35 protein-coding genes (1 of these 35 running past the window's edge) are annotated in these 57,671 nt (G+C 38.4%); 19 read left to right on the plus strand and 16 right to left on the minus strand.

Features of this window, described 5'->3' with window-relative positions; translation table 11 throughout:
- Window positions 1-256: 256 nt before the first annotated feature.
- Complete coding sequence (locus tag AC2JBO_RS04645) at window positions 257-550, plus strand: hypothetical protein (RefSeq protein ID WP_496952459.1); 294 nt, start codon at window positions 257-259, stop codon at window positions 548-550.
- A 103-nt stretch (window positions 551-653) separates the two neighbouring features.
- Here AC2JBO_RS04645 and AC2JBO_RS04650 read toward each other — a convergent pair whose 3' ends face one another.
- Window positions 654-2,612, minus strand: coding sequence for a tetratricopeptide repeat protein (locus AC2JBO_RS04650; protein WP_496952460.1), 1,959 nt, complete (start codon window positions 2,610-2,612; stop codon window positions 654-656).
- 288 nt (window positions 2,613-2,900) lie between these two features.
- On the opposite strand from AC2JBO_RS04650, the gene AC2JBO_RS04655 reads away from it, so the two are divergent.
- From AC2JBO_RS04655 to AC2JBO_RS04665, 3 genes are all read left to right on the plus strand, one after another.
- On the plus strand, window positions 2,901-3,869 hold the full coding sequence (locus tag AC2JBO_RS04655) for a hypothetical protein (RefSeq protein ID WP_496952461.1): 969 nt from the start codon (window positions 2,901-2,903) through the stop codon (window positions 3,867-3,869).
- 415 nt (window positions 3,870-4,284) lie between these two features.
- Window positions 4,285-5,283 (plus strand): FecR family protein, encoded by a 999-nt coding sequence (locus AC2JBO_RS04660; RefSeq protein WP_496952462.1) that lies wholly within the window; start codon window positions 4,285-4,287, stop codon window positions 5,281-5,283.
- Window positions 5,284-5,352: 69 nt separating this feature from the next.
- Window positions 5,353-6,270: an outer membrane beta-barrel protein gene (locus tag AC2JBO_RS04665; protein ID WP_496952463.1), complete on the plus strand. Its 918-nt coding sequence runs from the start codon at window positions 5,353-5,355 to the stop codon at window positions 6,268-6,270.
- A gap of 59 nt (window positions 6,271-6,329) precedes the next feature.
- Here the strand turns inward: AC2JBO_RS04665 and AC2JBO_RS04670 are convergent, their stop codons facing one another.
- On the minus strand, window positions 6,330-11,384 hold the full coding sequence (locus AC2JBO_RS04670; RefSeq protein WP_496952464.1) for an nSTAND1 domain-containing NTPase: 5,055 nt from the start codon (window positions 11,382-11,384) through the stop codon (window positions 6,330-6,332).
- 1,084 nt (window positions 11,385-12,468) lie between these two features.
- Between AC2JBO_RS04670 and AC2JBO_RS04675 the strand changes: the two genes are divergently transcribed.
- The 3 genes from AC2JBO_RS04675 to AC2JBO_RS04685 are packed head-to-tail and all read left to right on the plus strand — an operon-like array spanning window position 12,469 to window position 15,331.
- Window positions 12,469-12,870, plus strand: coding sequence for a hypothetical protein (locus AC2JBO_RS04675; protein ID WP_496952465.1), 402 nt, complete (start codon window positions 12,469-12,471; stop codon window positions 12,868-12,870).
- A 47-nt stretch (window positions 12,871-12,917) separates the two neighbouring features.
- Window positions 12,918-13,715: a hypothetical protein gene (locus AC2JBO_RS04680; RefSeq protein WP_496952466.1), complete on the plus strand. Its 798-nt coding sequence runs from the start codon at window positions 12,918-12,920 to the stop codon at window positions 13,713-13,715.
- The gene (locus AC2JBO_RS04685; RefSeq protein ID WP_496952467.1) at window positions 13,697-15,331 is read left to right on the plus strand and encodes an ATP-grasp domain-containing protein; all 1,635 of its coding nucleotides are present in this window, start codon (window positions 13,697-13,699) and stop codon (window positions 15,329-15,331) included. The genes AC2JBO_RS04680 and AC2JBO_RS04685 overlap by 19 nt, the downstream gene beginning before the upstream one ends.
- Before the next feature lie 5 nt (window positions 15,332-15,336).
- Here AC2JBO_RS04685 and AC2JBO_RS04690 read toward each other — a convergent pair whose 3' ends face one another.
- The 3 genes from AC2JBO_RS04690 to AC2JBO_RS04700 form a co-directional block, all read right to left on the minus strand.
- The gene (locus AC2JBO_RS04690; RefSeq protein WP_496952468.1) at window positions 15,337-16,176 is read right to left on the minus strand and encodes an SWIM zinc finger family protein; all 840 of its coding nucleotides are present in this window, start codon (window positions 16,174-16,176) and stop codon (window positions 15,337-15,339) included.
- 56 nt (window positions 16,177-16,232) lie between these two features.
- Window positions 16,233-19,418 (minus strand): DEAD/DEAH box helicase, encoded by a 3,186-nt coding sequence (locus AC2JBO_RS04695; RefSeq protein WP_496952469.1) that lies wholly within the window; start codon window positions 19,416-19,418, stop codon window positions 16,233-16,235.
- A gap of 170 nt (window positions 19,419-19,588) precedes the next feature.
- Window positions 19,589-19,750 (minus strand): hypothetical protein, encoded by a 162-nt coding sequence (locus AC2JBO_RS04700; protein ID WP_496952470.1) that lies wholly within the window; start codon window positions 19,748-19,750, stop codon window positions 19,589-19,591.
- A gap of 149 nt (window positions 19,751-19,899) precedes the next feature.
- Here AC2JBO_RS04700 and AC2JBO_RS04705 point away from each other — a divergent pair, with 149 nt between their 5' ends.
- From AC2JBO_RS04705 to AC2JBO_RS04715, 3 genes are all read left to right on the plus strand, one after another.
- Window positions 19,900-20,088: a hypothetical protein gene (locus tag AC2JBO_RS04705; protein WP_496952471.1), complete on the plus strand. Its 189-nt coding sequence runs from the start codon at window positions 19,900-19,902 to the stop codon at window positions 20,086-20,088.
- A 338-nt stretch (window positions 20,089-20,426) separates the two neighbouring features.
- A complete protein-coding gene (locus AC2JBO_RS04710) occupies window positions 20,427-21,056 on the plus strand; it encodes a sigma-70 family RNA polymerase sigma factor (protein ID WP_496952472.1) in 630 nt (209 codons plus the stop codon).
- A 115-nt stretch (window positions 21,057-21,171) separates the two neighbouring features.
- Complete coding sequence (locus AC2JBO_RS04715; protein ID WP_496952473.1) at window positions 21,172-22,452, plus strand: DUF1822 family protein; 1,281 nt, start codon at window positions 21,172-21,174, stop codon at window positions 22,450-22,452.
- Between the two features lie 98 nt (window positions 22,453-22,550).
- Here the strand turns inward: AC2JBO_RS04715 and AC2JBO_RS04720 are convergent, their stop codons facing one another.
- Together AC2JBO_RS04720 and AC2JBO_RS04725 are read right to left on the minus strand one after the other, a co-directional pair.
- On the minus strand, window positions 22,551-23,642 hold the full coding sequence (locus AC2JBO_RS04720) for a sensor histidine kinase (protein ID WP_496952474.1): 1,092 nt from the start codon (window positions 23,640-23,642) through the stop codon (window positions 22,551-22,553).
- Window positions 23,643-23,647: 5 nt separating this feature from the next.
- Window positions 23,648-24,811 (minus strand): FIST signal transduction protein, encoded by a 1,164-nt coding sequence (locus tag AC2JBO_RS04725; protein WP_496952475.1) that lies wholly within the window; start codon window positions 24,809-24,811, stop codon window positions 23,648-23,650.
- A 159-nt stretch (window positions 24,812-24,970) separates the two neighbouring features.
- Here AC2JBO_RS04725 and AC2JBO_RS04730 point away from each other — a divergent pair, with 159 nt between their 5' ends.
- Window positions 24,971-27,700 (plus strand): pentapeptide repeat-containing protein, encoded by a 2,730-nt coding sequence (locus AC2JBO_RS04730; protein ID WP_496952476.1) that lies wholly within the window; start codon window positions 24,971-24,973, stop codon window positions 27,698-27,700.
- Window positions 27,701-27,890: 190 nt separating this feature from the next.
- Window positions 27,891-28,877: a tetratricopeptide repeat protein gene (locus tag AC2JBO_RS04735; RefSeq protein ID WP_496952477.1), complete on the plus strand. Its 987-nt coding sequence runs from the start codon at window positions 27,891-27,893 to the stop codon at window positions 28,875-28,877.
- Window positions 28,878-28,926: 49 nt separating this feature from the next.
- On the opposite strand, the gene AC2JBO_RS04740 is transcribed toward AC2JBO_RS04735, so the two are convergent.
- From AC2JBO_RS04740 to AC2JBO_RS04775, 8 genes are all read right to left on the minus strand, one after another.
- Entirely contained in the window at window positions 28,927-29,205 is a 279-nt protein-coding gene (locus AC2JBO_RS04740) for a hypothetical protein (RefSeq protein WP_496952478.1), read from the minus strand.
- 25 nt (window positions 29,206-29,230) lie between these two features.
- Entirely contained in the window at window positions 29,231-32,011 is a 2,781-nt protein-coding gene (locus AC2JBO_RS04745; protein WP_496952479.1) for a CHAT domain-containing protein, read from the minus strand.
- A 53-nt stretch (window positions 32,012-32,064) separates the two neighbouring features.
- Window positions 32,065-33,129: a two-partner secretion domain-containing protein gene (locus AC2JBO_RS04750; protein ID WP_496952480.1), complete on the minus strand. Its 1,065-nt coding sequence runs from the start codon at window positions 33,127-33,129 to the stop codon at window positions 32,065-32,067.
- A gap of 202 nt (window positions 33,130-33,331) precedes the next feature.
- On the minus strand, window positions 33,332-35,008 hold the full coding sequence (locus AC2JBO_RS04755) for a ShlB/FhaC/HecB family hemolysin secretion/activation protein (RefSeq protein WP_496952481.1): 1,677 nt from the start codon (window positions 35,006-35,008) through the stop codon (window positions 33,332-33,334).
- Window positions 34,959-35,765 (minus strand): DUF928 domain-containing protein, encoded by an 807-nt coding sequence (locus AC2JBO_RS04760; protein WP_496952482.1) that lies wholly within the window; start codon window positions 35,763-35,765, stop codon window positions 34,959-34,961. The genes AC2JBO_RS04755 and AC2JBO_RS04760 overlap by 50 nt, the downstream gene beginning before the upstream one ends.
- Before the next feature lie 16 nt (window positions 35,766-35,781).
- A complete protein-coding gene (locus AC2JBO_RS04765; RefSeq protein ID WP_496952483.1) occupies window positions 35,782-38,223 on the minus strand; it encodes a CHASE2 domain-containing protein in 2,442 nt (813 codons plus the stop codon).
- A complete protein-coding gene (locus AC2JBO_RS04770; protein WP_496952484.1) occupies window positions 38,216-39,475 on the minus strand; it encodes a DUF1822 family protein in 1,260 nt (419 codons plus the stop codon). Before AC2JBO_RS04770 ends, AC2JBO_RS04765 begins: the two co-directional genes overlap by 8 nt.
- Window positions 39,476-39,479: 4 nt before the next feature.
- On the minus strand, window positions 39,480-40,880 hold the full coding sequence (locus AC2JBO_RS04775) for a sigma-70 family RNA polymerase sigma factor (RefSeq protein ID WP_496952485.1): 1,401 nt from the start codon (window positions 40,878-40,880) through the stop codon (window positions 39,480-39,482).
- 649 nt (window positions 40,881-41,529) lie between these two features.
- Between AC2JBO_RS04775 and AC2JBO_RS04780 the strand changes: the two genes are divergently transcribed.
- Entirely contained in the window at window positions 41,530-43,296 is a 1,767-nt protein-coding gene (locus tag AC2JBO_RS04780; protein WP_496952486.1) for a tetratricopeptide repeat protein, read from the plus strand.
- Between the two features lie 299 nt (window positions 43,297-43,595).
- Here AC2JBO_RS04780 and AC2JBO_RS04785 read toward each other — a convergent pair whose 3' ends face one another.
- Window positions 43,596-44,477 carry an SDR family oxidoreductase gene (locus tag AC2JBO_RS04785; RefSeq protein ID WP_496952487.1) on the minus strand — a complete coding sequence of 294 codons (882 nt, stop codon included), beginning with the start codon at window positions 44,475-44,477 and terminating at the stop codon, window positions 43,596-43,598.
- Window positions 44,478-45,300: 823 nt separating this feature from the next.
- Between AC2JBO_RS04785 and AC2JBO_RS04790 the strand changes: the two genes are divergently transcribed.
- The 6 genes from AC2JBO_RS04790 to AC2JBO_RS04815 form a co-directional block, all read left to right on the plus strand.
- Window positions 45,301-45,711: a helix-turn-helix domain-containing protein gene (locus AC2JBO_RS04790; RefSeq protein ID WP_496952488.1), complete on the plus strand. Its 411-nt coding sequence runs from the start codon at window positions 45,301-45,303 to the stop codon at window positions 45,709-45,711.
- Window positions 45,712-45,926: 215 nt separating this feature from the next.
- Window positions 45,927-48,992: a type I polyketide synthase gene (locus AC2JBO_RS04795; RefSeq protein WP_496952489.1), complete on the plus strand. Its 3,066-nt coding sequence runs from the start codon at window positions 45,927-45,929 to the stop codon at window positions 48,990-48,992.
- Window positions 48,993-48,997: 5 nt separating this feature from the next.
- Window positions 48,998-53,908, plus strand: coding sequence for an SDR family NAD(P)-dependent oxidoreductase (locus AC2JBO_RS04800; protein ID WP_496952490.1), 4,911 nt, complete (start codon window positions 48,998-49,000; stop codon window positions 53,906-53,908).
- A gap of 69 nt (window positions 53,909-53,977) precedes the next feature.
- Window positions 53,978-54,220 (plus strand): hypothetical protein, encoded by a 243-nt coding sequence (locus tag AC2JBO_RS04805; protein WP_496952491.1) that lies wholly within the window; start codon window positions 53,978-53,980, stop codon window positions 54,218-54,220.
- A 34-nt stretch (window positions 54,221-54,254) separates the two neighbouring features.
- Entirely contained in the window at window positions 54,255-56,090 is a 1,836-nt protein-coding gene (locus AC2JBO_RS04810; protein ID WP_496952492.1) for an NAD(P)/FAD-dependent oxidoreductase, read from the plus strand.
- Window positions 56,091-56,133: 43 nt separating this feature from the next.
- On the plus strand, window positions 56,134-57,671 hold the 5' portion of the coding sequence (locus tag AC2JBO_RS04815; protein WP_496952493.1) for an NAD(P)/FAD-dependent oxidoreductase. Its footprint extends 298 nt past the window's final position; the window shows 1,538 of its 1,836 coding nt (coding positions 1-1,538); it begins with the start codon at window positions 56,134-56,136; the stop codon falls past the right edge of the window.

The following is a 57,671-nucleotide window of genomic DNA, read 5'->3' on the forward strand; positions in this document are numbered from 1 at the left end:
AATTAAATCATCCTCAATTTTATTCAAATCAATGATTTTTTCTCGTTTGTGAGAAATCCGGGTACAGCGTACTGGCGCCGATTTCGGAAAAGAATCAAAATACAGCGCTTTGGAGTTAGATAAAGTACGAAAATAAATATAATTCTTGTGGGATGGCTGTCCTTGCCATTAGTGTCAAGTTAAGGTTGGCACCTTCCGGAAGCAAGCGACACAGAAACTTAAAAGTAGATATTTAACTTAGTACTAAGATATTGCATTGAAAGATGTTTCCTTAAGTACACAAGCTGCGAATGCATTGCAGTGGATAGAATTAGTATCTGGTGAGTTTTTTGAGAAGAACAACGCGCGCTTTAAAAAGAGTAGTTCTGCTGACCAAATGCTGTTGAGTAATCTAAAAGAGGTTCGGTGCCAGCTTTATGAAGCTGGACTTACTGATTATACAACAATTCATGATTTATTAGCAAGAATAATTTTTATAGAATTTCTATTTCAAAAGAAAGACACAGAAGGAAATTCTGTTCTTAGTTACAAAAAAAATTTTGGTGCGTGACACCACCAATTTTTAACAACGAAGCGGAGTAATGGTAGTGTCACGCACCCTACTGTTTAAAATCAACCATCCGTTACATCTGTTACATCCGTTGCCAATATACCTACCAATCATTATTACGCAACCGCATAAAAGCACCTTCTAATTTATCCTTCCACCGTAATACATCTAAATGTTCCGGGTCGATACCTTCCCACATTTTCAACCACGCGCGGGCGCCATCGCGTTGTTTTTTTGCTATCAGTAATTCAATATAAGCATTACTGAACGCAGAAAACTCTTCATAATGAAAACGTTTGCGCTGCATTAATGGAGTTAGTATGGACGACGCTTCATCATATTCACCATTTACTATATGCGCGCGGGCAATACCAACTTTCGCTAACACATAATCTGGAAACTGTTCTGTAATTTCATGTAACAGTTGTTGACCTTCCTCTTTACGTCCTTGATGTTCATAACAAAGAGCAAGATTATTAAGTAAGGTAGGAGAGTTTGTAATTTCCAAAGCTTGCTTAAGAATTGTTTCTGCTTCTTCTAATGACTCTGGTGATGGTGTCTTCATCAACCAGTACGCATGTGTTAACATAGTATGAACTTCTGTTGAATGTAGGAATATTGGTTCGCGATGAAACTCGTAGTTAAGTAGACTGATATCTTGCCATTTACCTTGTAACCACATCCGGATAGGAGATGACAATAAACCAGCTTGAGATAATTTAGTTGCTGCATGGTAACGCATGTCATCTGGTCCACGTTGACTTAAAGCAAAGTCGCGTAATGCAGCAAAACTTTCAGGAGTTTTAGCTAATAAAGCCAAACTATAAGCTAGTTCGCGCACGTCTTTGTCACCTCGGTCAAGAAGTGCAGGTATTAGCTTGGTAAAATTAGGATGTTCAGCAAAGTATTTTTGGATTACTTTAGATTTTTGCTCATTGTATGACGGCTTAGGATTGGCACCTGTAATTACTTTAAGTTCATCAAGTGTTTTTTGTGTTACCCATTGTCCAAAACTAAATGCCCAAGGTGCATGACGTTGTGCAACAGAGTTTTTGAGGTCTTCTAAATTTTCCCGTACCAAATGGGCGCCTGTTAAATAATCTTGGGCTTTTTTCCACAAGTCGCGCGCTTCATCTATCCTGCCTTGTCGCGCCATTGCTACAGCAACAAGGTGGTAAAATAAACCGCTACTGTTGGTTTTACTATCCTGTGACTGAACTTCATCATATATATGTAATACTGCTTCATCATCACCCAAATAAGAAAGTGCCTCAACTTTTTTAGTCCAAGCATCCCAAGCTGATGCATGTGAAGCTTTGAGACGTTCGGCAACTCGTTGTGCTTCTTCAAACTCACCGTTGAGACAAAGAAACCGGGTTAAATTTGCTAGCGCATGTATATTATCAGGTTGGATATCGAGAACTTTTTGGCAAGTACTAATCGCTGCATCTAAATTCCCTTCAACAAAATCAATCAAACTGAGATTATTATAAGCCGATACGAAATTAGGATGCGCTTGTAATACAGCTTCTTCAACTTGACGCGCTTTTACATAATTACACTGCTGTAAATATAGGCGCCCGCGTTCATGTAATATAGCAATTGGTAATCCTTCTTCTCCATCCAAACCAATATCAGAAACTAATTTTTTTGTAACAACTTCTAACTCTGTAACTTTTTCACTAGCATCTTTGTATCGTTCATGGTTTGGAAATTTACTCATAGCATCACGAAACGCTTGCAGTGCGAGTAAAGGATGCTGTGTTAATAAATATCCACCAGCTAAACTATAAGTAATATCAGCATGATTTGGTTGTACAGCTAATAACATTTCACACGCGCGCGTATAACCAGCAATATCCTGAACCTCATAGCAAGCATTAATCAAATTTAATAAAACATCGCGATTTTTAGGATAATCATGTGATAGCCCATCTAAAATATAACGTGCTTCTAACCACTTACCCTGCGTAATAAAAGTTTCAGCCTTACGCAGTTCAGGCGTTAAACTTCTGGCGCCAAACCCGGTATGTTTTTGTAAAGCCTTATTCTTGCTTGCCATTTACAGCTAACCCCTGCTAAGTTTACACAGCTACACTTTCCGAGTTTATTCAACTTGACAGGAACTAACGCGCTTTTCTTAGTTTTTCTTTAAATGAGCATTCACCATTACGTACCTCGTAGGATAGGCGTCTCGCCTGTCAAACGGAACTTAACAAATCTTCTTACTTATGTTGGGTTACGCAAAGCCTCCACCCAACCTACGTTCAGGTATGCTAATTTTAGAGTAGAGTTTATACAATCGCGCTCTCATTTTATGTCAAATCGCCTACACCTATTTAGAGAGAGAATGGCAGCTTTTGAGGGAGCAGCAAATCCTCAACAAGCAATCGAGAATGGCTATTATGTACAGGCGCCGCTTAAATTATTAGCAGAAACAATAACTGCACGTGTAGCTTTACGTCCAACATCATCGCATTTATTAATCGGTGGGCTTGGCTCAGGAAAAACAACTCAATTATTATTCGCTGCTCAAAATATTAAACAAATCGAGGATATTTATCCTATTTATATTGATGTAAGTTTATATACTGATATTTATAAAATTTCAGCAGGCGCCTTAACTGCAATTGCTGGCTTAGAAATATCTAAATTAGCATACAATAACGCTGATGAGGATATAAACCATAGCATCCAAACAATTCGTAACATAGCATACGGTTATACAACAATAGTTAGAAAAGATACTTTACCGACTGTTTCAAGTATGCAGTTTGAAAGAATAGAGCATCAGGGGGTGATTCCACCAAAATCAAACTCTAATATAAGTAATTTAGTTAATGCTGTCTCTAAAGTAGTTGCAACTGCAAAAAAAGTTTGTGGTCATATTGTTTTACTCTTTGATGGACTAGATAGACTTAATGATTCACAAATTTTTGCAGAAATTATTGCATCAGATGTAATAAATCTGTCTAACGCTAACATAGGTGTTGTTGTAGTCGGACCTTTAGTATCTCTATACGGGGACTATAGTACTTCCATAAAGAATGAGTTCAACTACTTTTATCATCAGCCTTGCTTTGATATAGAAAATGACCAAGAATCTGATTATTTTTTTAGAAAAATTTTAAAAAATCGCTCCAAAAGTAATTTTATTGAACATGCAGCAATTGATTTACTTATTAAATTTTCAGGCGGTGTTTTAAGAGATTTGATTAGCTTAACGCAAGCTTTTATTGAAGAAGCTTATATGTCTGGTTTTGACGCACCCTACACACCAAAACTAATGACACAGACCACTAGTGGTTCGTGTCATTAATTTTGGGGAGTTCAGATTCCCGACTTCTTCAAGAAGTCGGGAATCTAAGCACCCGCAACTAACCAAAACTATTGACATAGACCAGTAGTGGTTCATGTCACTATTTAATTTATACTTGTCGATACTTAACGAAGAAGCGGCAAGGCTACACGTAAATTGGGGAGGATAAATAACAGGTGATTGGCGCCAAGTTAGACAAAAATTATTGCATAAATTTGGAGTGCCGCTCGTATATATACAGGAGACGTTTTAACGAGTATGGGTTTCTACCAAAATCCAAAGCGCTAGCCAACACCCTCTTGGCTAGCGAAGTGGGTTTTTTGAAGTTCAGTAAATATACATGTAATTATTTATTTCCGGGTTTTCCTGTGTCTCAAATGAAATAATAAATCTGGCACGAGTGAGGTGTGGATAGATGAAGAGAGAAATTTGGTTGGTAACTCAAAAATGGCTTTTTACAATTACTCTGGTTGTATCGTGGTTAATACCGGCACAAGCACAGCAAAACCCAGAGTTGACAAATGCGTCTGTGTACAAGCTATTAAATGCTGTCCAGTTATTGTTAACTAATCAAAATCCTCGTCCAGCAAGACAAGCTGATGTCTTAAAACCTTTGGATGCGCTGCAAACTTTAGCACGTTCACGCGCGGAGTTATTATTCAACGAGGGTTCTTTTTTACGTGTTGGTTCAAACGCAACTTTTAGATTTAAACCAGGTTTACGACGTATGCAACTCAAAAATGGTCAAGTTGTTGCAGAAACTATTTTTGAATTGCAAAATGGTACAGTTGTTGCAGTTACTCCTCCAGGTAGTGCGGGTACAACAGTTGAATTACCAGGTGGTGGGAAAGTAGAAAGTGTTATTGCGTCTTTACCAGCACAAGAAGATACACAACCTTTATTTTTGAAAAAAGAAAGTGGTGCTTTTGCTATCAGTTATGACAGTACTACTAAATTGGCTCTTATTTCTAATTTAGGCGCCGCTCCGATTAAAGTTTATGATATAACGGGTACTCAATTTGTCATATTAAATGGTGGAGAGACCGTTGATATCAAAAATGGTGTGTTAGGTGGAGTTAAAACATTTGATTTAAACCGTTTTTATGCCACAAGTAAATTAGCAGCAGGTTTAGGGCCAGGACAAGAAAATTTACTATTACAAGAATCTCCGCGCGTTCAAGAAATTTTTAGATTAGCAAGAAAAGATACACTTGCTGCATTGCAAGCACAACAACGTTGGATTGAAGGATTGTGTAGTTTAAACGGAAGAAGTGGCGCCAGTACTTTATCAACTAATTGTATAAATACTGGAGATGATGTAATTAGCACATTTGAAGATAGACGTGATGTTGTGGTTCCTCAAAGACCACCACAACCACAACCACCACAGCAACCACAACCACAACCACAATAGCAACCTTTACAAGGACAGATTCTATTACTACAAACTAAACCTTAATAGTTTTTATATAAATGCAAAGATATGAAAAATATACATGCTTATTCGATTACTATTGGTTCCTTGCTTGCATTAACGATGTCGGATATAAATCAGGCTATTGCAGTTCCCAATGCCAGCGATAATTTTGTAAATAATCCTTCAAACCAACCTTTAGACCCAAAAGAAGTAGAAGATGAATTGGGTGAAATTCGTATTATTAAACCTAGTCCTGTAAAACAACCACCACAAAGGCGCCAGCCTGATGTACAATTATTATTACGTTCTGGAACATTTACTAGTTCTAACATTACCGCTGTTGACTTTCTTCAACGTAGCGACACAGTATTTACAAACAGTGCAACGTTACTTGCCACACCTAAACTTGGTGAAAATACTCGCTTAATTACATCCATTACTGGAGGATTAACAAATTTTGCCACAAAAGACGAATTTAACTATAATTATCTCAGCTTTAATGCTGGAGTGCAACAAAGACTGGTGCCGGGAATGTACGGTCAAATAGGTTGGGTGCAAGACAGACTACATAATAATAGTGGTTCACGAATTCTGCTTGATGATGCAGTTCGTCTGACTATTGGACGACAAGACCAACTTGCTTCACAACTCAAACTCGATACTTTTTACGACTTACGTGCGAGCTTTGCTGAACCAAAAGAACAAAATCGTATTGCTAACTCGTTAGGCGCACGTTTAAGTTATGATATCACTCCCAAGCTACAAGGAGCAGTTGATTATAAATTAACATTCAAAGATTATACTCAGCAAGAAAGGTTTGATACTCAACATCAAATCGGTCTAGATTTAATATATAACATCAATCAAGACTTATTTATAGGTAGTACAGCATCTTACCTATTTGGCTCGTCTTCTGCAAGTTCAATAGACTTGAATAATTTTTCTTTAGGTATAAATGTAGGCTTGAATGTACCTTTATTTTAATTAATAATTTCCGACAATGTAGAGACGCGAGGAACCGGAGCGTCTCTACAAGGATTTTATTACTGCAAACAATTTTTTTTATCCGTAGAGTTGACATAACGGTTATTAGATAAATAATCACTTACACGCGCGCAACTTTGTTTGATTAATTTATCTATATTTAAGTTCCACAGTGTTACTCCCGCATCACTCCCTGTTATTAATGCTTTATTATTTGGGCTAAAGCTGATAGTGTTGATTTGACTCGGATATCCTGAAAGTGTTTTGATTAAAGTTTTATCATCAATATTCCATAGTTTAATTGTATTATCTGCACTGCCAGATGCAAGAATTTGATTATCATTACCAAAGCTTAAACTTGTGACTCCATCATTATGTCCTGTTAAAGTCGTGATAAGTTCACCGTTATTGTGCCAGAGTTTAATCGTATTATCCCAACTGGCTGAAGCAAGAATTTTCCCATCTGGTGTAAACACTAATGATGATATTGCACTTCCATGTCCTGCAAGTGTTTTTATCAATTTACCATCCAGGCGCCATATTTTGATTTTATTATCATTACTACCTGATGCTATCAGTCCCTGTGTACTAATAGCAACACTGGTTACTTCGTCGCTATGTCCTGTCAGTGTGTGCAGTAGTTTCCCATCTTTGACACGCCATAATTTTACTGTTTTGTCGGTGCCTACTGTCGCTATAATTTTATCATCACCACTAAACGCTACCGATGTTACTCTCTCACGGTGTCCAGATAGGGTTTGGATTAATTGTCGAGTTTTAAAATTCCACAATTTCACACTTTTATCTGCGCTTGCTGTTGCCAACCAATATTTTTGTGTATCATGGCTATAGGCGATGGCAGAAATAATATTTTGATGCGCTTTGAAAGTGGATATCAATTCTTGATTATTATTATATAAATTGACGGCGCCGTCCCAACCACCTGTCGCAAAGGTTTTTCCATCAGGATTAAAAGCAACACTATATATAGTATTATTCTGAGTGTTAGGCTTGGCTAAATTCCATAGTCGCACTGTTTTATCGTCGCTACTAGTGGCAATAATCCCATCTTGACTGACGGTAATATCTGTAATTTGTGCTTTATGTCCTTGATACATCGCCATTAGTTTACCACTCAACAGCCATAGCTTGATTGAACCATCGTCACTAGCTGAGACTAAAGTTTGATTATCATGGCTAAAAGAAATACTGTTTGCTTGAGTTGTAAAGGTTTGTATCTCTTCAGCGTTGAGACTCCATATTTTTATTGTCGAGTCATCACTAGCTGAAGCAATATTTTTCCCATCATGACTAAATATGACATGGTTAATTCTATCTTTGTGTCCAGTCAAGGTTTGAACTAACTTCCCATCTGCTACTTGCCAAAGCTTAATTAAATTATCTTCACCACCAGATACTATATATTTACCATTGGGACTGACTGCTACAGTATTTACCCAACCGTCATGAGCATTAATTATTTTAGAGCTACCATCTATATTCCAAATTCTAATCGTTTGATCACGACTGGCTGATACTAATGTTTTTGTTTTACTATCTGGACTCAAAGCTAAACTGGTTACAAAGTCATTATGACCTGTAAAGGTTTTTGTAATTTTACCGTCTATTGAATTCAGTTGGATAGTTTTATCGGCGCCACCAGAAGCGATATATTTACCATCAGGACTGAATACTACAGATGTAACTCTATCTCGATGGTTTTTGAAAGTGTTTACTAAATCCCCATTGCGGCGCCATATTTTCACTGTATTATCATCACTAGCAGAAGCTATAAGTAGATTATCAGCACTAAAACTAACCGCGTTTACTTTATCGGTGTGTGCTTGCAAACGGTTAATTTCATGTGTGAGTGATAAAGCTTGTTGCATAGTAGCTGCTGTAGCAAGTTGAATATCTTGACTTGGCGCCCCCAAAAAAGTTACTACTTGTTTAAGTTGTTTACTAGCTTTGATACTTGCTAATAAAGCTTCTAATTGCGAATGAGAATTTAATAGTGCTTCTGATGATGCATTTAATGCGGTGACTTCACGTGTTTGTGCTGCAGTACGTTGAAAATAAGCAAACCCACCAAATCCTGTTGCCGCAACTCCCAATATACTAATAACAGCCAATGCTGCTTGAGTTTGGCGTAAACGTTTCTTTTGTTCTAATTGTAGGCGCCTTCTGTCATCTAAACAAGCGGCAATAAATGTTTGTACATCGAATGATAATTCCGAAGTGTACTTAATATAAATCTCCTCTGCCTCAGCTAAACGTACACCCTGCAATAAAAACTCTGTTTGCTGGTTGTTGTGTTTCCACAAGTGTGCAGCTTGTTCAATTTGTCGCTGTAACCGTAGTCTATTACGGTTTTCTTCTAACCACCACCGTAACGTTGACCAATGACGAATTAATATTTCATGGGCAACTTCGATGGTTACTTGACTTTCTACGTTTTGTTGAACACCTAACCCCCTAACCCCCTTCCCTGTTAGGGAAGGGGGAACAACTGCACTCCCCTCTCCTTGTAGGAGAGGGGTTGGGGGAGAGGTTTCTACAGAAAATTCTTCTTCAACGTTCATTACAATTAACTTTGCTGCTGTTAATGCTTGCAAAGTTCGTTCGACTAAAGCGGGAGAATACTTCTTTACTGCTAAATCTGACTTTAACACACGGCGCCGAGTGTCTTCTGTTCCTTCTCCCAATTTTGTGAGTGAGAGAAATATCCAACGCGCGCAGTCTTTGGCTGCATTATCCAAATTATCATAAACTGTTTGCGCTCTTTTTTCCAAGGCGCCTGCAATTCCTCCTAGGTGCTGTTGATATACCGCTAACGTTAATTCTCCATTAACACGTTTTTCCCATAACTGTTCTAGAACAAATTCTAATAAAGGTAGGTCACTGGCAGAATGGTTTAATTCTTGCAGTAATACTTCCACTAACCCAGTTTCTATTTTTAAACCAACTTGTTCTGCTGGTTTTATAATCACACGACGATAATCATTATTGTTTAAATGTGGTGGAACTAAAACACTAGAAGATTGTAATAGCTGTGCGAGTGTAGAAATTTCTAAAGCTGGCGCCATAAAATCGACGCGCAATGTTATGATTAGTTTAAACTTATCACTGGTATATCGTAAGGTGCCTAACACCAATTCCAAAAATCTTTCTCTATCTGCATCGGGTGTTAAGGTAAATAATTCTTCAAACTGGTCTACTATTAATACAACTATTGCTGGACAGCTTCGCAACCAGTAAACAAACCCTTCTACTCCTTGATAAAGTAAACCTTCCAAAACATTTGCATTATCACCCAGATGTGCAAGTACTTCTAAAGGACGGGCGCCGGGACGTATACTTTTAATCAGCCACTTTTCGCTACCAGGTAATTGTTTACCAAGTCGTAATTGTGTAATGAGTCCAGCTTGTACTACAGAAGATTTGCCGCTACCGGAAGCACCAACAACTGCCAGGAATGACTGTGTTGTAATGTGATATATGAGATTCTGAATTAAAGATTCTCTACCGTAAAAGTACTGAGCGTCGTCTTCTGTAAATGCTCGTAAACCTAAATATGGACAAATATTTAAATCGATATTTGTTGGTTTAGTTGGGGCGCCTGTGGTAGATGGTATGATTTCGATAACACCACGTGTACCCGAAAGCCAAATGTGTAACGGTAAGGCGCCTGCAAGGTAAACTTGTAATTGTGATATCCAACCAGCAGCAGATAAACCAACAGATGGACGAGCAGATTGTAAAGTATTAATAAGGGCAGTTACAAACGTTTCGGGAGCAGATTCATTATTAACTGCGGCAATAATACATAAACCTTTATCGGTACTTACTTGTAAATCTTCAATCCATTGTTGTAGAAGTGTTGCATGTATATTTTCGGTTGCAACACAATCTAAGATAAGAACTAATTGGGATACGATTGAGTTTCGCAGTTGTAACCGTAGCCAATCACGACTTAACCAAACATCATCAGAAAGAGATAAAGCGAAATCTCCTGTTGGGGTTTCTTGTAAACGTCCGCGTAAATATAATAGTGCAGTTGTAAGTTCTTGTGATTGTGTGGATAAGCGTAAACAATTTTGAATATTGTCACGAATACTTTTAGTGGTAATTTTTCCAGAACGTGGTAAATACTCCAACTCAAACCCACATATACCACGCAACGCTTTACTCAAAGATAATGTATTGCTATTAGTCGTTCCTTCGATAACAAGTGCAACCCTCGGAAACACCAACTCACTATTACCTGCATTACCTAAAATTACATCTCCCACACCTTCCACAATGCGCTTTGGTGTTTGCAGAGGATACTCGCGTTGTAAGTTAGAATCTCCTTTAGACCGTCGCTGTTGATTAATTAACCGTAATTGTTGATTCGTCTTATCTATATATTGTAGTGTTTGGTGATAAACATATCTATAAAGTTCATCTGCTGTAATCACACCTTGAAATGCTGCTTCACCACGTAACCCTCGCATCAGGTAATATGTAAACACACCATGTCCCAATTCGGGAAACTCCCAAGATTGCTGATTTATATCACACGATAATAAAGCATAAAAACCTTTACTTGTGGCAGCGGCGCCTTGTAACACTTGTACTAATTGTTCTGTACCTCGTAGTGTCATACCTCCACTATGGCAAGCATCCAACCATATTAACTGCTGGCGCGCGGCAGATTGACCTAACATCTGTAATAATTCTTGTAGTGGGAGAGATGTATTTATCAAGTCATTTTTTTGAGTATCGCGCAAACATAAAAAACACCGTTGTGTTGTTGGGTCTAATATACCGTGTCCAGAAAAATAAAATAATATAGTATCTTCAAAGCGTGCTTGCTCTGTGATTTGCTTTAAACTAGTACTAACGGCGCCGATAATTGGCTTGTCTGCAAAATCATTATATTTGATTACTTCCTTGTTTGGATGTAGCATTGCGACAGTTAGCGCTTCACTCAACCCTTGGCAGTCCAAAGCTGAATAACGCAAACTAGGCAACTCTTCATCTTCGTATTGATTAACACCAACTAATAATAGCCAAAGCTTCGGAGTATGTAATTGTTGTTCATCTTTCTTTTTATTAATACCAACTGGCATACTTTAAATATTGTTCATTTATAGGTAGATAAATTATTACACATTGTTTGGTAGAGCGACTTCGGGAGCAAACATACCATTATGCTACTGGGTTTAAAACAAAACCCGTAAATAGTAAGGCACTAAACGTACACTGGTTTTAACCTTTCCTTAACTCGTGCAGTGTATCACTTGCACAACACTCGACTCTCAGGAATTTGAGCAGCAGTTGGCGCCTTTGCAATTCACTCCACCTCACCATCAGCAATAATCCATGCTTGTGATTTAACAAATTCTTGATTATTGCACAAAAAATCTACCCAAAATAAAACCCCAGTCAACAAGTGACTGGGGATCAGAGGTTAATCAGGGTGCATCTATGTATGTTGTATTCGCAAAGGTATTAACTACATCAGGATAAATCGCGAATCACTCATGAGCAAAAATAAAAAAACCCCAACCGTTAAACGATTAGGGTTATATTGAATCAGGGTGCATCTACCATCTACGTATCCATAGTCACTTTGGACATATCAGGATAAATCGGAGAATAAAGTTCATTTTACCAGCATCTGTCCCAAGACAGATATAAATTATTGTATAAACTCATCATGTAAAGCCGTATATATATAGGAGACGTTTAAGTAGGAGTTTGCTAGTTTTACAGGTTCCTACCAAAACCCACTGAAGCGCAAGCCAAATCCCCTTTGCCTAGCGCTCCGGTAGGTTTCTTTGAGCCGGAGTAAATACAACGAAGTAGTTATTTTTTTTAGGGACTTCCAAATAAAAAAATACCCAAAAATTTCTTGTGGGGTGCGCGTCCCGCCCGCCTACAGTTGGAACGGGCAAGGATGCCCATTCCACAACATGGAGAATTAAATTCTTGGAAGTCCCTTAGCCAAGTGTTCATCAGGCGCCACATGTATTTTTTGTACGGTAAACCGAATAAACCGAACCTTCGTATTATAAATGAAATTCAAAAAATTTTAGTGAGACTGCATAAACCATCCTCGTCAGACATATCTACGTTTAGAAAGCAATAAGGGTTGATGCCAAGATATAGGCTCCAAACCTTTATTATCAACACAATCGAGAAATAAATATCATGAAAATTCAATTGTCTCACTTTAAAGGTCAATTTCTTTTCCTTTTGGGGCTAACTATTCCAGCAGTTTTAGTGACTACAGTCAATTCTGTAAAAGCAGAAGTACCTACTCAAGTCATGAAGCATAATGCTCCATTCATAGATATAAATCAGCGTTACGATTCATTAGGAGGACTACAGCAAGTTAAACCTATAAAAATTAATGGACAAGATGGTGGTACTGGCAAAGAAGCCAGCGACGACAAGAAAAAAGAATCAAAAGATGGTAAAGAATCTTGTGAAAGCGGTAACTGTGGAGGTATTTATAGACCTGGAGATGAAAGGATTAATCCAGTTATTAGAGGAAATATCCGCAATCAGCTTCCTGGTAAACTGTTGAAGAGTAAACAACCAATTTTCTAAGAGAATGTTTTAAAACAAATTGACATAAAGACATAAAAGAGGCAGGGATGGACTTATTAATTGTTGGTGAAGCGGATGATAAATTAGCGCAATCTATCGTTGATTATTTTACTGCTTTGAATAAAAGTGTAGCCATTTTAGATGTTTTATCAGCATCTCAATTATTCACCTTAGAAATAATCAACGGAAAAGTCAGCGTTAGTCCCGATTTACCGATGATTATTCGTACTGTTTCCCCGCCTTTAATGCGGAAAAACTTCGATGACACTTTTCAGTACGAGGAAGCTCTATCAACTCTTTGGGCTGTAGCAACTGCTTGTCAGGCGCCGATGTTGAATCGTCCTACACCTCGCAATATGTGGGGACAAATTGCAAATTCTAGTGTGTTGACTCAAGTTCGTGCTGATTTAACTCCCGATACCCAAGAGATATTTACTTGTCATCAAAAGCAATCTTTTTTGTCTATACCCGAACAACAATGGTACGTTCAAGATTTAGGAACTTATGAAAGTGCTGTAGCTGGTGAAGTTCTTTCCGGAAGTGGTCCCTATCGTTATCGTTCAACTTTATCAGGCGCCGATTATGAGATTGTTGTTGTTTTGGCAAACAAAGCTTGGCGTTCGACTCAAGTACCTTTAGAACATTTACATTTAGAAGACCGCAGTATTAGTCTATTGCGAAAGTTAGATTTAAATTTTGGTGTGGTGATTTGGAGTATTGAGCCAAATTTAGAGAAAGCAGCCATAGCAAGGGTAGAAAGTTTCCCCACTTGGGAACAAGTCGAATTAGTCTGGTCAGAACTTGCAAATAGTTTATACGAGGTACTATGCCAAAAATCTATGTAATAGGTCTAGATAGTGACCGCACTTTTTGTTATTTCGTTAAACTAGCTGCTAGTAAAGGACTTGAGCTAGAAGTAATTAATTTACGCGAAGTGATTACTGAGGGGGATTGGTCGATACAATTACCTGTAGATGGTAATAGTTGGATTAAAACCCCTACCACTACCTACCACCTTGACCCAAAAGCAGGATACTATTGCCGAATCATCAACCTCGCTCCTGTACAGTCAGATATAGTGCTTGCCCACCGATGGCAGGGTTTAGTTGTAGCTCTAACAGCTTGGTTAGAACAAATTCCCGGAAAAGTTATTAATCGTCCTAACTGTCGCGGTGATAATAGCAGCAAGCCTCTACATGAATTATCATTGCAATATTACGGACTCAAGGTAGCTCCGAGCATAACTAGCTCCAATCCAATAAAATTAGCAGAATTTGTAAGTTCGCAACAAGCAATAGTCAAACCAATTTCCGGAATACGCGCGAATAGTCGCATCGTCAAACAAGAGGAATTTAGCAACTTCCATCCCACTCAAGGACCCGTTCACCTACAAAAATTTATCCTTGGGAATGACGTGCGAGTTCATGTAGTGGGCGATAATTATCAAGCGGAACTAATTCAATGTCCTACAGTTGATTATAGACTCGATTATCAATTAGCCGAACATTTTCCTAATCATGAAATTCCTTCAGATTTAGCAACAAAAATTATTAAAGCAACAAAAGCTTTTGGCTTGGTTTTTGCTGGTTGGGACTTTAAACTCACTCCCGAAGGTGAATATTGGTGTTTAGAAGCTAACCCCATGCCAGGTTATGATGGTTATGACCGCCGTTGCGAAGGTCAAATTAGCGATTTACTAATAGATTATCTCTCTCCAAAAGCCAAATTAATACCAACAACTTCCCTATCAAATCCCAACAAATTAATTACCGGACAACAGTGTGAGAGTATATATTCAGATATTACATCTCTACGAGAGCATTGGTTAGTGCGTGGTAGTACCGATAATATATTTGCAACCTTGGGAGCTGCTAGCTATTTAGACTGTGGTGAATTTAAAGACACTCAAGATACTTATGTTCAAAAAGCTACTCGCTATAATCCTATCTTACGTCAACATTTCGGTTGGATCTACAATTTAGTCAAAGAATACCTTGAAAATACACTCGGCGCCGAAGTTAAATATCGAGAAGATGCAGCATACCCAGGATTTCATATTTGGTTATCTGGTGCTATTCCCACTTTACCTGTAGCTTCAATGCACTTTGATTTACAGTATCAATATTTAACTTGGGATAATCCAGAAAATATTGACTTTAGCCAAAGTTTATCTTTTACCCTACCAATTGAGCTACCAGCTAGCGGTGGAGGTTTAAATCTTTGCGATATTAATTATATAGAGTATCAAGACATTCGACAAGATAACCAACTCGATTGGGATTTAATTCCTCGATTTCGCAATCAAAACTATCATCCTTACAAAATTGGAGAAATAGTAATGCATTCTGGACATACAATGCACCAAATTGCACCAACTAGCACAGTACAAGAAAGCGACGCGCGAGTCACTCTTCAAGGTCATGGGGTTTGCGTAGATGGAGTATGGTGGATTTATTGGTAGTGAACTCAAAGTAGATTCTGGTTTTTCATCTTAACACGTTCATACAATTCTTCCATAGCTTCAATAAAAGAATTATCTTTATCCCAAAAAGGTGGAAAATCGCCTTGCTTTTTAACAACGATTGCTGATACACTACTTTTACTTGGAACATCAATAGTCTGCGGTAATCGCTTAGTTCCTAACCAAAACTCTCGCACGCTAAGTGCCTCAGTAACAGATGTTTTTAATGGTTTTGTAAAAAAAGAGTCAGAAGGTTCAATAGAAACTTGTTTCGCATCGAGTTCTTTAGAAAGAACCTTACCTAAAGAAGATTGCGACAACTTTTGTTGAAGTTCGCTTTTAGAAATTCCTCGTAGTTCAAATAACAGAAAAGGGTTTTCGTCTAATTGCGAAGCAACTAAATAATACACTCCAGCAATATGCTTACAAGGGTTGCTAGAATCTGGACAAGAACATCTGGTTTTAAAATCTTTGCTGCTATGAGGCAACAAATTCAATCCTAATTCACAAAAAGTATCCTCAATATTTTCTGGAACCTCATTTAACATAAGTCGAGAAATAGTACTTGCCTTCGATGATAACTTATCTACAACAAGCTTCCATTTCAGTTTAGCAATAGGCGCCAACTCAATAGAAATATTATAAGTAGGTTCCTTGTAAACACCAAAATAATGATTTATCGAACCTCGAACCTTAGCTGTAATCACATTCCCATTAATCTCAAAACTCTTAACCTTACCACCATTAGCATAAGAACGTCCACGCTGTAGTCTACCAGAATCAGTAAAAGACTCCAACGCCTCAATAAAACGTGTACCCCACCAACTTCTACTAAACTTACTCATAATTACTCCTTCTCTTCCTTCTCTTCCTTCTCTTCCTTTGCGTACTTTGCGGTTCGTTACTCCAATATTGCACTTTTATTCAAAGCAATCAACTGCTTAAAAGCATCATTATCCAGTTCCGTCAACCAAGACTCATCACTACCAACAACAGAAGCAGACAACTTCTTCTTATCCTCAATCATCAAATCAATCTTCTCTTCCAAAGTACCAATAGCAACAAACTTATGAACAAAAACATTCTTTTTCTGACCAATACGAAACGCGCGGTCAGTAGCTTGGTCTTCCACAGCAGGGTTCCACCAACGATCAAAATGAAACACATGATTAGCTTTCGTCAAAGTAATACCCACACCACCAGCTTTTAGCGAAAGAACAAAAACCGAAGGTTCCGTCTCAGGGTTTTGAAACTCAGCAATCATTTTCTCTCGACGCTGGCGCCCAGTTCCGCCGTGTAAATAATAAGTGTTACAATGAAGCACATGCTTGATATGTTTTTCAATAGCTTCACAAATATTAGTAAACTGACTAAATATCAATAAACTTCCACCATCTAAAACAGCTTCTTCAACCATTTCAGCCAAACGAGTTAGTTTATGGGAACGTTCAGGTAAAAACTCGCTACCATCCTGTAAAAATTGTGCTGGGTGGTTACAAACTTGTTTCAACTTCATCAACGTTGCAAGTATCAACCCTTTACGTTCGATACCTTCAGTGCGTTGAATCTTCTCCTCAACATCTTTAACAACAGCTTCATACAGCGATGCTTGCTCTTTAGTCAAATTAATAAAAAGTTTCTGCTCGACTTTATCAGGCAAATCATTAATAATAGATGTATCAGTCTTAACTCTTCGCAAAATCAGGGGTTCCACTAATTTTTTAAGCGTTGTAGATTTAATCTGACTATTGTCTTTTTGAATTGGAATTTCAAACGATTTCCGAAACTGTGCTTCTTTACCCAAATAACCTGGGTTCAGAAAATTAAAAATTGACCATAAATCTAGTAACCTATTTTCAACAGGTGTACCCGTCAATGCTAATCGATGTTTCGCACGCAGTTTCAGAATAGCTTTAGTTTGTGCAGCTTTGGGATTTTTGATATTTTGCGCTTCATCCAGAACCAACCGTTGCCACTCAACACCACTCAACAGTTTCTCATCCTTACGCGCGAGAGTAAACGAGGTAATAACAACATCGTGTTCCAAACACATCTGCTTGAATGTTTCATCTTGATATCGGGTACTGCCATGATGAACCATCGCTTTTAGATGCGGTGCAAACTTGTCTATTTCTCGTTGCCAGTTTCCAACAACCGAGGTAGGAGCAATTAATAACGTTGGCGCCAAGCTTTTTTGTTTACTATCTATATTATTATCTCGTTCCTGCACCAGTCGAGCAATTACCTGTATAGACTTCCCAAGTCCCATATCATCTGCTAAACAACCATTTAACCCCAACTGTTCCAAATAACTCAACCAAGAAACACCCCGTTTCTGATATTCCCGTAAAGTACCTCGAAGCTGCGATAAATCAGAAATTGGCTCAAATTTACTTTTATCATGCAGTTTTAGCATCATCGACGATAAAAACTCATCGTGTTCAACTTCAAAGGAGTCATCAGCTTCTGCACTACGCTGTAAAAACTCAAGCATTGACATTTCTGGTTTCTCATCACCGTGAGACTGCCAAAACTCTAGAAACTGCTGCATTTTATCGCGTTCTAACTCCATCCATTGTCCACGAAAGTAAACCAGAGGAGTTTTAGCACTAACAAGCTGTTCCCATTCTTGAGAAGAAACTTCTTCATTTCCAATTGCCAGCTGGTACTCATACTGCACTATCGAGTCGAGACTAAAGTAACCTTTATCCTGTACTTTGCTTGCTGACTTTCCTTTACCCGAAGCCTTGAGACGAATTTTAGCACGTCGGCGCCCACTCGGAGTATACCAAGCAGGGACAATCACCTTGAAACCAGCATCTTCCAACACCCATGCACTTTCAGAAAGAAAATCAAACGCTTCATCCAAACTCAATCGTAATTCTTGGGGTTGCTCGGTTTCCATACCCTGCCATAATTTAGGATACATGCGCGCGGCATATCCTAAACTCAATAGTAAATTAGCCTCAAAATCTTGACCGAACTTTTGATAGGCAGTTGGTTTACGACTTGTTAACCAATATTCAGACAGAGGAAGCTTTGCAGAAGGGTCTTTTTTATCAGCGACCAAAAACTGAATACGCCAATCATCAATTGTATCAGGTTGAGCCGAATGTAACTGAAAACAAAGATGAAACGGCAAATTATTTTGAGTGCGAGTAATTTTTTGCTTCCACGTCAACCACTGCTCGTACTCTTCCAAACTTTCATTCGTCGAAAGGCGATTATGTCGGTCAGGGTAAAGACAGTAATAAACAAGCGTATTTTCAACTTGCTTATCGAATGCCGCAGTTAGGGGAGTATGCGTAACTATATCATGAATTAAATACTCGCTGAAATGGCGCAATAGAGATTCACGGTCAAAAAATTCTGTAGAGTCACTACGATTATAGGCGCCTGCAACAGTTAAAAGCGGCATATAATCAGTATACTTTTTCACAATATTTTCGTACTGTTCCGAAATAATTTCCCAACCAGCATATATTTCAAAGGAATTAGTCTGACGTACCTGCTTATTTTTTGTCTTAGTTTTAACATCTTCGATAGTTCTATACTTCAAAGCTGGAATATACTGGTCTTTAAGAATAACCTGTTTAAAAGCTTGAGTATAGTGATACCAGAATAACAAATCAGAACCAAACTGTATCTCTGAGGGATTATACAAAGCTAAAAAATGTATTTCCGAGAGTAGCTTTACAATATTAACAGCGTCAGAAGAAGCAGTTTTAACAGTAGTAACAGCGTTATAACATTCTACCTGCCAACACTCAAAACCCTCATATTCAAGCATCTCCCCTTCTAAATACTTACTCAACTCTGGAGAAGGTAACGGTATATCAGCAGTAGGTAAATTAAAATACTTTGGAGAAATACGTTCTTTTATAGATGATACAGGGTCTTTAATTCCCAACTCCTGTATCAAAAAAGTTTCTAATTCTTCTTTGCCAAGATGACCAGGGTGAATTTTTGTTTTTGTTTTATTGTTATATTCGGACTGTATAGGAGTTTCCACCCACAGATAAAAACCACCCCGCTGAACAAAATCAGTAGAAGCATCAGGTATCCAAGTGCCATGAATAACTTTCATCGTAAACCTCTGGCTTTAATCCTGAATTACACTTAAGAATACTTTACCAGATTGTTGTATATTCTATTTCTCCATTTTTAAAGGCGCCGACACAAAATATAGCAATGCGTACATGAATTGTAAAAAATATACCTTTCCCGTAGGGAATTTTACAAATGATGCGCGGATTGCTATATATATGAACGAGTTAGCAACAATAATGCTTGTTCCTTTCTACCTTCATCCTTGGCCAACCGCTCGATACTCGTTACATACTTCATATTACGTCTAACCTCCAGTTGTTCTAATTCAAGTTTAAACTCTGCTTCTAGGTTCGGTGGCAATGTTAACATCCAGTCTACAAAAGCAAACTACGTTACTATAACTTTATATTTACATTGGAATAATCTCGTCATCACATCCGTTACATCCGTTGCCAAGCTGCATACTTTCAAACTTTTCACCATATAGATTAGTGCGAGCAAGTTAAAGCACAAACTATATGAGTAAAATTACAATATTAATAGTACTAATTATTACTAGTTTATTCAGTACAAAAGTTTTATATGATTATCAGTCATCTAACTCAACTATTATCAGTCAATATTTAAGCAAGACGGCGCCACCAAAAACTGGTATTCCTGACCGTAGAGAAGTTGGTATAATTGAATTTAGCTTGGAAATATATTAATACTGATGTTATCAAGGTCATAAAAAATACCAATAATTATTATGAATAAACAAGTACAAAAAACCAGGTTTATCGGAAACCTGGTTTTTTAAATTGGGTCTATATCAAAAGTGCCACTTACAAATCTGGCACGTGTAAGGAGCTTTGTAAACCCTTATTCCTTACCCCTTATACAGTGCCAATTAATTTTTTGGCACTAGTAGTAAATCTAACATAGTAAAGGTAAATTAAGCTGTTTATTAAACGACTTTAAAGACTGCGGGTGCTTTGTGTAGCGTTGCGTCCGCAATATAGAACTGGAATTTATATAGCAGAACTTTGAAAAAGGACGCATCTGTATGTTAGTCAACCCATCATCATATTCGCATGATTATCTGTTACTCGATTTAAAGCACCGTCGCATTATTGAAAAAATCGCTAAGAAGTATGTAAATGGTACTTCGGTCAACTGGGAAGATGCGGTGCAAACTGGTTATATCAAGGTTTTAGAAGCGGTAAAAGCGGGTAGGTTCCGTCATGGAGGTGTAGAAGACTTTGCACGCTGGGCTACAGTTGTCGCGCGTTACGAGATAATAGACTTTGTGCGATCTGAGTGTCGTAAACAGTGTCAAAGTTTAGATTCATTGGTTCCGGGAACCAATATATCTATATTAGATAATATTTCTGACGAATTTAGTTCTTTCGATGCGGTTGAACGCGCGGACTTTACGTTACAAGTAATCAAAGCTGTTAAAAAACTAGATGAGCGTTATCCTGAACGTGAGTATATGAAACTTTGGCAGGGACTAGTTCAAGGAACAAAGCAAACACAGCTAGCTTCCGAACTTGGGGTTACTCAACCAGAGATTTCTCGACGACGTAAAGAGTTAGCGCTGCGTGTAGTTGTTGAGTTAGGACTACTACCACCTAATTCTACTGCAAAGCCGAATCAAAAACAATTGCGGCGCCGTACTCGAAGTACTTGGTGATAAATAAAGTTGAATTTTGTATATAAAAGCGTTGTCGAACGTTATCTTTAATAACGCACGCACCCATTTAAATAGTACCCACCATACCCCCAGAGCGTTTTTAAACTAACTTATTATGCGTAACGACCGACACTTAGAACCATTACCTGGTCAGATTTGGGAACTTAACACCAAGCAAGTACCCATCTCCTATCATCATACTCATCAGGTGCCAAAATATGTAATGATTATTACAGAAACAGAACTAGTAGAATTACCGATTGTTTCTGTAATGTTATTATCGGAAGAAACAAATTTTCTAAGTGAAGTTGATTTATTGATTCCCACTACCCTTTCTGGATTAAAACAGGATTTACTCGCAGAAACTTGGTTAGTTTTCCCCATATTAACATCCGATTTACGTAACCCAACAGGCGCCCGCGTATCATATCAAGTATATGAAACACTATTAAACGTTGGAGATTCTTTTCATAACCTGAAAAAATCACCAACAAACCTTGAAATTCAAAGCTTGGGACTCAAAATAGGCAGCCAAACAGTTATACATAATGATATCCTCAAAGCCTTTCACCATACTGAACAAACCAAAAGTCAGATATTAAGTACACCAGCTACTTTACTACGTAATAATGAACACAGTATAATTCAAATAGTGGAAGTATTGAATCAAGTAGTTAAAACCGAGCAAGACTTGATGGATACCACATCTCAAAACATTATTGAATTAACACCAACTACGTTGAAAACACCAATAACTCTTAACCATTGGTTACAAAGTGTACATCAAGCAGAGTGGCAAATTCCGACCAAATTACCAGAAATGGCAATTGCGACTCGCAGCATTAACCGTGAATGCACAATACCAGTTAACGAAATTTCCACGCTGGTAAAACAATTATCGCTTTTGAGCGATGAACATCAAAAACGCAGTATTGCAAAAAGACTGGGTGAAATAGGAAAAGGAAATCAAAGTGCAATTGAGACGCTAATTAATCTATTACAAACCACCCAAGATGACGAAACGTTGTGGACAGCAGTCGAGAGTTTGTGGCAAATTGATCCAGGAAACCCAGCAGTGGGAGTCCGACGAGTCAAACTAATCGACTTAGGAATACAGTTAGCAGGAGAAGGAGTTGCATTAGCAGTTGCATTAATTCCCAAAATCAACCAGCGATTTGGGATACTCCTACAAGTATATCCCACCGGAAGAGAAATATATTTACCACCTGAATTGAAACTAACATTACTCGATACAACAGGTAAAATACTCAGAAAAGTAACCACACAACTTGCCGATGTATTTATACAGTTAAAATTCAGTGGAGAAATTGGAGAACCCTTCAGCGTCAAAGTCACATTAGGAGAAGCAGAGATTATTGAAGATTTTATTATCTAACGTGGTGCCATCAATATAAAACTTCTCTTTCCTCTCTGTGAACTCTCGTGGTCTCTGTGGTAAAATAAAATATGAGTAGGTCAGGCTAGACACCTAACCTACGTATTATTTCCTTGCCTTACAGGAATAGTAATCATAAATTCGGTGCCATTTCCGGGTGTAGAGAAACACTCTAATTTTCCCCGATGTAATTCAGTAATAATTTGATAGCTAATTGATAATCCCAAACCAGTACCTTTCCCAACATCCTTAGTAGTAAAGAAGGGATTGAATAACTGTGACTGAACTTTATTAGTAATACCAATACCATTATCTTTAATACGAATTACAGCCCACTTCTCATCAACCACTTCTGTCTTAATTGTAATTACAGGAAGTAATGAATATTTTATTGCGGCCTCTTCCAAAGCGTCAATAGCATTCACAATAATATTCATGAATACCTGATTTAACTGACCTGGATAACATTCTAGTTGAGGTAATACTCCATAATTAAGAACAACTTTAATACCTTGATGGAAGCGTGATGAAGGTTTGAGACGATTATTTAATATTAATAAAGTGCTATCAATACCTGAATGAATATCAGCTTTTTTAAACTCAGCTTCGTCGAGTCGAGAAAATGTCCGCAATGATTTAACAATTCCTTTAATTCGCTCCACACCCATATTCATAGAACCAAATATTTTTTGCGAATCTTCGGTAATATAATCAAGCTCAATGGCTTGAATTTGCTCTTGAATAGCAGGTACAGGTGTCGGATAATAATGCTTATATAAATTTAATAAATTTAAGATATCTTGAAAATAATTACTAACATGCTCTAAATTAGCATAAATGAAATTAACAGGGTTATTTATTTCGTGAGCAACTCCAGCAACTAAAACTCCTAATGCGGACATTTTTTCAGACTCGATAAGTTTAACTTGTAGTGCTTTGAGATTTTTGAGCGCTGTTTCTAATTCAACAGTGCGTGATAATAGCGCAAGTTGTGATTCTTCAAACTCTTGTATTACGCTTTGAAGAAGTGATTCTTTTAGTTCGCTAGCTACCTCTAAATTTTTACGGTCAGTTTCGGAGCGTTCTAATTTTTTTTGTAAAATCCGAACGCTCTTTTCTAATTGTTTAATTTTGCTCTCGTTATCTAGATTATCTAGATTATCTAAGTTACTTAATTTATCCACATCCATAACCTCTACTCTGTCCCCATCAGTAGAGTTATAAAGGTTTCTTGGTGGAAATAATTAGCACCTTGCGGTTCTAAGGGTGCAAATTCACCATAAGTATAAAATCCACTTATTGGCGCCTGATAAGGAAGTGCATTTTTAATCAGTTCGTATTCTTCCTTTGACCTTGTACCCAAAAGCCAACGACGACAACAGCAAGAAAATACTAGCACAGCATCCAGCTTGTTGCCTGGATAATTTTGTAAAGCAGTTTGAAATGAAGCTAAGGATGCATTAACTATCTCATCTCGACTGTTATTGGTAACTCGAACACTTGCTTGGGATGGTATATTTGCTAAAAAATTGATACTACCATCACTGTTACAAGTGTTGGGTACTCGCATATAATAGCGCTCACTATCACCTTCGTACACAGCGAGTGGATTTTCAGCAGTCGGTTGACGATTGCCTATATAACGCTGATAAAATTTAACAGCAGTTATACCGTCTACTTCGTAAAGTATATTTCCCTCAGCTTTCGTGATCATACTTCTGCGTCCCAGTGGGCGCCATCCACAAGCAATTCCGTGAGAAAATAAAACATTGCCACCAAAAGTCAGAATTGGTAGTGAATCTGTTAAAACCTGATTTCCAAAAAACTGATAAGTAGCTTTAAACCGATATTGGTCTCCTGCGGTTCCACCAATAACAGGAACTGGTGACGAGAAAGCTAACTCTAACCCCTTGAGTAGCATCTCTCCATCTGTAGTGGCGCCACTTTCAGTATAGCTAGCTGGTAGAGCAATACAAAACTTAATATCAGTAGTACTTTTCTTAGTTGCTTGGTGTACAGCTTGTTTTGCAGCATTCAAAGGGTCACAACTCGCTTCATATCCTACACCCGTGTAAATTTCCACAGTATCAGAACAAAAAAGCGTTAGTACTAAAGAGTCTTGCCCAAACCCCATTTTAGAAGACATTTCACCATCTGTAGTGCAACCAATCAACTCAATTCCCGGAAACACGTGCGATATTTCCTTGAGAATTACAGCATGGTCAAAATCTATGGCTGCAAATAGTATACCCGCAGAAGGCACCATACCCATCAAATCTTGACAACACTGCTCTAAAACTTCCTCAACAGCACTAATTGAATCTGGGTCTTCACTATGACCGATAACAACCTTCAACATATAATAATACCCGCTCGTTTTCATCTATCACTAATTTCAGGTTGCCCATGATATAGACGCAAATAACAGTAAGAGCAAATTAATTTACCCACAGGGAGTATTGTTTAAACTTGGCAAACTCGTTAAGCTACAATTGTGAAGTTTTGATGAAGCGAGGGGATGGAGAATTCTATAGACTTTGCATACCAAGACCTTCGTGGTCGTTCGTTTCGTGGCGCCAATTTAAGAGGTGCCAACTTTAGTAATTGTGACATACGCGGCGCCGACTTTAGCGAAACTACACTGATTGGCGCCAATTTTAGTCATGCAAAAGCAGGGTTGGGAAGTTACCAAAATCTGCTCTTGACAGGAGTAGCTTTAATCTTATCGGGAATTTGCGGATTTGCGGCAGCGTTTTCGGGAGTTATTGCCACAGATTTTATTTACTTTGCTGTTCAGGAAGGATTAAAGTTTACTTTCGTTGCGGGTGCTATTGCCTTAGTAACGCTGATGGTTTTTTGTGTGTTGAGTAATTATCAAACACTCGAAGTTGCATTGGGTGCTTCAGCTGTAGTTGGTGCTGTAGCAATAGCGATAGCTGCTATTAGTGCTATTGATGGAGTAATAGCTGGTTCGGTAGCTGGGGTTTTGGTTGCTGTAAATGTGGCTTTTGGTTTAGTGATGGCTGTTTCGTTTACAATGACGATAATATTAACCCGTACTTTGGGTGTAATTATAGCTATATTTGCTGTAATAGTGGGTGGAATTGGGGGAGTAGGGTTAGGTGCTTTGATTACCAATAATAATAGTGCATTTGTCAGTTCCATTAGTGTGGGAATATGTACAGCGTCAACTGGAACATTTTTAGGTAGTTATTTAGCAAGACAAGTTTTTAATAACGAAGAGAAGTTTTTATTCTTTCGTACCATAGCTGTAAATTTAGCTTCGATTCGTGGTACAAGTTTTATCAATGCCAATTTGACCAATAGCAACTTTCAGCAAAGCGTTCTTAAACACTGCGACTTTAGTAATGCGACTCTTATTCATACAAACTTTCATCTTGCCCAAAAGCTGGATTGTGCGAGAGTTGGCAATACAATTTTAACAAATCCGAAAGTGCGGGAATTATTGGTCAAAAAGCGTGGTGTTAAACAATCATACATTGGATGCAACATTAAAGGTGGCAATTTAGCAGGCGCCGATTTGAGTGAAGCGAACTTTACGGAAGCAGATGTGAGTTCTTCAACGTTCGTGGACGCTATTTTGGAACGAGCCAATTTTACCAAAGCACAAGCGATAAACACAAACTTTCAACACGCAAGACTCACCGCAGCATGTTTGGAAGCTTGGAATATAGATAGTACCACACAGTTAGAAGAAGTAATATGTGATTATGTATATTTATTAAACCAACAAAATGAACGTCGTCCCAGTAGTGGAGTATTTGCACCCGGAGAATTTACTAAATTATTCCAGGTATTTATTAATACAGTTGATTTAATCTTTCAAAACGGGTTAGATTTACAAGCATTATATAGTGCATTGGTAGATGTAAAGGCAGCAAATCGGGAAACTCAGTTAGCGATAAGGAGTATAGAGAATAAAGGGGACTCCGTAGTAGTAGTCAAAGTTGAAGTCACAGAAGAAGCGAATAAAACAAAGATTCACAGTGATTTTACGCAAAGTTATCAGGTAGCACTGCAAGCAATCGAAGCGAAATATCAAGCTCAACTACAAAGTAAAGACGAACAAATAGAATTATACCGTCAACACCAAGCCGATTTAAAGAACTTGATGCAAATGATAGTGGCGCCTGCATCAAAGTCAGAATTACAGGGTAAACTAGTAGTACTCAAAATTGGAGACACTAATAAGTTAAGTGACATTCCTGTAACGCTGCAAATTTCAAACGAGGGTGAAACTCCCAATGTTGAATGTACAGCAAGACTACCAACGGCGCCGCAGTTAGAGATATTATATAGTCAATGGCAATCAGCTTACTATCGTACCTTACTTTCAAGCGCGCGGTTAGAAATACCTGAGATGCAAACAACAAATATTAGTCGTAACGACTATTTACAGGAATGCGAAACATCAGCAAAACACTTTAAACAATATTTAAATCACTGGTTGAATAACTCAGAGTCATTCCGACCTATCAAAGAAAAACTGCTCGAACAATTAAACCCATCAGAAATAATACGTGTTATTCTGCAAACCGAAAACCGCACTTTATTAAAATTACCTTTTCAACAGTGGAACTTTTTTGATACGTACAGAAATGCGGAGTTAGCAATATATACCGCTGCATATAATAGGATAGAGGCGGCGCCAATTGTAAATAGTCGTGTTAAAATATTGGCAATATTAGGAGACAGCACAGGAATAGATGTTAATCAAGATCGAAAAATTCTCGAACAACTACCGAACAGCGAAGTAACATTTTTAGTTGAGCCATTACGGAAACAAATCAACGATGAACTATGGGAGCAACCTTGGGATATCTTGTTTTTTGCAGGACATAGTTATACTAAACAGGAAATAGGTCAAATCAATATAAATAAAAACGAAACGTTGAGTATAGCTCAATTAAAGAATGCATTAAGAAAAGCTATTCAACAGGGGTTGAAGTTAGCAATATTTAACTCTTGTGATGGATTAGGATTAGCGTTAAACTTAGCTGAGTTAAATATACCTCAAATGATAGTAATGCGCGAACCTGTTCCGGATAAAGTCGCACAAGAATTCTTAAAAAACTTTCTCACTGAGTTTTTTAGTGAGAAGAGTTTATATATGTCGGTAAGAGAAGCAAGAGAGAAATTACAAGGATTAGAAAGTGAATATCCTACTTGTACATGGTTGCCTGTCATTTTCCAAAACCCATCACAAACACCAACACGGATTAAATAGGATTCCACAATATAAGTAAAACTGATTACCTAGGTAAGAATTACATTACTGTTTTTAATCTACCCAATTAGACCCAATGGGGAAAAATTAAATTGCATAAGTGACGCGCGCTCAAACGTATTAAGTAATGTGTGGGCAATTTGCTTTCGCTCTTATTTTAATTATACTTGTCGCCATTTATACAAAAAATATGAATTATACACAGGTAGCTACAATTAACAATACTTACAAAAAGTCATTGGTGACTGCTGAAGATTGGTTTGAGGTTGGTAATGAGTTTTATGAGAAGCAAGAATTTGAAGAAGCTTTAGAGTTTTACCAAAAAGCACTACAAATTCAACCTGATTTTTTTGATGCTTTAATAAGTATAGGTTTTATCTTGGGTCATTTTCAACGCTTTGGAGATGCTCTCGAATGTTTTGACCAAGTAATTGCCCACAATAGTAGTCACTTCATGGGTTGGTTTGGTCGAGGTCAAGCGTTGAGATATTTAGGGCGCCCGACAGAAGCGGTTTTGGCTTACAATCAAGCTATCAAAATTCAACCATCAAGTGCTGCACCTTGGAAGTTTCGTGGTTTAGCGTTGGCAGCTTCACAGCTTTACAGTAACGCAATATCATCTTATGACCAAGCACTTTTGCGCTACCGTAATGATTATTATACCTGGTGGATTCGGGGTATCTCGCTTGAGTGTTTGGGAAAAAATGAGGCTGCGATGATTTCTTATGACCAATCAATAGCTCTTAAAGCTGATTTTCATGAAGCTTGGCATTCTCGCGCAGGCGCCTTATGGAATTTGCAGCGCTACGAAGAAGCTATTTTAGATTATGAGGAAGCTATTAAGTGTAACTCTAAACACTGGCAGTCTTGGTATTCGCGCGGTAGCTTATTGCTCAATTTAGAAGACTATGAAGGAGCAATTGAGTCTTATAACCAAGCAATTCATATTCACCCTAAGTATGCTGAAACTTGGAGACATCGTGGAGATGCTCTTTTACATTTAGATAGAATTCAAGACGCATTGACTTCTTATCGACGTGCAATTGAAATTCAACCTGATTATGGTGATGCTTGGTATCAATGCAGCATCGTTTTGACGAAGTTAAAATTATACCACGAATCATTGGCAGCATTTCAAAAGGCTGTTAAAATACGCGAGCAAACAAAAGGTGCGTGACGCTATTAGACTTGCTCTTCGTTTCAAAATTTTGGTAGCGTCACGCACCCTACTCAATTTCAATTTCAGATGCCCAATTACGTATTGTTGAAGTATCTATTGTATTAAGTACTACTTCTTGCGCCCCAAATGCGAGAGTTAACGCTTGCCACCAAAGGTGTTCTGGCGCCAAAGCAACGGCAGAAATAGCTCCCCAACTTCGTAAAATTTGATTGAATAGTAAACGAATACTAGATAAACTTTTACCAATAATCAACTTTTGATCAACAAGTTCAATTTTTGTTTTTGGTGGAAAGCGTAAGTATTCTTCAAATAATTCAGAAGTCATACGATTTTGGATTTTTGATTTGTTTTTATTCTCCAATTAAGGTAAATGCTGCCCAATATAATGGTTCTTTGTCTTCTTTCATTGTTGCTAACATTGCTTGACGTAATGCATAAGCTTTATTGTGATTTTTGTCAAGTGCTTGGTAAAAATATTTCATTAACTTGGCTGTTTGGACATCCCGCACGTTCCATAGCGATACTATCACGCTTTCAACTCCTGCGGAAATAAACGAACGAGATAGTCCAATTACTCCGTCTCCAGATATTCTTCCTTCTCCTGTTCTACATGCACTTAACACAACGAGTTCCGCATTGAGACGTAAATTAATAATTTCGTTTGCTGTTAGTAAACCGTCATCGTCGTTTGATGGAGCAAGGGCAATTGCACCGGGTATTCCTAATCCCTGTAAGGAAACTCTACCATTTGATGTACCATACTCTAACAAACCATGCGTTGCTAAATGTACAAATCTGGCATTTGACATTTTACTGACTATATTTGCTTTTGTTGCGTCGGCGCCTAAAATTGCTGTAGTATTCAATATCTTGGCAATATCCATACTTTCCTGCTGTGCTTCCGGTAATTCTGGTAACTGCTCTAACGGTTTTCCTGGTTCCAAGGATATCTTTGGCATTGTTGGATTGCCGACTATTAGTGATGATTTTACAGTATTCTTGGAAAGGTCATTCTCTGATTTTCTCTTGATTTTTAAAGAGTTGGTTAAATCTAATACCTGAATCGAAGGAGCGGTACGAATAGTGTGTTTTTCGATTAAGTATTTACCGTCTTTGTCTTGGAGCGCAGGAAAGGGTACTAAAAACAGTGAACCTTGAGGTATAAAAATTACATTCTCTTCAGGGTTACTCGGTAAAAGGTTGGCAATCGGTTCAATTAAAAATTGGTGTAATATTTGTCTGTAGTCTTGACTTTTTGAGTTTTTGTTTGATGTTGATGTTGATGTTGATGTTGATATATTATTGTGTTTAAAGGCACGAATTGCCTGCATCTGTTTTCCACAGTCACCAAAGGGGTCTGCAATTAAACACCGAGAAATTTGAATTGCGTCTGTAAGAGTTGCGTTTTTACTCCAAAATGGTTTCAAGTCTACTTGACGAAATGATACCTCTCCTGTAGGTTTTACTACCCATATAAGTAAATCTTGCTCTCGACCTTGCTGTTTTCCGCGCGCTTTAAAGTCGTTATCATGAACAATACTGTATTCTACTAATGTCGCGTTCTGCTCACGAGCTATTTTTTGAATTCTACTTATATTTATTGAGCTACTATTAGATTCGACTGTTACATTTGTTGTAGATGCAATGTTATTATTACCGTCATTGACTCGACTTGCAAGTAATTCTCTAAATGCGCGCGCGCGCGACTGTTCGGAAGCTTCAAGAGCAGCAAGTGGTTTTTTGGCAGCAATTAAAATTTGTTGTAAAAGGTTATAGGTATAAGCTTGAGTATCAAAGATCGAAACTTTGTAGCTGTCATTGAGTCCTGTACGTAAACTATCATAAATTTGGATGGCGTTACGCAGCTTTTGTTCTGCATCGCTGAATTTACCAGCAAGATATAAGGTATGACCTAAATTATTAAGTGTTAAACCATTAATAACAGGGTCTTTTAATTGTTTTGCAATGGCAACGCTTTGTTCTTGATATTCAACAGCTTTGTTGAAGTCACGCAAATCTTGATAAACTAATCCTATATTCCCTAATGCTTCAGCTTCTCTTCTTTTATCACCTGTTGTTCGAGCTATTTTCAGTGCTTGTTCGTAATAACTTTGAGCTTCTTCTATATGAGCATTCAAAGGTTGCATCGTGTGGTATAATGAACCCAAGTTAATCAAAGTACTAGCTTGAATGTAACGTTGATTCAAGTTTTTGCTGATTTGCAAACTTTGCTGATAGCTGGCAATAGCTTTTTTATAATCTGCTAAATTCGCATAAACGGCGCCTAAATTACCGAGCGTTATAGCTTCAACCCCAGGCAGTTTTAATTGACGCGCGAGTTGAATACTTCGGTTGTAAGTATCAACTGCATTATCATAATCACCTAATGTTTCATAAACATTACCTAAATTACCTAAAACCTGCACTTTTATTTCAAGAGCGTTAATTTGACCAGTAATTGCTAAAGCTTCTCTATAATTACCAAGTGCTTCGCTGTATTGTCCCAGTGCTTTGTTAGCTATTCCTAAATTTACCAATGCTTGTGCTTGTGACTTTAAATTTCCTTGTTTACGTGCGAGTAGCAAAAACTTAGACGAGTAGTCAGCAGCTTTTTTATAGTCATGCAAAGATAAATGTACACCACCAAGAGCGCCTAAAGTTGCTCCCTCCCCTGCTTTATCTCCAATTTCCTGGTAAAACAAGAGTGCTTGCTGCCAATTAGAACGCGCGTTTGTAAATTGATTGTTCCGATAATACTGAACACCTTGCTCGAATATTTGGTTAGTAGCAATGATTCTATAATTGTCTTCCTGCTTTACAATTTCAACCTTTGACGTAGTTTCCTCGTTTGGAGCTGGCTGTTTAGTTAGCTGTAATAATGATAAAGAAGGTAAAGAACTCACTTTCAACTCTTCTGTTTTTACTGGTGTTGTAGAAGGAGTTGGAGTCTCTACTGGAGACCTAGAGGGGTTGGTGGAATTATTAACTTCTGTAACTGGAGAATTTGTGGAATTGTTGGTTTCTTTAACTGAAGGTATAGAATTAATTGGTGATGGAGGGGGTGTTAGAGTACTTGGGTTTTGCGTTATTGGTATGGGAGTAGTAATAATATCTGGCAAAGACCCAATCACACCGGAAGTCTGACCTGTATTGCTACCTTCTTTTGGTGTTACGGTGGGAGGAACTAATGGGGGGGAGGAGGAGGAGTTAGATTTGGGTTTTGCGCTATTGGTTCGGGAGTGAGAATAATGTCTGGTAAAGATTCTATGACACCGGAATTATTAATTGAAAAATCTTGTTTCTCTTCTATTTTAATTTGATTGCCAGCAGCAGCAAGGGTTATGTTTTGACCTCCCACATAATTAGTTATGACATCTCCTTCTTTTACCTGTATTCCAGAACCTGTTAATACTACTTTATCTCCGTCGATAGTCACATTTGAAGCGTCGGTAATATTTCCACCCGTTAGCAACTGTGGTAAAGATAAAATCGGTATAGACCAATTATTCGGTAAATTTGGGGATGTTGATAGTGGTTGAACTTCAAGACCGAGGATTTGTCCTGCTTGAGTAATTCTTACAACTCGTTCACCAGAAACAGACGCAACAACAACTTGGCCATCCCAAGAAGAAATTCCTCCTGTGCTAAGAATTGTACCACCTATCAATACAATATTTCCACTGCTTGACAAAAAACCGTTATTCGCAATTACTCCTGGTTGACTCATGGTAAATCCAAACTGATTCGGATTTTCTACTAAATCAGCGTAATTATTGACACCAGTAGCATTAAACCATTGATTTCCAATTCCAATTCCATTTGCAGTTGTTGCGGTAAATGCCGCAGGCACATTCAAATAGGCGCTCCCACCAAATATAATACCAGCTGGGTTCATTAAGTAAAAATTAGAATTACCACCTGTAACCTTAATTGTGCCGTTGATAACCGAGGCATCACCACCTTTAACGCGCGTTAATATATTTTGAATTAATGGGTTTGATAAAAAATTAGCCGTTTGACCTTCGTTTAATCCAAACTTTTCAAAGCTATGAAATAAATTACCCCCTGCTTTGATACCACCTGTTATATTAAGTTCTGACTCATTTTTACTATCAGGCTTGACAATTGTATTTGTATCGTTGTTTGCTGGTATAATTTCTGCTCTAACTATATTGTTACCAATTGTAAAGATAGATGTAGAAATTAATATACTAATAACGCTTAAATACTGTAGTTTTGATTTACACATAGTTATATATACATACTTTCATTCATAGCTTTATTTAATATCTTAGATTTTCGACAACTTTTACGCGCGTCGGGAATCAAGATTTTCCTTTTTGCAAGTTTATTCTAGCTTCGTCTGTTTTATTCATCACATAAAATCTTGATGAAGGAGAAGCAAAATTTGTATGAAGAAACGCTCTGAAGCGGGTTTATTTAAGGTTTATTTAAAAGTTATAACCGATACTAAAATTTAAACCTTGGTCTTGAGCATTATTACCTTTGTCTTTTAGATTTACCAGTGGAAGCGCGTAATCAAGTTTTATCAGCATACTAGGTAGAGGTTCCCATATTAATCCTAACCCTGTGGAAGCGAGAATTTCGTCATTGCTGTCATTATTATTCCAAACGGCGCCGACATCAACAAATGGCGCCAGTTGTAAATTTGGTTGTCCAAGATTATTGCGTTCAATAGCAATACGGTTTTCTAACGATATACGAAAACCGTTATCACCCGCGCGTGCGTTTTGTCGATAACCTCGTAATGATAACCCACCACCAATTATAAATTGCTGTGAAGATAAAAGCGTATCAGGAGTAAGCTGTATATTGGCTTGAGCAATAAGTAAATTATCCCGGTTCAACCGTTGCACCCGCTGAACTTGACCCAACCAACTAAAAAAACGTCCATCAGGTGTAGAATCAGAATTAACCGTGGCATCAAGAATCCCTAATCCCAAACTAAACTGTGATTGTACTGCCCATGCTCCTTGTAAATCGCGTTTTATATAGTCTTGTCCAAATTTTAATACTCTGGTTTTACTGTTGCCTTGGTCAGAGGCGCCATTTCCAAATCCTACACCAACACCATCAAGAAAAGTTTGTCCATCTTGAACACTAAACCCTAAAGATAAAGCAAACTCGGAAGCTGGAGTTCTCACCAAAGGCTGGCGGTAGTTGATTTCGTATAATTTACTATTGGCAGTAATATTAAGCGAAGCAATATCACCTTCAATAATTTTACTATCACTGGGAGCATAACGTAGTTGAAGCGTCCCGTTCATGGCATTTAATGGGACTCTATAGGCAAAGTCAAATGAATTTGCACCCCCAGCAGTGCTACGGTAGTAATAAGCACTCAATTCATCACCAATTCCAGTTAAATTACGGTAGGTAAGAATACCTCCAACTCGTTCGGAACCAACAGCAGGGGGTGAATAATTATCTACACTAGCAAAGCCACTAATTGGATTTGCCTCGGTAACTTTAACTGTTAAAATACTTTTACCAAGTTGACCGCCAGCTTTAAGATTAGCGACAATATTTGTAAATAATGGGTCAGCTTTGAGTAGTCTGAGTTGGTTCTCAAGTTTATCCGCACGTAAAGGTGTGTCTGTACTAAGACGACTACGAATATAATTAGGATTTAATCTCGAAGCGCCAATAACTTCGATTTTTTCTAAAGAGCCTTCAATAACTATAATTTTAATAATACCATCCGTTATCGTTTGGTCTGCCAGAACTGCCCTAGAAGTGATATAACCTCGATTTAAATAAGTTTGAGTAATAGTATTGGCTAAACCGATAAGTTGTTTAAAAGTAAAAGTTCCAATAAAAGGTTTGGTAATAGTCGCAATTTCTTGCTGAGTTAATACTGTACTGCCTATAACCTCAACTTTACGGATAGAAATATTAACATTACGGACTTCGGGAATATCTAGCGGTGGGGGAGTTGGAATAATAGGTGTTTGGTCGTTGGGAGTTAATGGTTCGGGTATTGGTTGCGGTTGCGGAAAACGGTCTATATTTGGGTCTGTTTTTTCGTTACCTGGTGTTTGAGCTATGGTTGGGCAGTTAGCGACAAGGATACATACTGTCAGAGGCGCCATGATATACTTCAGCAAGTTTACAATTCTCCTCTTTTACTTTTACCAATTGATATAAATTAACTTCGGGTGATTGAAGTAAATCTTGCCAGTCCCGTTTAAGCTCTGTATCTTCTGGTTGATTACGAATTTCGGTAATTAAAGCTGTCAGCATATCAAACCACAACCCACTTTCACCATATATTGCTATTCGCTCACGCTGCGTTGTTGCCATGTTTAATTGTTGCTCCAAAGAAGGCGTCACCGCAACTCTTTCCACATATCCATGAACGAAAACGCTTGCTTGTGTTGATGAGTCACAAGAAAACGACAATACCCATCGGTATTGTCTCCCAACTTCTAACGCTACATTTCGCGGCAAATCAATATTAGTAATTTCCTGTACATTACTTAGTACATCTGTTGTATAAATAATATTATCTTCCTCGTCGAGCAATTGGAATTTTCCAAACGCACCCGAGTTTGCTTTATAAGGTATATAAAACCAAAAAGTGGGATATTTTGCAACAGTGAAGCCAATGTTTGTAGGAGGAACTAAAGCAACAAGACGACCATTCAAAGGTACACATGCACTTCTTGACCCCGCATCTGTCCGCTGACCTGGGGCGCCTTTTGGAGGTAATCTATATTTTATCGCAGGCGGTTTTCGTAAACGATTGCGAAATGTTGAATAGGAACTTGGAGTAGATTGTGCTGAGACAACAAAGGTATATGTTAGCACTAAGGAAGCAAAAGCCAATACACTCAAGCGAATGCACCAATTTTTTCGAGTCATAACAAGTAGCTCGTTTTCAAAGTCTTTGATAAGCAGAAACTACAATTGCTGCAAACGCAATTGCTAAAACTGCGGGTATAAATGGAATCCAAACACTTTGTATTACAAATAAGCTACAACAAATAAACCAAATAAAGCAAATGATGCCCACTATCAAGAAGACTTTAAGTGCTGGTTTTTTGTAATACAGAGCGATACAACTACCAACAACAGACCAACTCCATATCCAAATTGTTTCCAACCAAGTAAACCAAATTCTCACAAAAGGTCTTTTATCCTCAACACTACTGATAATCTGACTTATCATTTGTGCTTGAATTGACACACCAGGCATTGTTTGGTCAAGCTGTTTACTTAAACTATACGGGGTATAAAATTGGTCTTTATAAGTTACAGCATTAGTACCGATAATGACGATTTTATCTTGAACTAAATTTGTGTCGAATTTACCCTGTAATACTTGCTTTAATGTAAGTTTGTTCGCTATTTGACGCGAACGGTAATTCAACATAATTTGATACCCTTTATCTTCTATACCTTGGTATCCTCCCCAGTAACTAGTAATAATTGGCATCGTAATATTACTATTATCACTAATATTACTTTTATTACCAAGTACAACTTGATTATCCTTAATAAATGGCGCCACATTTTTACCTTGTTGGTGTAAGAAATGTAACGCTATTTGAAAACTAAAGGAAGTTTCGGTAGGACAAGGAGAGTCCAAGTTAGGAGTCATTTGAAACACATGACGACGTAGTACACCGTCATTATGGTCAATAACAACATCACTAAATCCTAAACGTTCATCTGGAATTTCTGAAGCGGCGGCAACACCAGGATGTTGAATTTGGGGGTCGTTATGTTTACATATAGCGAAGAAGTTTTTATTGCTGGCTAGTTTGGATGCTAAAGTTGTTTGTTGAATGGGAAAGTCATGATAGATATCTAAGCCGATAACGCTAGGTTTCAGTGGTTCCAAGCGTTTTAGCACTTCAGTTAAAGCAATATCCGCCAAGGAACCTTGCCGCTCATAACCTAATTGATTTTGGTATTGTAAATCTTCTTCCGTTACTTCTATTATGAGTAAGCGTGGGTCTACACCTTCATCCGGTCGTAATTGAACCATTTGGTCATACAACTTTAACTCCAAACCTTCAAACATGCCTTCATGGTGCCCACCTATTACTACCATCGTAACGGCAAAACTAATCAATAGTGCGCTGTACACTCGCTTTTTCCAAGCTTGGCGCCGTGGTCTTGGATATTCAGTCGGATACAAAACTGGAGAAGCTATATTTTTGTTTACCCCATAGCTCCTATGCATTTGTGCCCAACTCAAAGGAGCATAGGCAGGGTTTTGACATATTACTGGCAACCAACTGGCGCCTGGAAAATCACTTTCTAATCCTTGTAACTGTTCGCGTGCGTACCGTACAGCTAAATAAAATGATTGTCCTGCAGCAAACTCGGTCAAAAAACGTTTGAGAAATTCTTGCGCGACTGTATCAGGAACAGGTTCACGCATAACAATAGTTTGAGGTATATTTAAATCATCAAGCTGCTTTGCTAGTCCCAACCCATCACAGGAGTTAAAAATTGCTAGCTTCAAACCACGCTCGATAGCTATTCGTAATGAATTTTTTAACTGTAATATTGTGATTTCAGTCGAGTTTATATATAGATAACCTGTTTTACCATCTTCTTGAGTTAAACTATGGCCAGCGAAAAATAAAATATCCCATCCACGTTTATCCCAAAGGTATTCGTCAAGCTGTTGACGACTCGGCTGTTCAAGAAATACAATTTCTGGATTATTGGGTAAAGTCGCTAAAAATCTTCTATCAGCATCAATATTAATTCCGTCACCGTCTCCTAAAATTGCGAGTACTCTTATCCTATCCGCATTTGAATTAACTTTGACTTCAGATTGAAACTCGATAGGACTCAAAGCAATTTCTGCTCTTTGGTAATCATTGAAAAAATGCCAAATATGCCAAGGCAGTTTTCGGAGGTTATAATCTTCTGTTTGAATAATGAAGCGTACTTCATCTGTTTTAGATAAATATGTTCGCAACTGAGATTCAATCGAGCGAAACTGCTGACAATCTAACCAGTTGTCAATATTTCTTTGTAATTCTTTACAAACTTCGTCAAAATCAGCATCAGAAATATGAGTAACATCAGACTCATCAACTTCAAGACCATCATCTTGGAGTTGAGTTATCGACTGAACAGGCATTATGCGTAAACCAATATTAATCGAGCGCGCTTCATAAAGTAAATCATAAAGTAGTTGCCAGCGTCGATATAAATTAGTAATATTTGGTGCAGGAGGTAAACTACCTTGAAACTGCCTCCATCCGGATGTTTCATCTTCTTGCAACTGAACCGTTACAAAAGGAAAACCAGCTTCTAGTGTTCCTCTTCCCAGGTTCAAAACAACTAGCTTACTCATATATAGCTGGCGCCGTCGCTTCAATTACAAAATCTTCAGTAATGCTAAAATTATTGATTGAGACTTGAATTTTAAAACTTTTTCCCCTAATACAGGTAAAGCGTTTTAATTGGAGACAGTTGTCTTGAATGCGAGACTTAAGCTCTTGAACAGTTGTTCCTGACTGGGAAATTAATTTGAGTTCAATATCTTCAGGTAAGTAAGTTTGTCCACCTGCTGGATGTAATTGAACTTTAATCCCGACTTTACGCTCATCTTCAACAGTTAAACCAACTAAAAGCGCTACAGATTGATTACCAAGCTGGATTCCTAAGTCTATAACTTTAACTCCTTCGACAGATACTTCTCTGGTAACAAGTTCACGTTGTCTAAATGCAAAGCTTAATTGTTTAGACTCCGACCTTAACGCTTGAAGAGACTGCCAACCAGCATGATATATTTGTTCAAACCAATTTTGTAGATTTATTAAGCATATATTTTTTGGTGCATCAGTATTATTTTGGCGAATTGAGCCATTAATTCGTGAGGAATGCAAAAACTGGCGCCACTCTTGGTTATCAAGAAGTTTAGCCCATTGTTCAAAGGTAATATCACCGTGTAAACGTGGTGAATAAATAGATGTGTTGCTAAGAAGTGCTAATATCTTTTGAGCTTCAGCAGTGGGTAGACTGGAAAGTTCTGCGACTTCTTCACGAACATTGAGTTCGAGGGTCAACAGCATAACGGTAATGCTTGCCGTTAAATCTTGCACTGGTAGAATATAGGAGCGCTCTAGTGAATTATACTTGCCGAAGTTTTTAAGTTGACGATGAGTTGCGAAACCGCATACTCTTATCCATCGTTCATCGGAGTCGGCGCCTAAATGTAATTGAACAGCTAAATAGTAGTCACCAACAAAAGATGGTATATCTACCCATTCTTGAGGTACAGATAATTCTTCTAACTCTTCGGTTTCGGTAGGAATTAATATAATCCGTTTTTTCTCAACAGCGATAGCGGCACCGTTTAAGACTTCCCACAAACTAGGTGTATCCATTTGAACTGTAGGTGTTACATCAGAAGAATCTGCAAACCAATCAGTTAGCCAATTAATAAAGCTGTATAAACAGACTTGATTCAAATAAGAATTGTAACGTGCTAGCGTATTTGAGTAATTTTGAGAATTGTGCCAAGCTTTGGAATGCTCGGTATCGGATATATCTAACCATAAACACTTGCGACTGTCCATCTCTAGCTCGTTTACATAATTCATAAATCTAACCTCTATTATTATTCGATTGGAGATTTTCCAACGATTTATCCAACACCATATTTATCGTTTTTGAGATTGTGATGTCATTCGTTAAAATACCTAACTTTTGGCAAGTGAGTTTCACCGACATTCGACAGAATTTTGATAACCATAATCGTAAATATTTATTTATATATCCATCAATAGCTTGCATTAACGCTAATTCCAATTTTGATTTAGATGTGCGTAGAAGTGCAGCTAGTTCCAGAGAACTAATATTATCAAGATTTTGGGCGACAATTTGTGAGTCAAGTTTTTCTCCATAAGTAAGTCGAAGTACATTTTGTTCTTTTGGTTCTAATTTTTTGATAGCTTGAACTAAAGCGACGTGAACCAAGTCTAAATTATCAGGGGATGAATAATTCTTAATTAACCATCCAGAGATATAATTAGTTACCCACTGCGTTGGTTGACTCAAAGCCAAAACAGTTTTTAACAGCTTCATTTCAACGGTTTGAAGGCGCCGAGCAATTGCACCTTGAGTAACTTCGTAAATTTCTGCGATTTGCTTCTGCTGTAATTTCAAACCATAATAAAGCAGTACTAATTTTTGTTGCTCGTGCTTTAATAAAAGAAACTGTTTGTGTAATGCTGTTTCAATTTGCTTGACTGAGCTAGCTTGTGGCGCCTCTTCTTCGATATTATGAATAGAAAGGGGTTCGTGATACTCAATTTCACTACCTTTTTCCCGTAAAGCCTCAATTGAGAAAGAGGGTGTAATTGATTTAGGATAGTTATATAAGGCAGTGATAGAAGTTTTCATCCACAATTTCAACTCTTTACCAGTAACGTTACTGTTAGCGCTGACTTCATGTGGTGTAGACGAAAGTTGCTTTTCTAAATTGTAAAAATTAGCAGCTTCGTTAAAATCATTATCATCCGGTTCTTCCCATTTTTTACCCGCTGGTTTATTCGGGTTTTGAATTTTATTTATTTGATATACTTGTTTAAAATATTTACGTGCAAAAACAATTCTAGATATCTCTGGCTCATATATTCCAGTTCGCAACAGTGCTTCTTTCAACTTATTATCACCTGCTTGGACTAACAGACGCCAGTGAGAATACTTAGCAACCAAAGTTTGGTTTTTAATAGTATTCATCAAAATTTTGGTAATATAAGTATCGATAGAAGAACTATCAGGATTATATTTTGCTAAGATTTGTTCAAACCGATTAAAATCGTAAACTAAATACCTTGATAAAAATATATAATCTTCCCAGGATTTGGAAGTATCATCTTTCCAAACTTGAATAGCGGCACGATAACAAGATTCTTCGCAATAAAAGCGAATATGTTCCCAGGCTTTTTGAACGCGGTTATCTGGTTCCCAGTCTTCTTTAACAGGTTTATTATACAGCGCCATATCTATCCAAAAGTGTATCACCTCCTTTGGCTCCTTTTGAAGAACGCACGACGTAAATTTTATATGTTTGTTTTTATATAATTCATAATTGCTTTTCAAACTTAATTCAGATTTCCATTTCAGAGACAAATCTCCTTGCTTATTTTCTACAGTTAAGTACATATAAAAGTGTTCACCATTTTGACGTGTGGGTAGTCTAGGTATTTTTATATACATGCTAGCCTCTGAAAGGAAAGTACAAATATTAAAGTATTAACATCGTAGTTTGTAATGTTATCATAAGACAAAAATTACTCGTATTACAGTTGGGATGGCAGTTAGGATTATGTAGTAAGTACTAGGGTAGGCTAGTACGATAGCTTACAAGTCTATTAGTATTCCGCAAACTGCTATATGAGGTTTTGGCGCCAAAAATCAAAAAAATCACAAAACCGGGTAAACATTGTAGGGTGCGTAACGCGATAACAAACCCCAACGAAGCAAAAATCATGTAGCGTTACGCACCATCTTCACGGTCAACATTATTACCACAGAGACACAGAGTGTCACATACCAAACAGTTTTGCATAAGTTGTAAATATTCAGAAGTAGTAGGTAATGAGTGAGCAAGTAGCGTTCGCTCGAAAGAAGTTGTTCTACATCCCAACTTATGAACTACTCACACGTATCTACACTCAAAGATTTGTACAAAAACTCGTTAGTCACTGCTGAAGACTGGTATCAGTTCGGTAATCAGTTTTATGATAATCAAAAATACGAAGAGGCTATAGAGTGTTATCAACAGGCATTGCAAATTCAGCCTGATTATCTTGATGCTTTGATAAATACTGGCTTTGTGCTGGGCAACTTGCAACGCTACAGTAATGCTTTAGCAGTGTTTGATCAAGTAATAAATCTTAATAATGGTAATTATATGGGTTGGTTTGGTCGGGGTCAATCGCTAAGGTATTTAGGGCGCCCGACGGAGGCAGTTTTAGCTTACAATCAAGCCATCAAAAATCAGCCTGATAGTGCTGCACCTTGGGTTTATCGTGGTTTAGCATTAGTAACTTTGAACTTTTACGCTGATGCTGTTGCATCTTATAACCAAGCTTTGCAACGTAACCGAGATGATTATAATACGTGGTGGCTTCGCGGAATTGCGCTCGACTATTTACGACAAAGCGAAGCAGCGCTTATTTCTTACGACCAGTCAATTGCTTTAAAACCAGATTTTCACGAAGCTTGGCACTATCGCGCGGGCGCCTTATGGTATTTGGAGCGTTACGAAGAAGCAATTTTAGATTATGATGAAGCGATTAAGTGTAACCCTAACTACTGGGAGTCATGGTATTCTCGCGGAAACTTACTGCTCAATTTAAATGAGTATGAAGGAGCAATTGAGTCATATAACCAAGCAATAGACATTGAGCCGAATTTTGCCGAAACTTGGAAAAATCGTGGAGATGCGCTTTTCCAACGCGACAGCAAGCAAGATGCATTAACTTCTTATCAACGGGCAATTGAAATTAAACCAGATTACGCCGAAGCATGGCATAAATGTGGTTTAGTATTAATAGATTTACAATTATACTCAGAGTCACTAGCTGCATTTCAACAATCAGTCGAAATAAATCCTAATTTACCTGCATCTTGGTTTGGTTGCGCTTACATATTACAAGAACTTAAACGTGATGAAGAAGCGCTAACCGCCTGTGACTGTGTAATTGCCCTGCAACCAGATTACCAAAGAGTATGGTATATTCGCGGTAACTCGTTAGGCGCCTTGAAACGGTACGAAGAAGCTGTTGTATCTTACGAACAAGCAATTCGCTTAGAACCAGAGGAAGCTTGTGCATGGAACCTACGCGGTCTAGCATTATATCATTTACAACGCGACTCTGAAGCACTTATCTCATATGACCGCGCGATTGAATTGTGTGAAGATTATGGCGATGCTTGGAAAAACCGTGCATTTTCATTATATTATTTGCGAAAGTACGAAGAATCTATATTAAGCTGTGACCGCGCGATTACTCTTGGACAAGGAGACAACTATTTAACGTGGTTTTATCGTGGTACTGCTTTATTTGAATTAAACAGAAACGAAGAAGCATTAATTTCTCTCAACCGTTCAATACAACTAAAAGCAGATTATCCTAGTGCCTTATATTATCGTGGTAGAGTACTACATGCCTTAAAGCAATATCCTGAAGCAGTTTCATCATTTGACCAAGCATTGCGGCTAAACTCAGTTTTTGTTCTAGCATGGTTATGGTGTGGTAACAGCCTCAACGAACTAAAACGTCTTGATGATGCCATCTACGCATACGACCGAGCAATTAAATTAGACCCAAATTGTCATACAGCTTGGCTAAACCGCAGTAATGTAGCGCGCGCTTTAGAACAACGTACACTAGCTCTTTCATGCCATTGAATTGTATGGTGGGCAATGCCCACCATACAATTCAACGCGAACTAGAGTACTATGAATTAGGCGCCTGAAACCCTTATTCTTGCGTTACCCACAAAGTAGGTTTTTTAGTTAACCACCCAATTTAATTACGAGAGCATATAAAAAATGGTCAATATGGCGCCAATAAAATTGTTAATTTTTTTGAAGGATATGCCGCAAGTCTTGTTGTTGAGAGGTTAATTGGACACGTATTTTAGGTAAATATTTTGGTACTAGTGTTCGCGCCATCAAGGGCTGGCAATGCCCATCTTACTATAAAATTAACTATCCGTTACATCCGTTGCCAGTTCTTGTTTTATTGATAGTGGTTCATATCCTAAAGCAAATGCTTTTGTACTATCAAATGAAACATCAGCAGGTCGAGGCGCCGACATTTGGACATCTTGCTGTTTACAAGCTTTCAAGTTTGCTAGTGGTAATTTAAACGCCTCTACCATCAACAGTCCAAAGTCATAGCGAGATATTCTTTCTTTGCCACCAAGGTGAATAATACCGTTAAAATTTTTCTCTATCATTAATAATAAACCCTTTGCGGCAGTAGTTCCACTAACAGGCGTTCTATATTCATCTGTAAATAGTTTTAACTCTTTGCCTTCTTGTAAAGTTCTAATAAACCCCTGCATGAAACTTGCTGCTGTCGGAGTTGCGGCGCCAAACATTAATGGCATTCGACATACAGCAGTTTGGGGATATTGTTCTAACATCGCTTGCTCTGCTAAAACTTTCTGTTCACCGTACAAGTTCACAGGGTTTACAGCATCTGTTTCTTTATATGGTGCATTTTTACCATCGAATACAAGGTCTGTTGAAGTAAATGCACATGGTATGGAATATTCAGCACAGAGTCTTGCGATATTCTTCGATGCTGTTACATTAATTGCGTGAGACTCTTCTGGATGACTTTGACAGTAATTTGGTTGGGAAAGTGCTGCTGTGTGAATTACTGCGTCGGGTTTAATATCTATGAAGATTTGTTTCAGTTGTTGAGAGTCTGCTAAGTTTACCTTGAATAAACTGGCGCCGTTAATTTCCTCTAGCGGGTGAGAATTATATGTGCCGTAAACTTGGTATATTGATTTTGCTATCTGGATAATATACCATCCCAGAAAACCACTGGCGCCAGTAACTAGTAATTTTTTCATAATTAACAGGAGTAAGGGAAGAAGTTTGTATCTTTATAGTTATGTAACTCCAACGGCTAACCGTTACGGCTAAAAATATCAGGATACTTCTGATGTACTGTCAAAATCAATAATTCTATTAATTGAAGTTTAGATTAATTTTACAAATAAAATAGCCAAACCCTTTTCCAGCAAGGATTTAATGATTTATTGGTTATTTTAAATTCCACAATCTAAAATGCTTAGTACACAAGGGTTTATCTTGAAAAATAATTTAGTCTCAACCCTGCATCTATCTGAAGACATAATTAATACTCTGCATTGAAATCCTATTGTTAAGAATTGAAAAGAAAAAACATTTATTATTAACAAATAAAAACAAAGATAACATTTTATGTCAAGTGACGAATGTAACTTTGTAGTACCACTTGGTAATGTGAGGTAAATCACTCAGTAACAAGCTTCAAATGGACTAAAAACGTTCCTAAACCGTAGTTGATCCCGATTTATTAAGCAAATACTTAAATGTAAGTACGATTAGTTGGGTGCATAAAAGCATCAAATAGCAACGTATAAAGACAGGAGTAGGAAAAGATTATTTTCAGTTACAGGGTGACGAAAACCTCTGAACATAACACACAGCAAGAATAAAGTCTTGTTTTTTGTTAGGAAAGGTTCTCAATTTACTTCTATTTTTTTCCTTGTCACTGTTCTGTAGTTCTGACTGCATAAAGCTTTGGAGCTAAATTGCTCCGAACTAAGTATTGAAGGACTATTTATGTCTGGTAATCAGTTCAAAACACCAAATGATTGACTGACCAATGTATAAATCAAAAAGGAAGCTATGAAAAAAATTCTAGTGACTATACACAGTATACATGAACTATATAATATTCTTCCATCCGACCCACAGTTTATAGCAGTTTTCAACTTTATCGAAAACAATTATGAAAAACCAATTACCCTTAAAGATGTTGCTACGGCAGTTAATTACTGTCCAACTTATCTTACTAATCTAGTCGGACAGAAAACAGGGCACACAGTGCAAGCCTGGATTATAAAACGCCGAATGGCTGCTGCTTGCTCGTTGCTTCTAGAAACTGATGAAAAAGTCGAGAATATCGCTTCAAAGGTGGGTTATAAAAATGTAGTTCATTTTTTTCGCCAGTTTCGCCAATATCATGGAATGTCTCCCCTCATCTGGAAAATGGAAGCTCAACTAGCTCAACCAGAAATTAGACAAAACAAACTTTAGCTTCATCGAAGGATATGTTATTGTCATCACAAGTTTCATCTTGTAAGTTAGTAAATATAAGCTTTGTACGAGTTAATTTTACTCTTAGAAGGCTCATGTTAAATCTTTTATATTATTCACAACTATTTTCTACTTTTCACAAGTAGAATCATTTCACTCACGCAGGCGAAAAATTTTCTGATTTTGACAGTAAAGTAGGTCAAATAACTAATACAATGTACAAGAAAACAGATACCTCTGTGATTGCAATTATTGGTATGGGTTGCTACTATCCTGGTGCCCATAATTTACATGAACTCTGGTCAAATATATTAGCAAAGCGGCGCCAGTTTCGACAACTACCAAATGAGCGATTGCCTTTATCGGACTACTACGATTCAGATCCGGCAACAGCAGATAAAACTTATGGTAATCGTGCAGCGGTAATAGATGCTTTTGAATTTGATTGGGTCAGTAAGCGTATACCTAAATCAACAGTAGATTCAACAGATATTGTTCACTGGTTGGCACTTGAGGTGGCATTAAAAGCTTTGCAGGATGCTGGATATACTCGTGAAAGCATTGCAACCGAACGTTCTGGTGTTGTGCTAGGTAATACGTTGACTGGAGAACATACCCGTTCCAACACGATGCGATTACGTTGGCCTTACGTCAGGCGAGCTTTGCAGGCAGCGGCTAAGGCGAAAAATCTACCATTAAAAACGGTGTCCGAGCTTGTAGAAACTATGGAGCAGTACTACAAATCTGCATTCGCACCAATAACCGAAGATACATTAGCTGGTGGTCTTTCTAATACAATTGCTGGCAGAATTTGTAACTATCTTAACTTCCACGGTGGTGGATACACGGTAGATGGAGCTTGTTCTTCTTCACTAATTGCTGTAGCTACTGCTGCTTCTGCTCTTGCTAATGGCGACCTTGATGTTGCTCTAGCAGGAGGCGTTGATATTAGTCTAGATACATTTGAACTCGTTGGATTTGCGAAAACAGGCGCCCTTACCAGTCAGGATATGACTGTCTACGACCGTAAGGCTAGTGGCTTTATTCCAGGAGAGGGGTGTGGCTTTGTTGTATTAAAGCGTTTAGAAGATGCGCGAGCAGCAGGCGATTATGTATATGCGTTGCTGAACGGCTGGGGTATATCATCGGATGGTAAGGGCGGAATTACAGCACCTTCAAAAGAAGGTCAAGCTCGTGCGCTAAGACGTGCTTATGACAGAGCTGGTTATAGCCCCCATAAACTGAATTTTATAGAAGGACACGGTACGGGAACCCCTGTAGGAGACCGCACAGAACTCGAAGGAATTGCTCTAGCGATGAATTTTGATGGGGAAATAGCCCCTCGCAGTTGTGGTATTACTTCCTTCAAATCAATTGTAGGACATACCAAAGCAGCCGCAGGCATTGGTGGATTTATTAAGGCTGTTATGGCTGTAAATCAGCGCATCATACCACCAACAGCATCCTGCAAAGACCCTAATCCGGTGTTCGATACTTCAGTTCAATCTATTTATCCAATTCTACAAGGACAAATCCGCAAACATACTGATAAGATTGTAGCTGGTGTTTCGGCAATGGGGTTTGGTGGTATCAACTGTCATGTCACAATTTCTTCTGGAGATTCTCCTGCAACTCATCTAAAACCATCTTTAGAGGAACGGGCACTGCTAGTTTCCCACCAAGATACTGAAGTTTTTGTCTTAAGTGCAGAATCTATACAAGCGTTGCTACAACGCATCCAGGTAGTTATAGATAAAGCAACTGGTGCAAGTATAGCAGAGGTAGTTGATTTAGCTGCACAGTTAACATCAGAAATAAATTCATCTTTACCTATTCGGGCTGCGGTAATTGCTGATAAACCATCTTCTGTTGTGGAGCGCCTTCAGCATCTCTCTAAGATGCTCAACGATAACCCCCCTGGTAAAGAAGAAACTTTGACTTCTCCGCAGAAAGACATTTGGGTATCGAATGCAGTAAAGCGTTGTAGAGTTGCTTTTTTATTTCCTGGTCAGGGGTCACAAAAATTGAATATGGCTCGTACCTTAGTTGAACGTTATTCTTGGGCAAGAGAACTTTTGCATCAAGCTGACCAATGGCTTGAAGAAATAGGGTTTGAGCCAATTAGCGATTTAATTTATCGCCCTCTAGACCAAGCTGTAAATAAAGAACAGGTACAAGAGTGGTTTCAGATGTTGACCCGTGTTGCTCCACCCGCTATATGCTTTGCTTCCTTAGTTTGGAAACGCTACCTTGAATATCTTGGAATTAAGCCAATAGCTGTTGGAGGCCACAGTCTTGGGGAATTAACAGCTTTTAGTGTAGCGGGAGCTTTCGATGAAAAAACTCTAATCTGCTTTGCTGCTATGCGCGCGACCGCAATGTCTGCTAATACAGATAATCCTGGTACTATGGCAAGTTTAGCCTGTTCCCAAGATATTGCTCTTCAAATCTTGTCAGAAATTCCTGGCTATGTAACCGTAGCAAATATTAACAGTCCAATCCAGACTGTTATATCTGGCGAACAAGGTAGCGTGGAAGCTGCTATAAAACTTGCAACTGCTCGCGGTATAGAAGTACATCCTTTGGCAGTCGCCAATGCTTTTCATTCTCAGATGATTACTCGTGCTAGTGAATACATGCTTGTAAAAGCACCTATTCCAGAGCAACTAACAGAAATATTGATACCTTTGTTTTCGAGTGTTGACGGAAAGCAAGTTCAACCTGGAATCAATTTGCGGGAATACTTTGCAAATCAGATGATTTCACAAGTTAACTTCATTTCTTTGGTGCAAACAATTGCACAAACATGCGATTTAATGGTAGAAGTTGGTTCTGGTAAAGTTCTTAGTGGTCTAGTAGCAGCGAATGCAAACGAAAATTACCCCTATTGTTTTTCCGTTGAGTCTAAGCCAGGAATTGACAGAGAATTCAACATCTTTTTAGGTAGTTTCTTTGTTCATGGTGGAACAGTCAAGTGGGAAGCACTTTATGAAAACCGTCTTGTGCGTCCGTTTATTCCAGCATCACAACGTCTTTTTATAGACAACCCGTGTGAAAGGTCTTTTCCACTATCCCAAGAGCAAATAAATGCTATCGAAAATGTTACTAACACCAGCAATATAACTGATTCAACTCTCATAACACAGGAACTAGTACCGCAAACAAGCAACGAATTTGTTGAGGCACTGTCTGCATACTTCTACCAACGTAGCTCATTTTTAGCTGAATTAATTACGGCTGATATCGAGACCCTGCAATTCCAATCAAATAGCAATAAATAAAAGTCATGATTAACTTCCAAAACTCCTCAAGTAAGCTAAATAAGCAAGAAATTGCCAAGTTTTTGGATAGCTACTTTGCTCAACGCGGCTCATTTTTAGCTCAAGTCATCCGCGCTGACCTACAAAGTTTACCTAGTTTAACTCACGAGAATGGAAACGGCAATAGTAAAACTAAGCAGAATGAAGTAACTGCAATTAATACTATCCAGCCAGAGGTGATTCACAAAGTAAGTACTAATGTTGAGGCAATTCTAGTTGATTTGGTAGTTCAGCAAACTGGCTTTTTGCGAGAAAGTATTGCCTTAGAATCGCAAATACTCGATGACCTAAATTTAGATTCCATTAAAGCTGGTGAATTAATTGCAAATGCTGCTAAAAAATGTGGCGTTGCAGGTCAGCTTGATCCCTCCGCTTTGACAAATGCTAGCTTAAAAAAAGTTGCCCAAGAAATTAAAGCTGCAATCCAAAAGCAGAATCAAGAAATTGTTGCAACTAATCAAGTGGCAGTTGCTGGTGATCACAATAAGGTTATGCCAGAATCGATAGACCTGTCTAACCTAATATTAAAGTTAGTTGAAGAGCGGACTGGTTTTCCTCAAAACAGCTTGAAAATGGATTTACGCTTATTGGATGATTTGAATCTTGATTCTATAAAAGCTGGGGACCTAGTGGCTACTGCGGCTAAACAGGTCGGTGCGAGTGATAAAATAGACGCTTCTACCTTAGCAAACGCTACTCTAGCTGATGTGATTGCGACCATAGAAAGAGCTTGGCTAAAGGTTAAAGAAAATTCTGCTAGTACTTCGATATCCAAAAATATTCTAGCGGCGCCAAGCAATAATTCAAGTTGGGTACGCAATTTTGCGATTAAATATGTACCTCAAGATGCTCCCCAAAGAGAACAAGAAAATTGGCATAAAGCTAAGGTTTTGATTGTCTCTGATGTTGTTGAGACTCCAATTGCTCAAGCACTGAATCAGCAATTTTTGTTGCTGGGAGCGCAAATAGAACAAGTCACTTATCAGAAATTATCGTCAGAAGAAAGTCTTTTAAAAGCGGGTTTTTCTCACTATCTGGCATTACTTCCCCGTTTTCCTAACGAGGATGAATCTATACAAATAGCGCAGATGGTAGCACGACTTAAAAGTATTTCCAGTGTTGCAGCTAATAGTTGTGTTGCTTATGTGCAATTTGGCGGTGGTTATTTTGGTAGTGGTTCCCAAACTCTAAATCCGGAAGTCTGCTGTGCTGGTGCTTTCGCGCGCAGCTTACACCTAGAACGGTCAGATTTACGGGTGCGCGTGGTAGACTTAGCTGAGGAAATAGAGCTTCCATTGGCTGCGGAATTAGTGATTAAAGAACTTTCGGGTTCATTAGCAATTGCCACTGTTGGTTATAATGCAGAGCTTGTGCGTTTAGTTCCACAATCTCGTCAAGAGCAACCAAATAGCTACAGCAAGCGCTCCATCTCTTGGTCGGAAAAAGATGTAATTTTGGTAACAGGCGGTGCTAAGGGTATAACTGCTGAGTGTGCTTTAGCTGTCGCTCGAACCACAGGAGTGAAAATGGCTTTAGTTGGTCATTCTCCAGTTCCCGACTCCAGACAACCGCAGAATGAGATTACACAAACGCTAGAAAGGTTCCAAGCTGCAAATTTGACTTGTAGTTACTACTCCTGCGATATTACCCAGGCAGATGCAGTGGCTAAATTAGTAACTAGTATTACTGAAGAACTTGGAGAAATTACAGGGGTAATTCATGGTGCGGGTCTAAATACTCCTCGTCGTTGCGAAGCGGTTAGCCTTGAGGAAGCTGTTATCGAGGTTTCTCCCAAACTACTTGGTGCTTACAACATATTGCAATTAATAAAAACTCCCCCCAAGCTCTTTGTTGCATTTAGCTCAATTATCGGAGTTACCGGGATGCCTGGAAACTGCTGGTATGCCTTTGCCAACGAATCCTTGGATATTATGCTTCGTCACTTTGAGAGCAAGCATCCGCAAACTCAGGTTCTCTCACTTGCTTATAGCGTTTGGGGCGAAGTCGGTATGGGCGCCAGGATGGGTAGCGTTAAAAATCTAGAGCGGATGGGTATTGGCGCCATTTCGACTACTGAAGGAGTCAGTCGTTTTCTCCACCTGTTTAAGTGTGACCCAGGAGTAAAACAGGTAATAATTGCTGCTCGTTTAGGAGGACTCGATACTTGGAACCCAGTCTCTGTGCCAAAAACAACTGGATTGCGTTTTATTGAGCAGATACTTGAAGTTGAACCAGGTATCGAGTTGAAAGCTAGAACCCATCTATCTTTAGAAAATGACCTTTACATTCAAGACCATATTTGGCGTGGCTCTTACCTGTTCCCAACGGTATTTGGTTTAGAAGCTATGGCACAAGCAACAGCTTATGTCACAGGCGAACAAAAACTCCAAATTGTCCGGATAGAAGATATCTCTCTCAAACGTCCAATTGTAGTTAACCCAACCACAGGAGTAACAATTGAGCTACATGCTGAAGTAATGGAAGTCAATGCTGATGGAGAACGGCGAGTTAAAGTAAGTATTCGTACTGAACAAACAGGTTTTACAAACGACCACTTTGCAGCCATCTTAGTTTTAGGTGAATTACAATTAGGAGTAAAAACAAATACTCAACCAGGTGAACCAATTACTCTAGACCCCCAAACAGAACTTTATGGAGATTTACTCTTCCAGGGTGAGCGTTTCCGGAGAATGGATTCAATTTTCTCGCTAGATGAAAAAAGTTGTGTCTTAAGTTCTTATGTACGCCCCACAGCCAAACTTTTAGCAGAAAGCTTTGCTCCAGATAAAGGTGGCTATTTACTCTTGGGAGACCCTTACTTTAGAGATGTTTTACTCCAGTCCGTGCAATTAACAATTCCACAACACATATGCCTACCAGTCAAAATTGACAAAATAGAATTTTTCCAAAATTCTAGCTCAAATAAAGATTCAAGATTAGTCAATGTTTTACTTCTAGGGAAAGAAGGTCAAGAATACGATAGCGAAGTAATTGCAATTGACGCGCGGGGATATATTGTAGAAAGACTCACAGGTTATCACTTGCGAATTCTAGAAGAAAATTTAGAAAATCCCACCGCAACAGAGCTAGTTAATCCCAACACGCGTGACCTTTGTCACGTAGAGGAGGTATTAAATAATGCTTTTAAAGAGTTTGGTTTAAAGCAACCATCTGTTGCCTTGGGGTATGTTCCTAACTTACATGCACAGTCGAGAAAGCAGCGACGACAGCAGGAACAATTGATTATTGACCGTGCTTTGAAAATGAAACTAGGGTTGTCAGCGCAAGAGGAAATAGACTTTGGAATTAAAACTTTATCTTCTGGAAAACCAGAGTTGACAGGCTCTAGAGTAACTGGACTAAACTTGTCTTTATCTCACTGTTCTCGCTACTGTCTGTGCGTTGTTGATTCAACCCCTCAAGGATGCGATATCGAGGTAATTACTCCCCGTACAGAAGAAGATTGGGTAGCATTACTTACCTCAGAGCGCAACGCTGTTGTGGATGAGCTAGTGCAGCAGGGTGACAAGCGCGACACGGCAGGAACTAGAATTTGGTCTGCATTAGAAGCAGTTCGCAAAGCGTTTAATGGTTGTCAACCAAAATTCTCTGTGGTAACAAAAAAAGGTCGAGCAGTGTTGCTCAAAACCGAAATAGAAACTGGCGACTATTTAGTAGTTACAGTGCCAATTAAGCTTACCCGTCCTCCAGAAAGAATGGTAGCCATTCTTGTACCGCAACCTCAGTTACAGCAAAAATCACAAATTGTAAAATCACAAATTATTAAATCACCATCATTTGCTGACCAGGAAAATTACCCAGACCGTCACAGTACACGATATACTCAAGATGGTCCACAAGGACAACCTGCTTACGAGCAACGTTTCCAAGTTAGTTTTAAAGAAAGTGGCAGCATCAGTCGCCGCGTCTACTTCTCACAATACTTTCGATGGATAGGAAAAATCCGCGAGCTACCGATGGAAAGTATTGCTGCAAAGATGCTATCTGACTTTTTAAGCGGCGATTGGGGTATGGTGACTAATGCTGTGAGTTTGCGAGTTTTTGGAGAAGCAACTTCCTACGATATTATTCAAGCCAAAGCCTGGGTTGGAAATGTAGTTGGTTCTTCCTTTGATACTTACATTGAATTTTGTCGAGTACTACCCGATAATTCGCTAGAACGAATGGCGGTAGCAGAAGTAAAGGCAACTTGGGTACGTTTGGTTAGCTACGGTATTCCCTCACCTATGCCCTTTCCAAAATATCTTCAAGAGTATCTGGATGTTTTTGCAGCCAAGCAGCCAGCGAGCCTTGACCTTAGAAAGCCAGAAATTCCTCTACCTCCTCTCCCAGCTAGGTTTGGTCAAATAAATCTTGGCTCGGTAATTTACCAAGCTCCCATTACCTTGGGTCATTATGGCAAGTTACTCCAGTCTGAGGTCTTCCAAACTACCCTTGAAGAATCAAATCTTGTTGGTAACGTTTACTACGGTAATTACTTTATTTGGCAAGGACGAATTCTTGACCTCTTTTTGTACTCCATTGCACCAGAATATCTGAGAGTTTCTAATCCTCATGGCGAAATAGTTTGTCTTTACAGTCGAATGGATTATTTGCGTGAAGCAATGCCCTTCGATAAAATTCGGGTCTTTCTCTATGTTCAATCAATCACAGAAGCAGGTGCTTTATTTAACTTTGAGTTTTTCCGCGAGCAACCTGACGGCACAATGGAAAAGCTTCATGTTGGACAACAAGAAGTAGTTTGGGTAACTCGTCTTGCCGATGGTACTCCTACACCTGCTAATTGGCCTGAAAAAGTGATGGAAGCACTGGTAGGAAAATGCCACGACGAGTATAAACAAGCTATCTCGCTCTAGACGACTTTAATTTTAACTCCTTAGCTTGTGTTTAAAGTTACGGATTCTATCAACAAAGGAATGTTACCGATGCTAAATACCAGCAAACAGCAAAGAAGCCTGTTACGAATTGTTCACATTCTTGCCTCAGTTATTTTGGGAATGTTTATATATTCTCCTTGGCGGAACAATCAAACATATACAATTGCGATGAGCTTTGCCGTCTTTCCCATATTAGCTTTTACAGGACTTTGGATGTGGCAAGCCCCTCGTATTAAGCTGTGGCTGAAGCAAGTAGAAAGCTCATCCCCATCTAAAGCAGTTAGAAATTAATTCGACCTATTGTAGGGTGGGCACCCAGCCCGCCTTGAACCAACAAACTTATCGTTACATCATCAAGAAAATGCAAACACAACAAAATTTGACAATGAACAACAATCAATCATTAGAGTATGATGTTGTAATAATGGGCGCCGGCTTTGCTGGTTTATGCCAAGCTAGACACCTAATGCTCAATGTGCCTAACATCAAAATTGCCTTAGTTGATCCCCGCCCAGAAGAAAGGGAAGATAAAGACTTAAAAATTGGTGAGTCAACAGTCGAAATGGCTGCGCTTTTAATAGGAAAAGAATTAGGCCTTTATGACTATATGATTGAAAATCATCCGCCCAAAGCTGGATTAAACTTTCATTGGGCAAAAGACCCAGCCAAAACCAAAACTATCAAGGAGTATTATCACGTTTGGATTAATCGTCAGCCTCCAATCCCAACTTTTCAAATTAATCGTCCCAAGTTTGAGCGTGACTTACTAAAAATGAATCAAGATATGGGAGCAAAGTTTTATAACGGTTCCGTAGTTGATGTTGATTTAACTTTGGGTGATGCCATCAAAACTGTCAAAATTAAACTCCATGACGAAGAAATTGAGATAAAAGGGAAACATATCATTGATGCTGCAGGCAGAAAGTTTATTATTGGACGCAAGAAAGATAATCTCCTATTTGGCGCCGAAAACCTGTTTGGATTAAATAATGGTTCGGCTTGGGTGCGTGTTAAAAATGTGGATCGCAGTCTTTTTCACAGTGGTTACGACCCATTGGGGTCTGCCGTCAGCCATTACTACGCTACTAATCACTTCTTTGGAACAGGTCACTGGCTCTGGATGATTCCTATTGATACTAAAACAATGGAATTGTCAATTGGCGTCATGCATCATCACAGTGTCATACCAGCAAATAATATTAATACTGAAGAAAAGTTTGATGCTTTTTTAAGAGCAAATCATACTGTTCTTCATAACATCATCCAAAGTGGTGAGAAGGTAGATTTTCACTATTGGCCTAGGGTGGCACATAAAAGTAAAACACTGTTTTCCTCGGATAACTGGTATGTTATTGGCGATGCAGCCTGTATTTTTGATGCCTTTTACTCCTTGGGAACAAGCATGATTTCTGTTGCTATTGAAAGCGTCACGGAAATAATTAGAGCCAAACTTGCTTTTGAAGCTGATGCTGAACAGAAAAGAGAGATATATAATGAATTTAATCTTACCTTCGTTAGCAGCGTCAATACTTTCATTCGCGACCATGCAAAACAACTTGGTCATGCAAGCATTATGAGTTGGCGCATTTATTTTGAGTATATGTGGTGGTTTGGAATTTTATTACCAATGTACTTGGGTAAGTGGCATTTAAATCCCAAATTCCTGCGTCTGTTTATCGGACCATATCGCTCATTCTTAAATGGACTGTTTCCGGATATTTACGAGGATTTCAATCAACTTGTGGACAAAGGAAGCAATATCGGTTTAATGGATGCTGTTCGAGCAGATCAATTAATTGGAAATTATTACACCTTTAAACACTTTGAAGATGTTCTAGAAAACGCAAAGTTTGAACCCGGAAGATGCAATGTTTTTCTGAGCATGAAACACTCTTTCTTCTACATTGCTATTTGGTATCTTATTTTTCAATGGAAGGGCTTTGGTTTTCGCGGTTTACTGAAGCCACGAAATATCTATCATTTCTTTAACTTATTAGCTCAATCAGGTATATCAGCGATGGGTGAGATACGCCACAAATTTCAAACCAGAGGGTTGCCAAAAAATAGCCAAGTTTCAGAAATGCGCCAAGAATTCAATAATTACCAGTATCAACCAATACTACAGCAGTGGAGTGTAAAAGCTTCAGAAGCAAGTAATTAAGTCTAAGTCAAAAAAGAATTTTCTACTAATTTAGGAGCTAATAATGCTTAACACCGAGTCTCTAGAATATGATGTTGTAATAATGGGCGCCGGATTTGCGGGTTTGTGCCAAGCTAGACATCTAATGCTCAATATTCCAGGTATCCGCGTAGCGATAGTCGATCCTCGTCCAGAAGAGCGAACTGACAAGGATTTAAAAATTGGTGAATCAACAATAGAAATAGCTGCTTTATTCCTTGCCAAAGAACTGGGACTTCATGATTACCTAATTGAAAACCACGCACCCAAACAAGGACTAAACTTCCATTGGGCTAAAGACCCAGCAAAAACAGATATTTACGACGATTACTATCATGCTGGTTCTAATCGACAAGTTCCAATTCCTTCCTTTCAAATTAACCGAGCTAAGTTAGAAAGGGACTTGCTGCAAATGGATAAAAAAATGGGGGCAGTTTTTTATAACGGGCGTGTCTTAGATGTTGACCTTACTCCTAAAGATGCCATTAAAACTGTTACCATCAAGGTTAGCGATAAAGAGATGGAACTAAAGGCAAAACATGTAATTGATGCCGCAGGTCGCAAGTTTATTATTGGACGCAAAACAGATAATGTTTTCTTTGGACCGGAAAACCTAATGGGTCTTGACACTGGTTCAGCTTGGGTGCGAGTTAGAAATGTGGATAGAAGCCAATTCCACAGTGGATATGACCCAATTGGCGCCTCAACAAGTCATTATTACTCCACTAATCACTATTTTGGTAATGGTCACTGGCTGTGGATGATTCCCACCGACACAAAAACAATGGAACTATCTATAGGCGTTATCCATCACCATCAAGTAGTACCAACAGAGGAGGTAAATACTGAAGAAAGATTTCGGGAGTTTCTTAGAGCCAATCACAAAATTCTCGCTAATATTATTGACAGTGGCGAACCAGTTGATTTCCATTACTGGCCGAGGGTTTCTCACAGAAGTAAAGTAATGTTCTCCCCAGATAACTGGTATGTAATTGGGGATGCTGCCTACATCTTGGATGCTTTTTACTCCTATGGGACAACAACTGTAGCTCTTGCAGTGGAAGGTGTGACGGAAATTATTCGAGCGCATCTAGCGGGTGACGCTGATGTTGAGCAGAAAAGATCGGCTTATAATGAGTTTAACCTTGCTTACGCGCGTAGTGTAAATTGTCTTTATCGCGGTCACGCACAACAGTTAGGTCATGCTAGCGTAATGAGCTGGCGGATTTATTTTGAGTATATGTGGTGGTTTGGAGTTCAAGTGCCGATGTATGTTGGCAAGTGGCATTTAGACCTCACTTTTATACCCATATTTTTAAAAACCCTCAATAGTAATGTTGACGGACTCTTCGCTGATTTGTGCCAACAGTTTAATCAACTGGTGGAACGCGATAAAAATATTGGGTTAATGGACTGTTACCGAGCAGACCAATTGATAGGAAATTATCACACTTTAAAGCATTTCGACGATTTTCTAGAAAACACAAAATTTGAGCCGCGTCGCTGCAACGTCTTTGCCAACTTAAAGTACACCTGTTTCTATGTTGCCATTTGGTATTTGAT

This window comes from Calothrix sp. CBUCES-K 9914 (assembly GCF_059640475.1).

Excerpts from the sequence above, each read along its gene's own strand:
- AC2JBO_RS04705 (WP_496952471.1), top strand. The coding sequence starts at position 19,900 with ATGAGTAAAATTACAATATTAATAGTACTAATTATTACTAGTTTATTC.
- AC2JBO_RS04680 (WP_496952466.1), top strand. The coding sequence starts at position 12,918 with ATGGACTTATTAATTGTTGGTGAAGCGGATGATAAATTAGCGCAATCT.
- AC2JBO_RS04725 (WP_496952475.1), bottom strand. The coding sequence starts at position 24,811 with ATGTTGAAGGTTGTTATCGGTCATAGTGAAGACCCAGATTCAATTAGT.
- AC2JBO_RS04735 (WP_496952477.1), top strand. The coding sequence starts at position 27,891 with ATGAATTATACACAGGTAGCTACAATTAACAATACTTACAAAAAGTCA.
- AC2JBO_RS04805 (WP_496952491.1), top strand. The coding sequence starts at position 53,978 with ATGCTAAATACCAGCAAACAGCAAAGAAGCCTGTTACGAATTGTTCAC.
- AC2JBO_RS04675 (WP_496952465.1), top strand. The coding sequence starts at position 12,469 with ATGAAAATTCAATTGTCTCACTTTAAAGGTCAATTTCTTTTCCTTTTG.
- AC2JBO_RS04660 (WP_496952462.1), top strand. The coding sequence starts at position 4,285 with ATGAAGAGAGAAATTTGGTTGGTAACTCAAAAATGGCTTTTTACAATT.
- AC2JBO_RS04775 (WP_496952485.1), bottom strand. The coding sequence starts at position 40,880 with ATGGCGCTGTATAATAAACCTGTTAAAGAAGACTGGGAACCAGATAAC.
- AC2JBO_RS04785 (WP_496952487.1), bottom strand. The coding sequence starts at position 44,477 with ATGAAAAAATTACTAGTTACTGGCGCCAGTGGTTTTCTGGGATGGTAT.
- AC2JBO_RS04720 (WP_496952474.1), bottom strand. The coding sequence starts at position 23,642 with ATGGATGTGGATAAATTAAGTAACTTAGATAATCTAGATAATCTAGAT.
- AC2JBO_RS04750 (WP_496952480.1), bottom strand. The coding sequence starts at position 33,129 with ATGTGTAAATCAAAACTACAGTATTTAAGCGTTATTAGTATATTAATT.
- AC2JBO_RS04655 (WP_496952461.1), top strand. The coding sequence starts at position 2,901 with ATGGCAGCTTTTGAGGGAGCAGCAAATCCTCAACAAGCAATCGAGAAT.
- AC2JBO_RS04685 (WP_496952467.1), top strand. The coding sequence starts at position 13,697 with ATGCCAAAAATCTATGTAATAGGTCTAGATAGTGACCGCACTTTTTGT.
- AC2JBO_RS04695 (WP_496952469.1), bottom strand. The coding sequence starts at position 19,418 with ATGAAAGTTATTCATGGCACTTGGATACCTGATGCTTCTACTGATTTT.
- AC2JBO_RS04790 (WP_496952488.1), top strand. The coding sequence starts at position 45,301 with ATGAAAAAAATTCTAGTGACTATACACAGTATACATGAACTATATAAT.
- AC2JBO_RS04780 (WP_496952486.1), top strand. The coding sequence starts at position 41,530 with ATGAACTACTCACACGTATCTACACTCAAAGATTTGTACAAAAACTCG.
- AC2JBO_RS04670 (WP_496952464.1), bottom strand. The coding sequence starts at position 11,384 with ATGCCAGTTGGTATTAATAAAAAGAAAGATGAACAACAATTACATACT.
- AC2JBO_RS04770 (WP_496952484.1), bottom strand. The coding sequence starts at position 39,475 with ATGAATTATGTAAACGAGCTAGAGATGGACAGTCGCAAGTGTTTATGG.
- AC2JBO_RS04665 (WP_496952463.1), top strand. The coding sequence starts at position 5,353 with ATGAAAAATATACATGCTTATTCGATTACTATTGGTTCCTTGCTTGCA.
- AC2JBO_RS04740 (WP_496952478.1), bottom strand. The coding sequence starts at position 29,205 with ATGACTTCTGAATTATTTGAAGAATACTTACGCTTTCCACCAAAAACA.
- AC2JBO_RS04715 (WP_496952473.1), top strand. The coding sequence starts at position 21,172 with ATGCGTAACGACCGACACTTAGAACCATTACCTGGTCAGATTTGGGAA.
- AC2JBO_RS04795 (WP_496952489.1), top strand. The coding sequence starts at position 45,927 with ATGTACAAGAAAACAGATACCTCTGTGATTGCAATTATTGGTATGGGT.
- AC2JBO_RS04760 (WP_496952482.1), bottom strand. The coding sequence starts at position 35,765 with ATGACTCGAAAAAATTGGTGCATTCGCTTGAGTGTATTGGCTTTTGCT.
- AC2JBO_RS04700 (WP_496952470.1), bottom strand. The coding sequence starts at position 19,750 with ATGTTAACATTGCCACCGAACCTAGAAGCAGAGTTTAAACTTGAATTA.
- AC2JBO_RS04690 (WP_496952468.1), bottom strand. The coding sequence starts at position 16,176 with ATGAGTAAGTTTAGTAGAAGTTGGTGGGGTACACGTTTTATTGAGGCG.
- AC2JBO_RS04800 (WP_496952490.1), top strand. The coding sequence starts at position 48,998 with ATGATTAACTTCCAAAACTCCTCAAGTAAGCTAAATAAGCAAGAAATT.
- AC2JBO_RS04765 (WP_496952483.1), bottom strand. The coding sequence starts at position 38,223 with ATGAGTAAGCTAGTTGTTTTGAACCTGGGAAGAGGAACACTAGAAGCT.
- AC2JBO_RS04710 (WP_496952472.1), top strand. The coding sequence starts at position 20,427 with ATGTTAGTCAACCCATCATCATATTCGCATGATTATCTGTTACTCGAT.
- AC2JBO_RS04650 (WP_496952460.1), bottom strand. The coding sequence starts at position 2,612 with ATGGCAAGCAAGAATAAGGCTTTACAAAAACATACCGGGTTTGGCGCC.
- AC2JBO_RS04730 (WP_496952476.1), top strand. The coding sequence starts at position 24,971 with ATGGAGAATTCTATAGACTTTGCATACCAAGACCTTCGTGGTCGTTCG.